At 63.7% G+C, this 54920-nt stretch carries 60 protein-coding genes, 2 tRNA genes and 1 pseudogene (2 of these 63 cut by a window edge); 19 read left to right on the top strand and 44 right to left on the bottom strand.

The genetic code is table 11. From position 1 onward, the window contains the following. From ACNJYA_RS04790 to ACNJYA_RS04770, 5 genes are all read left to right on the top strand, one after another. A protein-coding gene (locus ACNJYA_RS04790; RefSeq protein ID WP_439402133.1) for a recombinase family protein crosses the window boundary here: on the top strand, positions 1-510 show its 3' portion. It extends 207 nt beyond the left edge of the window; 510 of the gene's 717 nt are visible here — the last part of the coding sequence; its start codon lies beyond the left edge, outside the window; the stop codon is at positions 508-510. Positions 511-970: 460 nt separating this feature from the next. Next, a complete protein-coding gene (locus tag ACNJYA_RS04785; protein WP_439402132.1) occupies positions 971-1705 on the top strand; it encodes a hypothetical protein in 735 nt (244 codons plus the stop codon). 133 nt (positions 1706-1838) lie between these two features. Beyond that, positions 1839-2489 (top strand): hypothetical protein, encoded by a 651-nt coding sequence (locus ACNJYA_RS04780; protein WP_439402131.1) that lies wholly within the window; start codon positions 1839-1841, stop codon positions 2487-2489. A gap of 302 nt (positions 2490-2791) precedes the next feature. After that, the gene (locus ACNJYA_RS04775; protein WP_439402130.1) at positions 2792-4084 is read left to right on the top strand and encodes a hypothetical protein; all 1293 of its coding nucleotides are present in this window, start codon (positions 2792-2794) and stop codon (positions 4082-4084) included. Positions 4085-4621: 537 nt separating this feature from the next. Next, positions 4622-6583: a hypothetical protein gene (locus tag ACNJYA_RS04770; RefSeq protein WP_439402129.1), complete on the top strand. Its 1962-nt coding sequence runs from the start codon at positions 4622-4624 to the stop codon at positions 6581-6583. Between the two features lie 359 nt (positions 6584-6942). Here ACNJYA_RS04770 and ACNJYA_RS04765 read toward each other — a convergent pair whose 3' ends face one another. The 13 genes from ACNJYA_RS04765 to ACNJYA_RS04705 all read right to left on the bottom strand — a co-directional run bounded on the left by ACNJYA_RS04765 (position 6943) and on the right by ACNJYA_RS04705 (position 17412). After that, entirely contained in the window at positions 6943-8715 is a 1773-nt protein-coding gene (locus ACNJYA_RS04765) for a site-specific integrase (RefSeq protein ID WP_439402128.1), read from the bottom strand. Positions 8716-8800: 85 nt separating this feature from the next. Beyond that, positions 8801-8876 (bottom strand) — tRNA-Phe (locus ACNJYA_RS04760). Between the two features lie 186 nt (positions 8877-9062). Continuing rightward, a complete protein-coding gene (yacG, locus tag ACNJYA_RS04755) occupies positions 9063-9245 on the bottom strand; it encodes a DNA gyrase inhibitor YacG (protein ID WP_172785233.1) in 183 nt (60 codons plus the stop codon). A 155-nt stretch (positions 9246-9400) separates the two neighbouring features. Continuing rightward, entirely contained in the window at positions 9401-10030 is a 630-nt protein-coding gene (locus ACNJYA_RS04750; protein WP_260374052.1) for a Maf-like protein, read from the bottom strand. Positions 10031-10184: 154 nt separating this feature from the next. Further along, entirely contained in the window at positions 10185-10652 is a 468-nt protein-coding gene (locus ACNJYA_RS04745; protein WP_439365583.1) for a low molecular weight phosphatase family protein, read from the bottom strand. A 72-nt stretch (positions 10653-10724) separates the two neighbouring features. Beyond that, complete coding sequence (locus ACNJYA_RS04740; RefSeq protein WP_172785141.1) at positions 10725-11222, bottom strand: UPF0262 family protein; 498 nt, start codon at positions 11220-11222, stop codon at positions 10725-10727. Further along, complete coding sequence (gene hisD / locus ACNJYA_RS04735; protein ID WP_439365582.1) at positions 11219-12514, bottom strand: histidinol dehydrogenase; 1296 nt, start codon at positions 12512-12514, stop codon at positions 11219-11221. Before hisD ends, ACNJYA_RS04740 begins: the two co-directional genes overlap by 4 nt. A 145-nt stretch (positions 12515-12659) precedes the next feature. After that, entirely contained in the window at positions 12660-13103 is a 444-nt protein-coding gene (locus tag ACNJYA_RS04730) for a DUF2948 family protein (protein ID WP_172785143.1), read from the bottom strand. A 141-nt stretch (positions 13104-13244) separates the two neighbouring features. Continuing rightward, the gene (locus ACNJYA_RS04725) at positions 13245-14069 is read right to left on the bottom strand and encodes an alpha/beta fold hydrolase (RefSeq protein ID WP_260381923.1); all 825 of its coding nucleotides are present in this window, start codon (positions 14067-14069) and stop codon (positions 13245-13247) included. A gap of 158 nt (positions 14070-14227) precedes the next feature. Further along, entirely contained in the window at positions 14228-14737 is a 510-nt protein-coding gene (locus tag ACNJYA_RS04720; RefSeq protein ID WP_172785145.1) for a hypothetical protein, read from the bottom strand. A 295-nt stretch (positions 14738-15032) separates the two neighbouring features. Beyond that, positions 15033-15341, bottom strand: a complete 309-nt coding sequence (locus tag ACNJYA_RS04715; protein ID WP_172785146.1) for an EthD family reductase — start codon at positions 15339-15341, stop codon at positions 15033-15035. A gap of 137 nt (positions 15342-15478) precedes the next feature. Then, positions 15479-17185, bottom strand: coding sequence for an FAD-dependent oxidoreductase (locus ACNJYA_RS04710; RefSeq protein ID WP_172785234.1), 1707 nt, complete (start codon positions 17183-17185; stop codon positions 15479-15481). 38 nt (positions 17186-17223) lie between these two features. Next, on the bottom strand, positions 17224-17412 hold the full coding sequence (locus ACNJYA_RS04705; protein WP_172785147.1) for a hypothetical protein: 189 nt from the start codon (positions 17410-17412) through the stop codon (positions 17224-17226). 314 nt (positions 17413-17726) lie between these two features. On the opposite strand from ACNJYA_RS04705, the gene ACNJYA_RS04700 reads away from it, so the two are divergent. The 4 genes from ACNJYA_RS04700 (at position 17727) to ACNJYA_RS04685 (ending at position 20808) form a co-directional block, all read left to right on the top strand. Further along, positions 17727-17801, top strand: a tRNA-Thr gene (locus ACNJYA_RS04700). A gap of 63 nt (positions 17802-17864) precedes the next feature. Further along, on the top strand, positions 17865-18215 hold the full coding sequence (locus tag ACNJYA_RS04695; protein WP_439402127.1) for a RidA family protein: 351 nt from the start codon (positions 17865-17867) through the stop codon (positions 18213-18215). An 850-nt stretch (positions 18216-19065) separates the two neighbouring features. Then, positions 19066-19533, top strand: a complete 468-nt coding sequence (locus ACNJYA_RS04690) for a nuclear transport factor 2 family protein (RefSeq protein ID WP_439402126.1) — start codon at positions 19066-19068, stop codon at positions 19531-19533. A 297-nt stretch (positions 19534-19830) separates the two neighbouring features. Continuing rightward, positions 19831-20808: an ABC transporter substrate-binding protein gene (locus tag ACNJYA_RS04685; RefSeq protein WP_439402125.1), complete on the top strand. Its 978-nt coding sequence runs from the start codon at positions 19831-19833 to the stop codon at positions 20806-20808. Between the two features lie 513 nt (positions 20809-21321). Here ACNJYA_RS04685 and ACNJYA_RS04680 read toward each other — a convergent pair. The 8 genes from ACNJYA_RS04680 to ACNJYA_RS04645 form a co-directional block, all read right to left on the bottom strand. Further along, a complete protein-coding gene (locus ACNJYA_RS04680; RefSeq protein WP_172785150.1) occupies positions 21322-21798 on the bottom strand; it encodes a Crp/Fnr family transcriptional regulator in 477 nt (158 codons plus the stop codon). A gap of 304 nt (positions 21799-22102) precedes the next feature. After that, a complete protein-coding gene (locus tag ACNJYA_RS04675) occupies positions 22103-22891 on the bottom strand; it encodes a class I SAM-dependent methyltransferase (RefSeq protein ID WP_212259506.1) in 789 nt (262 codons plus the stop codon). A 99-nt stretch (positions 22892-22990) separates the two neighbouring features. Further along, entirely contained in the window at positions 22991-23629 is a 639-nt protein-coding gene (locus tag ACNJYA_RS04670; protein WP_439402124.1) for a ferric reductase-like transmembrane domain-containing protein, read from the bottom strand. A 13-nt stretch (positions 23630-23642) separates the two neighbouring features. After that, complete coding sequence (locus ACNJYA_RS04665) at positions 23643-24146, bottom strand: Twin-arginine translocation pathway signal (RefSeq protein ID WP_212259507.1); 504 nt, start codon at positions 24144-24146, stop codon at positions 23643-23645. Between the two features lie 127 nt (positions 24147-24273). Then, positions 24274-25035, bottom strand: a complete 762-nt coding sequence (locus ACNJYA_RS04660) for a metalloprotease (RefSeq protein ID WP_172785154.1) — start codon at positions 25033-25035, stop codon at positions 24274-24276. Positions 25036-25047: 12 nt separating this feature from the next. After that, the gene (locus tag ACNJYA_RS04655) at positions 25048-25593 is read right to left on the bottom strand and encodes a hypothetical protein (protein WP_212259508.1); all 546 of its coding nucleotides are present in this window, start codon (positions 25591-25593) and stop codon (positions 25048-25050) included. A 70-nt stretch (positions 25594-25663) separates the two neighbouring features. Beyond that, positions 25664-25948, bottom strand: coding sequence for a hypothetical protein (locus ACNJYA_RS04650; RefSeq protein WP_260381913.1), 285 nt, complete (start codon positions 25946-25948; stop codon positions 25664-25666). 3 nt (positions 25949-25951) lie between these two features. Then, on the bottom strand, positions 25952-27151 hold the full coding sequence (locus tag ACNJYA_RS04645) for a hypothetical protein (protein ID WP_439402123.1): 1200 nt from the start codon (positions 27149-27151) through the stop codon (positions 25952-25954). Positions 27152-27635: 484 nt separating this feature from the next. Here ACNJYA_RS04645 and ACNJYA_RS04640 point away from each other — a divergent pair, with 484 nt between their 5' ends. Beyond that, a complete protein-coding gene (locus ACNJYA_RS04640; protein WP_439402122.1) occupies positions 27636-28643 on the top strand; it encodes an LLM class flavin-dependent oxidoreductase in 1008 nt (335 codons plus the stop codon). 141 nt (positions 28644-28784) lie between these two features. Next, positions 28785-29513, top strand: a complete 729-nt coding sequence (locus ACNJYA_RS04635; RefSeq protein WP_212259512.1) for a helix-turn-helix transcriptional regulator — start codon at positions 28785-28787, stop codon at positions 29511-29513. A gap of 30 nt (positions 29514-29543) precedes the next feature. On the opposite strand, the gene ACNJYA_RS04630 is transcribed toward ACNJYA_RS04635, so the two are convergent. From ACNJYA_RS04630 to ACNJYA_RS04605, 6 genes are read right to left on the bottom strand one after another with little or no spacing between them, the layout of a single operon-like run. Beyond that, complete coding sequence (locus ACNJYA_RS04630; protein WP_439402121.1) at positions 29544-30419, bottom strand: amidohydrolase family protein; 876 nt, start codon at positions 30417-30419, stop codon at positions 29544-29546. 13 nt (positions 30420-30432) lie between these two features. After that, the gene (locus ACNJYA_RS04625) at positions 30433-30828 is read right to left on the bottom strand and encodes a RidA family protein (RefSeq protein ID WP_439402120.1); all 396 of its coding nucleotides are present in this window, start codon (positions 30826-30828) and stop codon (positions 30433-30435) included. A gap of 25 nt (positions 30829-30853) precedes the next feature. Continuing rightward, the gene (gene hpaH / locus ACNJYA_RS04620) at positions 30854-31657 is read right to left on the bottom strand and encodes a 2-oxo-hept-4-ene-1,7-dioate hydratase (RefSeq protein ID WP_439367412.1); all 804 of its coding nucleotides are present in this window, start codon (positions 31655-31657) and stop codon (positions 30854-30856) included. Between the two features lie 3 nt (positions 31658-31660). Next, positions 31661-32521, bottom strand: coding sequence for a fumarylacetoacetate hydrolase family protein (locus tag ACNJYA_RS04615; protein WP_439365570.1), 861 nt, complete (start codon positions 32519-32521; stop codon positions 31661-31663). Positions 32522-32573: 52 nt separating this feature from the next. Further along, positions 32574-33191: a flavin reductase family protein gene (locus ACNJYA_RS04610; protein WP_439365569.1), complete on the bottom strand. Its 618-nt coding sequence runs from the start codon at positions 33189-33191 to the stop codon at positions 32574-32576. Positions 33192-33194: 3 nt separating this feature from the next. Further along, positions 33195-34157: a Bug family tripartite tricarboxylate transporter substrate binding protein gene (locus ACNJYA_RS04605; protein ID WP_439365568.1), complete on the bottom strand. Its 963-nt coding sequence runs from the start codon at positions 34155-34157 to the stop codon at positions 33195-33197. Positions 34158-34289: 132 nt separating this feature from the next. Between ACNJYA_RS04605 and ACNJYA_RS04600 the strand changes: the two genes are divergently transcribed. The 4 genes from ACNJYA_RS04600 (at position 34290) to ACNJYA_RS04585 (ending at position 38006) form a co-directional block, all read left to right on the top strand. Continuing rightward, positions 34290-35090 carry an IclR family transcriptional regulator gene (locus tag ACNJYA_RS04600; protein ID WP_212259518.1) on the top strand — a complete coding sequence of 267 codons (801 nt, stop codon included), beginning with the start codon at positions 34290-34292 and terminating at the stop codon, positions 35088-35090. 261 nt (positions 35091-35351) lie between these two features. Further along, positions 35352-36647: an O-acetylhomoserine aminocarboxypropyltransferase gene (locus tag ACNJYA_RS04595; protein WP_439402119.1), complete on the top strand. Its 1296-nt coding sequence runs from the start codon at positions 35352-35354 to the stop codon at positions 36645-36647. A 4-nt stretch (positions 36648-36651) separates the two neighbouring features. Further along, entirely contained in the window at positions 36652-37434 is a 783-nt protein-coding gene (locus ACNJYA_RS04590; protein ID WP_439402118.1) for an alpha/beta fold hydrolase, read from the top strand. Between the two features lie 68 nt (positions 37435-37502). Next, a complete protein-coding gene (locus ACNJYA_RS04585) occupies positions 37503-38006 on the top strand; it encodes a DUF6496 domain-containing protein (RefSeq protein ID WP_260381904.1) in 504 nt (167 codons plus the stop codon). Between the two features lie 14 nt (positions 38007-38020). On the opposite strand, the gene ACNJYA_RS04580 is transcribed toward ACNJYA_RS04585, so the two are convergent. The 3 genes from ACNJYA_RS04580 to ACNJYA_RS04570 are packed head-to-tail and all read right to left on the bottom strand — an operon-like array spanning position 38021 to position 39450. After that, complete coding sequence (locus ACNJYA_RS04580) at positions 38021-38974, bottom strand: aliphatic sulfonate ABC transporter substrate-binding protein (RefSeq protein WP_439365565.1); 954 nt, start codon at positions 38972-38974, stop codon at positions 38021-38023. Positions 38975-38995: 21 nt separating this feature from the next. Continuing rightward, positions 38996-39217, bottom strand: a complete 222-nt coding sequence (locus ACNJYA_RS04575; protein WP_172785169.1) for a hypothetical protein — start codon at positions 39215-39217, stop codon at positions 38996-38998. Positions 39218-39276: 59 nt separating this feature from the next. After that, positions 39277-39450, bottom strand: coding sequence for a hypothetical protein (locus ACNJYA_RS04570; RefSeq protein WP_439402117.1), 174 nt, complete (start codon positions 39448-39450; stop codon positions 39277-39279). Positions 39451-39600: 150 nt separating this feature from the next. Between ACNJYA_RS04570 and ACNJYA_RS04565 the strand changes: the two genes are divergently transcribed. Beyond that, a complete protein-coding gene (locus ACNJYA_RS04565) occupies positions 39601-40332 on the top strand; it encodes an SDR family NAD(P)-dependent oxidoreductase (protein ID WP_439402116.1) in 732 nt (243 codons plus the stop codon). Between the two features lie 175 nt (positions 40333-40507). Here ACNJYA_RS04565 and ACNJYA_RS04560 read toward each other — a convergent pair whose 3' ends face one another. From ACNJYA_RS04560 to phnG, 9 genes and pseudogenes are all read right to left on the bottom strand, one after another. Further along, positions 40508-41119 (bottom strand): pyridoxamine 5'-phosphate oxidase family protein, encoded by a 612-nt coding sequence (locus tag ACNJYA_RS04560; protein WP_439402115.1) that lies wholly within the window; start codon positions 41117-41119, stop codon positions 40508-40510. A 12-nt stretch (positions 41120-41131) separates the two neighbouring features. Then, the gene (gene phnN / locus ACNJYA_RS04555; protein WP_439402114.1) at positions 41132-41743 is read right to left on the bottom strand and encodes a phosphonate metabolism protein/1,5-bisphosphokinase (PRPP-forming) PhnN; all 612 of its coding nucleotides are present in this window, start codon (positions 41741-41743) and stop codon (positions 41132-41134) included. Continuing rightward, positions 41740-42888: an alpha-D-ribose 1-methylphosphonate 5-triphosphate diphosphatase gene (locus tag ACNJYA_RS04550; RefSeq protein ID WP_439402113.1), complete on the bottom strand. Its 1149-nt coding sequence runs from the start codon at positions 42886-42888 to the stop codon at positions 41740-41742. The genes phnN and ACNJYA_RS04550 overlap by 4 nt, the downstream gene beginning before the upstream one ends. 12 nt (positions 42889-42900) lie before the next feature. Beyond that, on the bottom strand, positions 42901-43599 hold the full coding sequence (gene phnL / locus ACNJYA_RS04545) for a phosphonate C-P lyase system protein PhnL (protein WP_439402112.1): 699 nt from the start codon (positions 43597-43599) through the stop codon (positions 42901-42903). Positions 43600-43621: 22 nt separating this feature from the next. After that, the gene (gene phnK / locus ACNJYA_RS04540; protein WP_439402110.1) at positions 43622-44419 is read right to left on the bottom strand and encodes a phosphonate C-P lyase system protein PhnK; all 798 of its coding nucleotides are present in this window, start codon (positions 44417-44419) and stop codon (positions 43622-43624) included. Continuing rightward, on the bottom strand, positions 44412-45308 hold the full coding sequence (locus ACNJYA_RS04535) for an alpha-D-ribose 1-methylphosphonate 5-phosphate C-P-lyase PhnJ (protein WP_212259529.1): 897 nt from the start codon (positions 45306-45308) through the stop codon (positions 44412-44414). The genes phnK and ACNJYA_RS04535 overlap by 8 nt, the downstream gene beginning before the upstream one ends. Next, a pseudogene (locus tag ACNJYA_RS04530) lies at positions 45305-46419 on the bottom strand (carbon-phosphorus lyase complex subunit PhnI). The gene ACNJYA_RS04535 and the pseudogene ACNJYA_RS04530 overlap by 4 nt, the downstream one beginning before the upstream one ends. Positions 46420-46423: 4 nt before the next feature. Continuing rightward, entirely contained in the window at positions 46424-47032 is a 609-nt protein-coding gene (gene phnH / locus ACNJYA_RS04525) for a phosphonate C-P lyase system protein PhnH (protein ID WP_439402109.1), read from the bottom strand. 4 nt (positions 47033-47036) lie between these two features. Next, entirely contained in the window at positions 47037-47513 is a 477-nt protein-coding gene (gene phnG / locus ACNJYA_RS04520) for a phosphonate C-P lyase system protein PhnG (protein WP_439402108.1), read from the bottom strand. A gap of 119 nt (positions 47514-47632) precedes the next feature. Between phnG and phnF the strand changes: the two genes are divergently transcribed. Continuing rightward, a complete protein-coding gene (gene phnF / locus ACNJYA_RS04515; RefSeq protein ID WP_172785180.1) occupies positions 47633-48361 on the top strand; it encodes a phosphonate metabolism transcriptional regulator PhnF in 729 nt (242 codons plus the stop codon). Between the two features lie 121 nt (positions 48362-48482). Here phnF and ACNJYA_RS04510 read toward each other — a convergent pair whose 3' ends face one another. The 5 genes from ACNJYA_RS04510 to phnC form a co-directional block, all read right to left on the bottom strand. Continuing rightward, the gene (locus tag ACNJYA_RS04510) at positions 48483-49811 is read right to left on the bottom strand and encodes an IS1182 family transposase (RefSeq protein ID WP_212257604.1); all 1329 of its coding nucleotides are present in this window, start codon (positions 49809-49811) and stop codon (positions 48483-48485) included. A gap of 171 nt (positions 49812-49982) precedes the next feature. After that, positions 49983-50831: a phosphonate ABC transporter, permease protein PhnE gene (gene phnE / locus ACNJYA_RS04505; RefSeq protein WP_212259533.1), complete on the bottom strand. Its 849-nt coding sequence runs from the start codon at positions 50829-50831 to the stop codon at positions 49983-49985. Further along, positions 50828-51712 (bottom strand): phosphonate ABC transporter, permease protein PhnE, encoded by an 885-nt coding sequence (gene phnE, locus ACNJYA_RS04500; protein WP_172785182.1) that lies wholly within the window; start codon positions 51710-51712, stop codon positions 50828-50830. The genes phnE (ACNJYA_RS04505) and phnE (ACNJYA_RS04500) overlap by 4 nt, the downstream gene beginning before the upstream one ends. A gap of 73 nt (positions 51713-51785) precedes the next feature. Next, the gene (gene phnD / locus ACNJYA_RS04495; RefSeq protein ID WP_172785183.1) at positions 51786-52721 is read right to left on the bottom strand and encodes a phosphonate ABC transporter substrate-binding protein; all 936 of its coding nucleotides are present in this window, start codon (positions 52719-52721) and stop codon (positions 51786-51788) included. Between the two features lie 66 nt (positions 52722-52787). After that, positions 52788-53597 (bottom strand): phosphonate ABC transporter ATP-binding protein, encoded by an 810-nt coding sequence (phnC, locus tag ACNJYA_RS04490; RefSeq protein ID WP_439402107.1) that lies wholly within the window; start codon positions 53595-53597, stop codon positions 52788-52790. Positions 53598-53772: 175 nt separating this feature from the next. Here phnC and ACNJYA_RS04485 point away from each other — a divergent pair, with 175 nt between their 5' ends. After that, positions 53773-54444: a chloramphenicol acetyltransferase gene (locus tag ACNJYA_RS04485; protein ID WP_439402106.1), complete on the top strand. Its 672-nt coding sequence runs from the start codon at positions 53773-53775 to the stop codon at positions 54442-54444. Further along, on the top strand, positions 54441-54920 hold the 5' portion of the coding sequence (locus ACNJYA_RS04480; RefSeq protein WP_439402105.1) for an alpha-D-ribose 1-methylphosphonate 5-triphosphate diphosphatase. 714 nt of this gene lie beyond the right edge of the window; only the first 480 of its 1194 coding nucleotides appear in the window; its start codon is at positions 54441-54443; the stop codon falls past the right edge of the window. The genes ACNJYA_RS04485 and ACNJYA_RS04480 overlap by 4 nt, the downstream gene beginning before the upstream one ends.

Genomic DNA, 54920 nt, shown 5'->3' with positions numbered 1-54920 from the left:
CTAGCTGCGGCCCGCCTTCATCGGGTTCCTATTGTCGTTGCCAAGGTTGACCGCCTCACGAGGTCAGTCGCGTTTCTTTCGCGCTTACTCGAATCGGGCGTTGACGTTCGCTTTGCGGACCTGCCCATGATCGAGGGGCCCACGGGTCGATTCATCCTCCAACAGATGGCGGCCGTGGCGGAATTGGAAGCTGGGCTCATCTCCGCGCGAACCAAGGCGGCACTCGCGGCAGCCAAGAAGCGAGGTACCAAACTCGGAGGTTTCCGGGGAGTGTCGATTTCCAAGGCGGCCCATGAAGCAAGCAAGATTTCACGAGGAGGGATTGCCGCTCGACGGGTCCACGACCTCATGCCAACCCTCAGGGAGCTACAGAATGAGGGGGTGACATCCTACGAGGGTTTGGCTCGCGCCCTGACCCACAGGCGCATCCCTACCTCGCGGGGACACACCGAATGGACGGGGGTGCAGGTCGCTCGGGTACTGCGCCGCGGGGTATCATCAGATGCATAAAGAAACGCGCGGCCATGGGACCACCTCAGGCTCTGCTGGTCGGCCCTGAAACTGGGCAAGCCACATCCGAGGACGCAAGCCAACAGATAAAGTACATGACGTTTAGCCATGGCGGGCAGCGGTCGAGTCTTCTTCAAGCCCTCATAGCCCCTTCCCGCTTCAACCATACGGGCAGCGAGAGCACCAAGCACCGTGCCCCTCTCCCCCGGGGGGCCGTTAGGGCACAGGTGGAGGCTTAAGCCAAGCACACATCTACCAAGCTGATGCTAGGGACCTCCTACCAACAGCATCAGACATAAGCCAGGAGAAGGTACTCGCGAGAGAGGGCGTAGAGTCCCCCCCCCCCCGCGTGTACCTAGGCCGCAAGGTGAGGAGCATGTGGGGGTGTTCCTACTAAACACGAAGTTTGATTTTTGCCTGTCCGAAGCGCAGTTATACCGCAGACATTCGGGGGTGAGACTTGACTTGGCATTTCGAAGTAACACGCTGCGACGATCCTCTGATCAAGATGCACTTCGCAGCAATGAATCAAGAGGACATCGACTGTTGCTTGCAGTGGCTTCATCAGATGGAGCTCTCGGTCACAGCAGGAAAGCCGCATCCGCCCGATCGATTGTTGCTGGCCGGCTTGCCCCGGGGGTCAATTCGGGAGGCCGCAACGGTCGAGATAAATGGCCATGTTTATATTGCGTTCGCCGTGAAGGGGCGCACACGGCGCCTTGTAGACTTGGCAACATTTTGTTGCATGCGCCTCATGGCTCTTCCCGGCCGCGATTGCGAATGGTGGTTCGATCGGTCGACCCTAAAGAATCTTCCCGAGGATAGGCAGCGATTGTATCTGCGTTTCACGCGCCGGCACGGAATCTGGGCGCTGCGAATTTTCGCTGATGCCCGCCTTGGTACAGTCATCCGACAAAAGTCGATCACAGCCTCAAGTGATCATTGGGGTCACAAGGACCTGCGCCTAATCAACATGTATCGAACGACACGGGAGCAGGAAGTCGCGCGGGGCAAGGCGCTGCGCGAGCCGTTCAAGGGAAGAGAGCTGGCTATAGAGGCATGCCTACAAAACTTTGGAGAGGGGCCAAGTGGAATTTCACTCAGCGCCAAGGAATATGAAGGCGCTCTGAGGCGTGCCTTCGCACTGCTTGATCGTCTGCACGCCCACCAAATAGAAGATCGAACCCAGTCCTAGCACCATGGAATCCATTTCTCGCCGCCTGATCTCTCGTCAGGGTTTCTCCGATCGTTGCGCTATCCCTGGCTGCCGTAATCCCAGTATGCGGGCTTCGGGGCTTGGTCTCGCACTTTTCCACTGCCGAAAGCACGTGGAACATAAAGCTCGTCACGGATCGCACTGGCATAGGACGTACAGTGCAGCGGAACTAAAGCCATACCTCGCTACTGCAACCTCGCACGTTCGGCTTCAGGCGGAATCCGATCGGTTCATCAAGTCGGCACTCAACGCCATCGCGCTGCTCTTAGAAGAAGCCGGTCCTACCGAGATTGCCACGCGGCTCAGGGGCATGTCGGCAAACAGACGGGCCCGCATCGCATTAGCGCGGCTTCGTGTCGCAGGAATCAAGCCCGAGCGCTTCGTCGCCATCGTTCTGGCCGTCACGGCATTGATCGAGGAGGACCCCGGCTCTCACCGGACGAAGGAGTTTCGCACGGTTCAAATCGCAAAGGCTTTGCATCGCCTTGCAAGCGGCTACCATCGCGTTTGGGAACTTCCGGACGAGAGGGGGCGCCTCAGAAAGGTCGCGGAACTCCACGCCTTTCCCAGGTCGTCTGGGCCGGTGTTGCGACTGATCGGGCGGGCCGTCGAGCAGCCGTGCGAATGGGTGGTGGAAAAGCACCTTTCGGCCGTCCTCGCCCTGAAGGTGAAACGGTATGGACGCCATCCCGTACTCCGCAGAGCAGGCCTCGAATATTTTGCAGTGACAGGTTCTCGCACGGCACATCTGGTGGGCAATTAGCGGTACGCACATGTTGGGGCATCAAGCCGGTCACTTTGAGCACCGAAGCCCATCAACGGATAGGAGACGACATGGGTAAACGATCTAAGCTAGACTTCGAGCGGACCCCAAAGGATTTATTCTTGAAGTTAGACGGCATTGTAATTGCAAAGCGGGGTCAGCCGGGCTCTGCTCACGCAAAAAGTTGGATACCGTTGGAGCCAGGATACGAAGTTATCGACGCCCAAGACGGAGATATCTTGGTGCGTTGTTCTGCTGTTCGGGTTCACTAAGAGGATAGGCAGCACGTCCGGCCAAATGCCATGGTTACACGGATTAATGGCGCACTTCATGCACGGTTCGACCCGCAACTGCGGGCAAAAGCGCCAGAGCTAGAAAACGCCATCAAGGCCTTCATTCGGCATCTGGTCGCGTATGAAGCCGAGCTCGGCATTCGCTCTCGCGCCCGCAAAGATAGCGACCAGCGCAAGTTCGCAATCGCCGTTGAGGCCGTCGCCTGCAATCTCCTTATATCAACGTTCCTCGAGGTCGATGCGGCAATTGCCGTTCCACTCGACAACAACATGATGTGGGGTGCAAACCGCTACCGGAACCTAGTCTACGGCCGGCACTTCCTCGTCCTGTTTGATCTGTTGGAGCGGCTGAAAGTCCTCAAACGCGTCACAAAAGGGTATCGGTTCTCAAAAACGGCTAAAGCTCCGTCTCTCTTCAAGATAACCCTCGATCTCGGGAAACACTTTCCGAAGGTGACTCCGGCCTCCTTCCGCCGTGAGCAAGAGCCGGAAGTTCTCATCCTCAAGTCGGGAAGAGACGATGACGGCAATGCGACCTTGATAAACTACTCAGAGAGCCAGAAAACGAGGACGCTTCGTAGGCAACTCCAACGTATCAATGATTGGCTCCTGAATGCCGATATCGAATTGATTGGCAGTGACGCCGCTGCCCGGTTCGGCAAGGAGGGCGAGGTCATCGCCTCCTATCGCCGGACGCTCCGCAGGACCTTCAATAACAAAAGTTGGCAGCAGGGCGGCAGGCTTTCCGGCGGCTTCTGGATGACTATGCCTCGCGAGGATCGCTTCCGGCAGATACGCGTGAACGGCATGCCGGTGGCCGATGTCGACTACCAACAACTCTTCCCCCGTCTCGCCTACGTCCGCGCCAGAGCACCGCAGCCTACCGGAGATCTTTACGATGTGTTGGGAGACGGCACCGGACGCGACGGCTTTAAGCTACTGCTCAACGCTTTGCTGTTCACGCGAGGCCCCCTGAGGCGTTGGCCACGCGATTGCAGTCCATTGCTTCCCCAGTTGAACCTCAAGCAGGCTTTGGCACTGCTAGAGCAAAAGCACGAACCGATTTCTCGGCTGTTTGAGACCGGCATCGGATTTGAACTGATGTTCGCTGAAAGCCAGTTGCTGATTGCAGTAGTGACGCACCTCTTTGAGAGCGGCATCCCAACTTTACCCCTTCATGATGCCGTGCTCGTTCCTGGACCGGACGCCGCCGCTGCCAAGGCCGCGATGGAATACGCTTTTTGCTCCAGCACAGCGCAGCCCCGCGCGTTCGTGAAAATCGATTTTGGCCCAGTAAAATAGGCATCTTGAGCTTACGCCTCTGCTAAAGGACTTGGGGGGGAGCTTATCGGGACGCCTTGGAGGAGCTGCTTCAAGCTGTCCCTTAGGAGGATGGTGCCAACCGGACCATCACCCCCCCAAGCCCGCCCTGAAGGGTCTCGACTGCGATGGAGCACTCTAAGTAGACGCCGCCATCGCCACCCTCGAAGCTCTCTTCCTGGCCTTCACTCATGCCCCTTTTAAGGTGGCTTTCGGGTGACGCCCCGCCTGAACTAATTAAGAGGGCTACATCCTAACGCTGTATCTCCACGGAAGGGGTGACCCCAAGGCTTCCGTCACGGAGCTTTGGAGCAAGCCACAAGGGCCGAGGGCTAAGAAGGTCATCACCCCTATCCGCATAAATACGGGCCAGCACCATGGCTCGCGGAAAGCGAGATGCTGTAAAGCAGCACCAGCTCACATTGCGACGATTTGCCGCGCACGCATCCTCCTGGTTGAGCGCTCAAAATTGAGAGTACGCTACCTAAAGTTTTAACATTCCAAATTTTGAGAACTCTCATGGGCAGATTTCTGATTGCTCTTCTTATCAACATCGTACTGGTTAGCACTTCGTCAGCACAGAAGCCGGTCTCTCCAAACAACACTCTCCAAGAAGCTTTAAAGAAGAAAGTTGTCCGAGTAGGAGGAGGCATTACCAAGCCTCAAGATGCCCTCGATGCAGCTTACAGAGAAGTCTCCCGAATAAAGCAGATAAGTCTAGCCGTTGCCTTAGATCAAGACGCCTTGGGGCGGGCGCTGAATGCTCAGATCGGCGCAGCTGACAAGCGATTTTCCGATCTACAACTTGTGCTCGATCGCCAACTGATTACGGCGACCCTTCGATACGCTGGGGAAGCGGAGATTCAGGGCTTGGGAAAGGTTGGAGCTAAGACAAAAATCCGTGCTCACTTTGCACCGGCCGTCGATTACGTCGAACAGGCTGACGAGCCGGCTCAGTTTCGATTGAGACTCGCCGTTCGTGAACTCGAACTGCAAGATGTCACTATAACAAGAAATCAGAATCGAATTCCCATTGTCGGGGGCCTCGTTGATGCTACGGCAGAAGCGCTTGCTGACCAAGTTCTCAAGGCAGCGGCATTATTGCTTGGTGCTCTCGAGTTTCGCGCTCCCGCCGGGGTCGTATCTGCGCTACATCTAAAGAAAAAGGATTCTAAGAAGCAAATCGTTAGCTGGGAGCCAGAGAAGCTGCCTCTGCAATTGAAGATCACTGCGCTAGCTTTCATTGCTGATCAGGGGCGTTTTTTCGTTCTCGCCCAAGAGGGCGGCGAGGCGCAGGCCGCTAAGTCAGAGGCGATAACACCTGAGAAATTGAGAACTGCAGTCGCTACTCTGCTAGCCAAAAGCAACATCTCTTGGCTGCGGGATGGCGATTTTTCGATTTTTGTGAATGCTGAATTGCCAACGAAAATCGTGGCGCAAGCAATGAGCCGTGGGCCAATTTGCATGAATGCGAGTGCTCCGGAATTTCCTGCAAAGTTCGGGAATAAACTCCAGCTGCCGCCCACGGAATCGATCGACTGCAGCCCTCAGAAGGATTGCACGCCGAAGGGCGGCTGCGATCCGAAGACTCCTTGCGATCAAACCAATAGTTGCCATGCATGCTTGCTTCGTGTGTTTGGCAGATGCCAGAGGAGAGGCAATGACCCGATCTGCGAAGCACGTAAGGTGGCAGCCAGGAATCTTTGCGAGGCGCAAAAATCGGCGAAAATCGCTGCGTGTGAAACTCAACAAGCTGGAGAAAAGTTAAAGTGTGAGGCGCAGAAAACCGGGGAGAGGCTAGCTTGTGAATCATTCAAAGGTTTGTACGACGGCGTGCGCAGAACTGGCAAAGAATACGCCAATGTTTCAAGCAAGGATCTTGCGATCGCAGGAAGGGCGACAATTTGCTTGACGGAGGCTGCACTCGACCCGGTCTCGCTGCGCTTGACGGCAAAACTGACAATCGCTGGGTCAGCCAATGCTAGAGGCACAGTCTCCTTTATGCCGCTGAATATAGGCCACGTCGTCTGTATCAAAGAGTACAGCAAAGGTCTCAACCTGACCGCAACAGTGCCCCCTCAAAGTATTCAAATCGACACCACAGTCCGCTTGGTAAGCGACTCTACCAGCGCAGGCGTTGACGTTAACGTTGCGAATCCGGTCCGCGTTCTGGTTCCATTTGACGCTTTCGTCACGGAATTGGCGAGGGACGATAACTTCACTATAAGCTGCCCAATTCCAAGCACGGCGGCCAAGGTGAGGGTGGCGACACCTGACAGGTGGTGGCCGAGAGAGGCACGCGGCATCATTGACAGAGAAATTCCGTCAACTGCTCTCGACTTGGACGTTGTACAAAAGCCAGTAACGGCGACTGGCCTCCAACTGACAGGGAAGCTGAAGAGAACCGATAAGGGCTTCGGCGGCACCTTCAAGGCTACCAGCGTTCAGAAGATTGCGGCTTCTGGGAGCAATCAGTTATGAGGTACCTGCTTGCACTGTACATCTTGGCGCTGTGGCTAAGTCCAGCAGAAGCGGCGAAAAAATACTGGTACTGCGTTGTCAAGCCGGAAAGACCGCCACGATGCGAGACCTGTTGGTCCTATGTTGGAGGGGAGGGCGGACGCGTCTCGTGTGGCGTCACCGTCGGTCCAGGATCGGTGCGCTATGGCAAATGTGAAGAACGACGAAATGAAAGTCGCTGCTGGCAATAGTGAAGCCATCGTGGACGCGCTAGTCTGAAGCTACGCGGTTTTGACGTTCGAGCCGGGTGCCCGCTGTGGGTCACTAGCGGGAACGCTCTAACCAATCACACTGCTCTCCATATCACCGATAATTGAACGTCATATCTTGTAGCGAGGATATTTGGCGAGGGCAGCCGCTTGATCCTCAAGCTCGACACCATGATATCCATCCGCCACGGTGCGACCTTCAAGAGCGTGCCCGGAGATCACATCAAGCGTTCTGCGGTCAATGCCAACTCTTACGCCAACAGGCTTGAAGCGGTGCCTCCAGCCGTGGTTCGGCGCAACACCCTTATCCGGCACTACTGCACGGGCAAACTCCGCAAGCCTATTTTTGACGCCCTGCAGTGGTCCAAGCACGCGCCCCTGTTCGTCGCCATCCTGGGCAGGCCGCAGGAAAAGATGACCAGGACGTGCGGCCCTTACAAATTCCACAAAGCCCATTTCAATCAGGTGAGAATGCAGAACCACGTCTCTTGCTTCGTTCGTCTTCACGGTGCCTGCTTCGGGCGTCACCGTGAGGTACCAGATTTCCCGCCCGTGCGTGTGCAAGTCCTCCTTTCGCAACTGAGCCATCTCACCGACACGAGCTCCTGTGTATGCCATGAGCCATGGCACCCAGCGCTTGGCTGCAAATGTCTCCGGCATCTCTCCACCGCGCTTGGCCCGGAGACTTGCGGCGAGAATTACCCTCGCCTCGGCGTCCGTGAAGGCCTTGCTCCGTAGCTTCCGAGGCTTTGCAGCTTTAAGCGCGACACCTTCGGCGGGATTGGTGTGCATCTTCCCATTTGACACCGCCCATCCAAACACCGCTTTGAGCCCCGAGAGGTCATTGTCCTTCACTGTCTTGGCAGAGATCGGCTTCCCAGTGCGGGGATTGATGGTTGCTAGACGGTGATCCTTGAAACAAATCACATCGCCTCTAGACACGCGGCTGCAATCATCGTGACCGAGGAACGCAACGAAGGCAGCCATCGAGTTACTGTAACTCTCGTGAGTGCTGGGCTTTAGGTTGCGGGCCTTTGCCTCCACCCACCAGCCCTCAACCAACGCGGTCAACGAGCCTCCCTTTAGGACCGGGTGCTTTGTGGGGGCATTGTCCTCGCTCGGCGCAACCCAAGCAGGGAAGCGCTCTGACTTCGGGTCGGGACTGTAGTCGCCCCGAGCATTCCGCAGGCGGACCTCAAAAGCATCACGTAACGCCAGCCAAAAAGCTCTCAACAGCAGACCCCGCGACGCGGTGTCAACCCGTCGAATACCTTCAGATAAAAGCAAGCGATCGACAAGGCGCCCCAGATGAATCTCAAGTGTAGAACTCTCCGGGCACGGATCGGCGGGTGGAATATTGTCGAGATCAAGTGGGACCCGCAGCGGTTTCGCCGCGTCTGTCTCATGCTTGCCCATGGTCTCCAGCCGCACAAGACGCATCAGCGCCGCCTCGAAGATTACAGCATCGTCCTCGGGGTCGTGCGGCACCGGATGCATCTTGCCATCACGGCCCTGCTCGACTGCATACGTGCGTTCGCGTCCCTCGCCCGCGGCCCATCCCCTGTAGAGCCGTCCGGCCAAGGCCGTCGCCTGAGCGTTGGTGAGGGAGGTAGGACTATCATCCCGGAAGGCGCGGAGGATGCGCTCAAGGTACTGATCGGCCGCCGCGATCCTCGCTTTGACCTCCGCCGGCTCATCGGCTCTTAGGGAAAACCGGATGGCCTGAGCACGGGGCGAGATCGTCACCGCATGCGTGTCCTCACCGAGCGGAAAATACAGTGTGCGACCAACAAGCCGCTCCCGCACGTCCACCGGAATCCGTCGCACATAGAGCTGAAACCGTGAACCATCGCGCTTCATTGGACGCACCACCCGATACAGCATGTTGCTCACCGTTGTTACACAGTCGGGCGAGCGCAAGTCGCTGTAAGGGCTTAACTTATTGAAGGATAAGGAACCTTCAAGAGGATGGTGCCCAGGGGCGGAATCGAACCACCGACACTGCGATTTTCAGTCGCATGCTCTACCAACTGAGCTACCTGGGCGTGCTCCAAGAGAGGGGCCAAAGCCCATCGAGCGGGCGGTTTATAGTGGGCCGAGAGCGGCCTGTCCACCCGGCTTCGCCAAGTGGCTGCGCCGGGCGCGGCCCTTCTGTGCACAACATCGGGTGGGGTTGCTGCGGCGGGTGCGGGGCACCTCAGGAAGGCCATTAAGGCATTGATATAGATTGATTATTCGACGTCATCCGCCTCGTCGTCGCGGCCGGGGATGACGTAGGAGCCCTTCAGCCAGCGGTTCAGATCGACGTCGCGACAGCGCGAGGAGCAGAACGGGCGGGTGGCCTGCGTCTGCGGCTTGCCGCAGATCGGGCAGGTTCTGAGCGAGCCCGTGGGCTTGGTGACCTGGTTGTCCATGGGTGTCGGCAGCTTACGCGGGGTGACGGAGTTCAAGAGTCTGTCGGGAAACGGGTTCCTGGCGCAGCCGCACATACGCCGCTGCGCGGACCGGCCGGGCCATTCTACTGTGCATGGGGTTGTTTTCGAGGTTTTTGTCGGCGCCTCACCGGGGCTCACACCGCGGTGGAGTTGAGCCAGCCGAAACGGATCGGGAAACCCTCGCCGCCGAGCAACGTGGTGGTTTCGTAGAGCGGCAGGCCGACCACGTTGGTGTAAGACCCGACCATCTTGACCACGAAGGACCCGGCGATGCCCTGCACGGCGTAGCCGCCGGCTTTGCCGCGCCACTCGCCCGAGCCGATATAGGCCTGGATGTCGTCCTCGGAGAGGCGCTTGAAGCGCACGCGGGTCTCGACCAGGCGCTGGCGGAACGCTTCGCGCGGCGTGACCAGGCAGATCGCGGTGTAGACGCGATGGTTGCGGCCCGAGAGGAGACGGAGGCACTGCGCGGCTTCGTCGACCAGATTGGCTTTGGGCAGGATGCGGCGGCCGACCGCCACCACCGTGTCGGCGGAGAGGATGAAGGCGCCGCGCAGCTCGTCGTCGAGCTGCACCGACTTCAGCGCGGCGTCGGCCTTGGCCCTGGCCAGCCGGTTGGCGCAGGCGCGCGGCAGCTCACCCCGCTTCGGCGTCTCGTCGACGTCGGCCGGGCGGAGCGCATCCGGCTCGATGCCGGCCTGGTTGAGCAGCGACAGCCGACGCGGCGAACCGGAGGCAAGTACGAATTTGGGGCGGCCGAGCATCAGGTGATTTGGGGGATGAGGCAGGGGTGAAATTGCGCGCGGAACCTATCGGAAGGGGGCTGATTTCACAACCCGGGAACCCGGACTTTGCTGATTCGAGGGTTCCGACATGCGTGCACTCACTCTGTGACGCGGGTGTTACGGCCGCCGCATGCTACCCGCTCGCCGCGCCCACTTTCGCAAACCGCCGGCGGATGCGCATCAGGAGCTGATCGCAGACCTCGCGATAGGCAGCTAACTTCTGGTCGCGGCTGCCTTCGATGGTGGTGGGATCGTGCGTCGGCCAGTATTCGACCTCAGCGGCGAGCGTTCGCGTCAGCTCCAGCGCCTTATGGTGCGCCTCGGGCGAGAGCGTGATGATGAGGTCGAAATTCAGCCCCTCCCAATCCTCCAGCTCCTCGAAGGTCTGCGGCTTGTGGGCCGAGATGTCCTGGCCGAGCTCGCCCATCACGGCGACCGCGAAGGGATCGAGATCGCCCTTCCTGGCGCCGGCCGACTTCACGTAGAGGCCTTGCGGAAACATGTGCTGCAACAGGCTCTCGGCCATCGGCGAGCGCACGCTGTTCATCGCACAGGCGAACAGCACCGATTGCGGATCGCGTGCGCGTGGGGGCGCAGCCATCGCTTACGCTCTTTTGTTTTTGCGCATGATCCGATCCGAAAACCGGTTCCCACTTTTCGGGATCATGCGCGCTCACCCCTTCCAATGAAGGACGGTAATGAGCGTGAACAGGCGGCGCGAGGTCTCGAAGTCGACCCGCACCTTGCCTTTCAGCCGCTCCTGCAGCGTGCGCGATCCCTCGTCATGGATGCCGCGGCGGCCCATGTCGATGGCCTCGATCTTGTCCGGCGTCGCGGTGCGGATCGCCTGGTAGTAGCTGTCGCAGATCATGAAATAGTCTTTCACGATCCGCCGGAACGGCGTCAGCGACAATAGATGCGCGACGACAGGCGTGCCGTCCTCGCGGCGGATGTCGAACATCAGCCGGTTGCCGGTGATGCCGATATGCAGCGTGAACGGGCCCTTGCCCTCCGCACCCTCGGGCGCGAACAGGTTCTGCTCGATCAGATCGTAGATCGCGATCGCCCGCTCGTGCTCGATGTCGGGCCCGGAACGGCCGATCGAGTCCTCGTCGAGCGTGACGCCGACGATGCGATTGGTCGAGTCGTCCTGTTCGGGCGGCTTTGTCATGACAGATTGAGGCGCAATCCAATCGAGCGCGAATGGGCGTCCAGCCCCTCCGCCTTGCCGAGCGTCATCGCGGCCGGCCCCAGCGCACGCAATTGATCGGGTCCGCATTTCAGGATCGAGGTGCGCTTCATGAAGTCGTGCACCGAGAGGCCGGAGGAAAACCGCGCCGAGCGCGCCGTCGGCAGCACGTGATTGGAGCCGCCGACATAATCGCCGATCGCCTCGGGCGTGTGCGGTCCGAGGAACACCGCGCCGGCATTGCGGATCTTCGCGGCGAGCGCGTCGGGATCGACGGTCATGATCTCGAGATGCTCGGCCGCGATGGCGTCAGCGAGCGGGATGGCGTCGGTGAGGTTCTTCACCATGATGACAGCGCCGAAATCGGCCCAGGACGCGCTGGCAATTGCGGCACGCGGCAGCGTCTTCAGCTGCGCTTCCACCGCCTTTTCGACGTCGGCGGCGAGGCGCGCCGAGTCCGTGATCAGGATCGACTGCGCGCTGGCGTCGTGCTCGGCCTGCGCCAGCAGGTCGGCGGCGATCCAGTCGGCATTGCCGGTGTCGTCGGCGATGACGAGCACCTCCGAGGGGCCGGCGATCATGTCGATGCCGACCTTGCCGAACACCAGCCGTTTGGCGGCAGCGACATAGGCATTGCCCGGGCCGACGATCTTGGCGACCGGCGCGATGGTCGCGGTGCCATGCGCGAGCGCAGCGACGGCCTGCGCACCGCCGACACGGTAGATCTCGGTGACGCCGCCGAGATGGGCGGCCGCCAGGACCAGCGGATTGAGCTTGCCGTCCGGCGAGGGCACCACCATCACGAGGCGCGACACGCCGGCGACTTTCGCCGGCACTGCGTTCATCAGCACCGATGACGGATAGGCGGCCGTGCCGCCCGGCACATAAAGGCCGGCGGATTCGATCGCGGTGTAGCGCCAGCCGAGCTCGACGCCGAGCGGATCGGTGAAGCGCTCGTCTTTCGGCAACTGGCGGCGGTGATAGGTCTCGATGCGGTCGCGCGCGAGCTTGAGCGCATCCAGCGTCGCAGGCTCGCAGGCCTTCACGGCGGCCTCGATCTCGGCGGCGGAGACGCGCAACGAGGACGCATCCAGCCTCAAGCGGTCGAACTTGGCTGTCGCTTCGAGCAGGGCGGCATCGCCGCGCCTGGCCACATCGTCGACGATCGCGCGCGCGGCGGCCTCCACATCGGCCGAAGCCTCGCGCTTGGCGGCGAGGAAGGCGGCGAATCGCTGGTCAAAATCGGCGCTGCTGCGGTCGAGGCGAACGGGCATGTTTCGCTTGGCTTCCGGCTGGTCTTGAGGGGCGGGTCGGCGCACCAGGTCCCTGCTCAATGGCGCGGCGGGGAAGCTGCGTCAACCCTCGGGAGGTGCCGTTCGGGCCAGGGCCGGAGCCCATTCGGCTGGTATACCGGCCGCTTCACCCCTCCCCCTCGACTCCCGTGCCCAGCGTGTCGGCGCCGAGGTCGGTCAGCTCGCATTCCAGGCACTCGACGTCCAGGCGAATGGCGCCGCCCTGGGCGAACAAAAGCAGGGCGCTGCCGCCGGGCTCCTCGGCGCGGCCATCCTGGGGGTGAAATTCAATGCCGACGAGATCCAGCACCTTGTCCGGCGCGGCGAGGTCGATGTTGCGCGACTTGCAGGCGAGCACACGGTCGAAACGCAGTGCGGCGACCAGCCGGCGCGGCTCGGTCTCGCCCTCCAATGTCTGCTCCCAGTCCAGCCGGCTCATTCCGACCACAAGCCGCTTTTCGCCCTGACGCCAGATGATGTCGGACGCCTGGACACGGGCGTCCTGGACATGGGTCGAGATCACGGCGAGATCGTCGGCGTCGAGCGCAATCAGTTTGAGCTGGGGCGACATCGCCGGCGCTTCTCCTGAAGTGGACGGGGCTCAACGCGCGCGAGCCCCGAAATTTCCACTCAAGTTAAGCCCTCGCCCGTCTCGCCGCTACGCAGCGAGCCACCCTTTCCCCACAACAAGGGGGAGAGGGTCCGTGAAGCCTCACTCCTTGAAAAACGCCAGGAGATCCGCGTTGATCGTCTCGGCATGCGTGGTCGGCATACCATGCGGAAAACCCTTGTACGTCTTCAGGATGCCTTTCTTCAGCAGCTTGGCCGAGAGCGGCGCCGAGTCCGCATAAGGCACGATCTGGTCGTCGTCGCCGTGCATCACCAGCACCGGGACGTTGATCTTTTTCAGATCCTCGGTGAAATCGGTCTGCGAGAACGCGACGATGCCGTCGTAATGCGCTTTCGCACCGCCCATCATGCCCTGACGCCACCAGTTTTCGATCACCGCTTCCAGCGGTTTCGCGCCGGGGCGGTTGTAGCCGTAGAACGGGCCGGCGGCGATGTCGCGGTAGAACGCCGAGCGTCCGGCGGCGAGCTGGGCCTGGAAATCGTCGAACACGCTCTTCGGCAGGCCGCCGGGATTGGCCGCGGTCTGCACCATCAGCGGCGGCACCGCCGAGAGGATCGCGGCCTTCGCGACGCGGCTCTCGCCGTGGCGGGCGATGTAGTGCACGACCTCGCCGCCGCCGGTGGAATGGCCGACATGGAGGGCGTTCTTGAGGTCGAGATGCGCGGTGAGCGCGGCGAGATCGTCGGCATAATGATCCATGTCGTGGCCGTCGGCGACCTGCGCCGAGCGGCCGTGGCCGCGGCGGTCGTGCGCGATGACGCGATAGCCGCGTGTGACGAAATACATCATCTGCGCGTCCCAATCGTCCGACGACAGCGGCCAGCCATGGCTGAACACAATCGGCTGGCCCGAACCCCAATCCTTGTAGAAAATCTCGACGCCGTCTTTGGTGGTGATGATGGGCATGGTGGGGGCTCCTTTTAAGCTCGAGTCATTCCGGGACGCGCGTTTAGCGCGGACCCGGATTCTGGAGATTGTCAAATCGAGATTCTCATGTGCGCGATTGCGCACCTGAGTTCATCGCTGCGCGATGCCCCGGAATGACGAATGGCGCGCACAAACGGTCAGGCAAGCGCCATGGGCTTGTAGCGGCGCCAGGCGCCGATGGTCAGCACGACGAAAAACACCAGCACGATGCCCTGGACGACGGCGAACACCGGACCCGATGGCGGCGCCGGCGGCACGGCGGGCGCCAGCGCGGCAAGCGCGGGCACCTTCAGGAACGACTGGATCACCAGCACGAAGACGTTGAAATAGAGCGAGATCATCGCGGTCACGATGTAGACCGGGCGCCAGACGCCGGCGAGCTTCATGCCGTAGAGCGCAAAGCAGGCGACGGCGAGCAGCAGCAGCGAGATGATGCCGATGATGTGCGAGGGCAGCAGCTCCTTGAACGGAAACAGGAAGCCGGTGGCGCTGGTGAGGATGGTGAACAGCAGGAAGATCGCGGTCAGGCCCGGCATCGGCTTCGAGCCGAGCAGGCCGAACATCACGACGAGCCCGGCGATGATGGCAATCAGGCTGATGATGACATGGATCAGCGTGAGGGCGGGCAGACTCAACCCAAAGATCATGACATCTCTCCTACTCTCCGTTGAGGTGACGAGAGTAGTATTACGATCCTCATGGGATTGCCACCTGCGTTGTCGTCACATGCATGAGCGCAGCCATGCGTGATCGTGCGAAATCGAAGAACGCATGGCTGAACTTTTTGCAGCGCTGTCACAAACGACGGCAGCTTGGTTTTGGGGCCCGTATGGAGCGAAGCGAATTCCGACAATCGTGCCACAAGCAATCGCGGCCCCGGATTGCGCTTCGCGCCATCCGGGCTACGAGCTTGCAGGATTCAACGAAAGTTGAATCGATCCCTCACACGTCCTTGGTGTCGAAGATCAGGATGTCGGCGCCGCCGCTGGCGAATTTCGGCACATCAGCGCCGGTCGCCTTGCCTTCCGGGCTGGCGAAGGCGGCCTGAACGTCGGCCACGCTGTCGAAGGTGAGGATGGCGACGAGATGGATTCCGGAAGGACCCGCGGGAGAGGCGACCGGCCCCTTGCTGACGGCGTAATTCTTCAGGCCGGGAAGTTTCTTGGCGAGCGGAATGTGGGTCTCGGCATAGTACTTGTCGAAGGCGGCAGCATCCTTGGGTGTCTTGTAGAGCACAACGACTTCAGCCATTTAGTCCTCCCGTTGAATCCTTGTTTTTTCCGCGCGCGATTGGCCTCGCGACGAGGGGATAGTCTGTAGTTGTCGGCAAGATGGCAAGCCGGATTCGGCTTGCCATTCCCTTGTATTGTCCTTGCTCTTGTCCTTGCCTAAAGCGCCGGTTTTGCGGCATCGCCGAGATAGCCGTGCAGGGAGGCGACGACCTGCGCACCCTCGCCGATGGCGCCGCCGACGCGCTTGACCGAGCCGGAGCGGACGTCGCCGACGGCGTAGACGCCGGGCACGGAGGTCTCCAGCGGCGCCACCAGCTTGCCCTGGTTCTGCTCGGACTGCGCGCCGGTCACGACGAAACCACCGCGATCGAGCGTCACGCCGCAACCGTCGAGCCAGGACGTGGCGGGATCGGCGCCGACGAACAGGAAGAGATTGCGGATGTCGGCGGAATCCTCGTCATCCGACAGCCGGCTCTTCCAGCGGATGCGCCGCAGCAGCGACGCCTCGTCGCCCTCGAGTGCGGTGATCTCGGTGTTGAACATCAATTCGATGTTCGGCGTCGCTTCGATGCGCTCGATGAGATAGCGCGACATGCTGGCACCCAAGCCTCCGCCGCGGATGATCATCAGCACGCGTTTGGCGTGGCCCGACAGGAACACGGCCGCTTGGCCTGCCGAATTGCCCGCACCGACCAGGGCGACTTCCTCGCCCGCGCACAGCCGCGCCTCCACGGGCGATGCCCAGTACCAGACGCCGCGGCCCTCGAACGTGTCGAGGTTGGCGATGTCGGGGCGGCGATAGCGTGCGCCGCTCGCGACCACCACCGAACGTGAGCGCAAGGGATCGCTGCCCTCCAACGCCACCGAAAATGCGCCGTCCTTGCGCGTGCAGTCGAGCGACTTCACCGTGACGGGAATCATGATGTCGGCGCCGAACTTCTGCGCCTGGGTAAAGGCACGCGCGGTCAAGGCCTGGCCGGAAATGCCGGTCGGAAAGCCCAGATAGTTCTCGATGCGCGCGCTGGCGCCGGCCTGGCCGCCGAAGGCGCGGGTATCGAGCACGGCGACCGACAGCCCTTCGGACGCTGCATAGACCGCGGTGGCGAGCCCGGCCGGTCCGCAGCCGACGACGGCAACGTCGTAGATGCGGTCGCCCTTGGCGCCGCCGATCATGCCGATGGCGCGCGCAAGCTCGGTCTCATTGGGGTTGCGCAGCACCGCGCCATCGGCGGTGACGACCAGCGGCCAGTCTTCGGGCTTGGGCGAATAACGCGCGATCAATTCGGCGCCGCCGCGTTCGCGATCGGGATCGAGCAGATGATGCGGCTGGCCGTTGCGGGTGAGAAAGCCCTGCAGCCGCACCAGGCCGACGGAGTTCGACGGTCCGATCAGCACGGGACCGCCGACGCCGCCCTGGATCAGATTGACCCGGCGCAGGATCAGCGCCCGCATGATGCGCTCGCCGAGGTCGGCCTCGGCGACCAAGAGCGCGCGCAGCCGGTCCGGCGGCAGCAGCAGCGTCTCGACCTCGCCCTCGGCGCGGCCGTCGACCAGCGCCGGCTGTCCCGAGAGCTGACTGAGCTCGGCCAGGAATTGCCCCGGCCCCTGGTCGATCACCGGGATGACGTGACCAAGGCCGTCGCGCTGGCTGATGGCGACATGGCCCTTGAGCACGACGAACATGCCGGGCCCGGGCTTGCCGGTCTCGAACAGCAACTCGCCGTCCACATAGGTGCGGATTTCGCCGAAGTGTCTGATCCGTTCGATCTCGGCAGGCGTCAGCGCCGGAAAGGTCTGCTCGGGGCGGGTGAACCGCACCAGCTGCGCTTCACGGTCGGTTCGTTGTGTCTCGTCCTGCCCCATGGTCACTGCATGCACTCCAAATTTCCAGCCGCCGGCTTTCAACGACGGATCTTGCCGGCGGCCCCCTCATTTAGGGAACCATCCTCATTCTGCGAGGGGTCGGTGCTTGCGGCGCGTTCGCGCGCCTGCACCTTCCGCCGCTTCAGATTTTCGCGGAGCGCCGATTTCAGCCGGTCGTCCCGGGACGCCCTCGCCTGCCTCGCGCTCTTGTCAGTCTCGTCAGCCATCGCGGCTCCATCACAGCAACCGGCAGCAGGATGCCATCGAAGTGTGGCAGCTCAAGAGGCAACGCGATACGCCCATGTGAGACGCGAGATGGATCGAATCCGCCCCCAGGCCAACTGACCTCTTGGGCAGGGATACCAGACCCCGAATCGGCGTGAAGTCGGTCAGTTCAGGCGAAACCGGGCATTTTGGCGCCGATATCGGCCCGATTTTCTCGTATTGGCGCGGCTAGCAAGCTTGCGCAGGAGGGGGGCTTGTGGCAGATATCGGCCCGCTTGGTAGGCCCCTCGGGCGGCCGATTCTTGTCCCAGCACATGCTGCCGTAGCTCAGTGGTAGAGCACTCCATTGGTAATGGAGAGGTCGACAGTTCAATCCTGTCTGGCAGCACCAGCTTTCCTCATCGACGCGAGCCCTCCGCCCGGCAGCGAGCCCGCAACAGCCACGGATGCCATCGTGATCACACGTTCCCTGCCCTATGAAGGACTGCTCCACGAGATCGTCGAGCATAATGGCGTGCTCTATCTCGGCGGCATCGTCCCTGAAGATGCCGGGCTCGACATGGCGGGCCAGGCCGACGATGCGCTGCGCCAGATGAAGACCCTGCTCGAGGGGGCCGGCTCCGATCTGTCCTGCGTTCTGCAGGTGACGATCTTCATGGCTGACCTCACTGAGAAGGCCGCGTTCAACCAGGTGTGGAAGCGCTATTTCACCGCGGAGCATCTGCCGGCGCGTGCCGCGATCGGCGTTGCGGATCTCGGCCCGGGCGTCAAGCTGGAGCTGACGGCGGTCGCCGCCCGCCGCTGATCCTTCGACCGACGGGTGAGGTGAGCAAGCCCGATCATTCCTGCGTTTGCACATGAAGCCGCGCTCTCGCAACGCCAAGCGTCCGAGTTTTGCTGTGTTCCTTGACCCTCTTCTGTGAAGAGGGCGCAGGGAAGGCCGGGTGCCGGCTGGCACCCATGATCCGCCGCGCGAAAAAATTTGCACACGCAAATGCGCAGGCGGGACGACAGGTGGGCCGGAAAACACCCGGCCTTCCCTGCGCGATGGTTTGACGGCTTATGCCTGCTCTCCCCGGAGCCGAGTTCCTTCTGGCCTCCGTCACCTCGCGAATTGATGCTTCCAGGCCCGGTTGAGCCCAAAACCATCTCCGCAAGGCTTGACCGTAGCAACGACGGTCAGGACCACACGGTTTTGCCGTACGCAGCTTCCGGCTCCGCCAAGAGGCTTCGCCGGATGTTGGCGCCGTCCGTTCCGCACACCGACCAGGACTGCACGAGGTTCATCTCGCCCTGGTCCCGCCACGCGTGCCCGACGCAGCCGCGTCCACCGCACCCTGGCCCTCGTTCGTGACGACGTACGATCGCCCCTCTCCTTGGACCGGGATGCGCGATGGATACCGCAATTCCGAATTTCGGTAAAGTAGAATGTTTTTGCAGAAGGGGATTGACGGGGTTTGCGTAGAGGGGTGGTGTTTTGCCCGACGGGTTAGAAGCGCTGCGGTCGATCTCGGGTTTTGACCGGATGGGGAAATCCTACCACCGGCCATGCCGCCTGAAATCACGTGGTCTTTGGACCCTCGTTGGGGTAATTTTCTGTTGCAACTGATCATCGCGAGCGGATCATTTCGCCGCGGCATCAAGGGAGGACGATCATGACCTTCCGTGCACGAAGTCATCTTGCTTTCTTCGCTTCATTCTTGCTCCTGACTACGGCTGACGCGGTTCGCGCGGGCAGCGAGGACGAAGTGAAGGCTCTTTTCACAAGATTTGTTGCCGCACAAAACGCTCATGACCTCAAGGCGGTTGGTGAGCTTCTGCAAGACTCGGCTCAGTTCCTGTGGATCACGCGTGGCGCCCCTGTCTGGGGTCACGCTGCAGCAATCAAGCGCTTCGAGACCCTGTATCAAGGCACTTGGTCCCTCGACCCGAAATTGGACGAACTGAAGGTCATCGAATTGCAGACGGGGGTGGCGCAACTCTATGTGCCAGTAACCTTCATGATTTCACCGCCTGGACAGACTACGCAGCCGACACGGTTCCTGATGAATCAAGTGCTGGTGAAAACAGGCGACGGTTGGAAGATAACAAGCATCCTTCCAATTCCTGCGCCTCAGCCATAGACCAGATTTATTCGTCGCATGCAGCTCGTAGGATGGGTAGAGCGAAGCGAAACCCATCAATGCGCTGCTCGGAGACGAAAGATAATGGGTTTCGCAAGTGCTCTACCCATCCTACGCACTGATGGTTCTATGTTCGATGGAGCGCGCCCGTCCTTGGTGAACGACCGGGCGGCTCATGTCTCTTTGGTCCTTGGTGGGCATCGCTTGAAGTCGGCTTGAGCCCCGAATCGGACGTTGAGCAACCCTGTGGCACGACGTAAGCTCTCACCCAGTTCGCTGGCTGAGGAGAAGGCGCTTATGAAGAGGCGCGACTTCATGGCAGGGTTGGGACTTGCGACTGCGCTCCCTGCTGCTTCACGAGCCCAACAGACATTCCCGACCATCGGTTTTCTCAGCACGCGTTCGCCCGATGAAGCCGCAACGCACACCAATGCTTTCAGGCGCGGCCTCGAAGAGATGGGTTACGTCGAGAACCGTAACATAAAGATCGAGTATCGCTGGGCGAAGGGTGACTACGGCAGCTTGCCGTCCTTCGCCACTGAATTGGTCAGCCATCCTCTTTCGTTGATTGTAGGAGCGGGTGATCCCGCTGCCCGCGCGGCCAAATCGGCGACCTCGGCGATCCCCCTTGTCTTTCTCGTTGGCGACGATCCCGTTCGCGCGGGCTTGGTGACGAGCATGAACCGCCCGGGCGTAGCAACTGGCGTGAACTTCTTCACAGGCGATTTGGGCGGCAAACGCCTGGAACTCATCTGCGCGATGGTCCCCACTGCCGGCGTCATCGGCTTGCTTGTCAATCCACGCTTTGGGAGTGAGGTTGTCGAGCAGCACCGGCAGGCGGTCGCCAACGCGGCCAAGTCCCTTGGGCGCGAACTTGTCGTGCAGGCCGGGACGACGGATGCCGAACTTGACGCGGCTTTCGGCGTGCTTGGCAAGGCTGGCGTCAAGGCTTTGGTCGTGCAGAACGATCCATTCTTCGACTCCCGGCGAAGCCAGATATTGGCACTCTCATCGGAGCATCAATTGCCAGGCATCTTCCACATTCGAGAGTTTCCGGCCGATGGCGGCCTGATGAGCTACGGCGCCAGTCTTTCCGATACGTATCGCCTGCTCGGCGTCTATGCCGGCAAGATCTTGCACGGCGCGAAGCCCGACAATCTTCCGGTCTTGCGGCCAACGAAATTCGAGCTCGTGATCAACATGAAGTCGGCCAAGGCGTTTGGGCTTGCAGTGCCACAGTCCGTCCTTGTCGCATCCGATGAATTGATCGAATGACTTTGACTGGGCCATGCCAAGCTTCGCCTCTAGGCGGGCCAAGGGATGCTGGCCAGTCCAAAGATCGCACCTTCGCGGACGTCCGAGGAGCCGGATGTTTGACTGTGCCGCTCAAGCCTGCGGCCGTTGCAAACTGTGCTGGCGCGCCTTTTTGAAAAGCTGCGGTCACACGGCACGTTGACCCCTCATTTCATGGTGATAGTCTTTCAGCTCGCGGCCTGTCCGGGAGGACACAATGGGATGGTTCGACCGCCTGTTTGGAAGATTGTCGGAGCCGACGACCCCTCTCTTTGCGAGATTTCGGCGGAAATCGAAGGCACCGACCGACCCTGATCTTCTGAAAATTGCCAAAGACCGGAAGGGGCATGTTTCCCGAAGGGCCGTCAGGGACGAATATAATCGGCTGGTCCTGGAGAAGTACGCGCACGACAAGTCGTGATGCGAGGACCCGTCGAGGCCAATCTCGGTGGCGAAACGTGATGGGTTCCCGACGGCTCTCTCTCTTGCGCACCATCAATCGTCGCCATTCACCTGCAGTGCCGCGAAGCGATCATCGGCCCGGCGCAGCCGCCGGCACAGCTCGCGATTGACGTTCTGCAGGACGATCACGTAGGCGTGGATGTCGGCCTTGTAGCAGGCATAGAGCTTTTGGGCCGTCAGCTCGTACAGCACCGTCGGTGCCTCCGCGACCACCGTAGCGGAGCGGTTCTGCATTTCGATCAGCGTCATCTCGCCGAAGAAATCCCCAGGCTCCAAACGCGATATCGGGATGACGCCGCCCGCATGGGTCCGCTTGCTCACCGCGAGCCGGCCGGACTTGACGATGAACATCGAGCGCCCCGGCTCGCCCTCGGCCACGACGGTCGCGCCCACCTCGAAGTCGCGCTCGACCAGCATCGAGATCAAGAGGTCAAGGCTTTCGTCCGAAAGGCCACCGAAGAACGGCGTCGCCAGCAGGAACGCTTTCAGATCGGGGGACGTGACGAGCATTGCGCGAGGTTACGCCCGGTCGATGGCTGCGGCAAGCTAAGCGGCGCAGCCAGGTTCCGTCATTGTGAGCCAACGGGTCCGCGCGAAGCGCGGCCCGATGACAGGCTCCGCGAAACAATCCAGGAATGTGCCCGCGGAAACAGCCTGGATTGCTTCGTCGCAAGAGCTCCTCGCAATGACGCGGCGAGAGATTTTCGCCTCTCAACTCTGGTCCACTGCCGCGCGAAGCGAAACCCATCAGGCTCGTTCGGTGGCGGAGATGATGAGTTTCGAGAAGTGCTCTACCCGTCCTGCACAATGCGGGCTATTTGGGCCGGCGCCCCCTGATCGCGTGTGCGCGCGCACTGCAGGTGATGCGACCGTCCGCATGCGCCGGCAGGGCCGCACGCACCCGCGCGATGAGCGTCTCGACGTCTGCGGGCCTCATCGCGGCAACGGCAGGCCGGAGCGCGGGGGACTTCAGACTGATTGCCCAGAAGTCGTCGAAACCCGAAAACGTCCGTTGCACCGTGATCTCTCGCGTTTGCACGTCCTCGAGACCTGCTCCTCGCCACAGGTCCCGCAACGCTTCCATGCGAGAGGCGTCCATCCGTGGCGGGCGGGTTGCCGGAATGCCCATCGCCTTCATCTCGTCGTAGATCGGGTCGAGCGGAAAGCCGCCACCCAACATGTCCCACATATACGTCATGACCGTACCGCCGGGGACGACGACCCGCACCATTTCGCTGACGCCCCTGGCGGGATCCGGAACGAACACGAGAACCAACGCCATCACAGCCGCATCGAAGCTGCCATCGGCGAAAGGAAGTGCCATCGCATCGCCCTGGTGAAACTTTGCCACGCGCGCCGCAGGTCGCGTTCGCGCAAAGGCAAGCTGCTCTGCCGAGGGATCAATGCCCTGGACCTCGACGGGGCTGCAGCGCTCGACCAGGAGTTCGGTGAAGGCGCCGTTGCCGCAACCGATGTCGATCCACCGCAAGCCGGGAGGAGGTGCCAGCCAATCAAGGAATATCTCGCCGGCGAACCGGCTCCAGATTCCCATCATCTGCTCGTAGGCAGCACCGTCGTCGAAGTGAATGGTCTGCTCTGCCATGTCGAGATCCTCCCGGCCCGATGACGATGCTTGGCGCGCGCCATTCTGCTCACAAGAGATGGGACGGGGGAAGTCCCGAAGCTGACCTGATCCGCCGGATTACTGTCGCGCAATGCCCTCGCTGCGCAGCAGCCGCCGCTTTCGCCACACCTTCAGGTCAATCATGACTTTCACCGTTGCCGCGAGGACGAGCGCACAAAGCGCCGCCTTGGAGATCGTCTCCATCGTTCCCTCGATCAGGAGACAATGGATCACGCTGCCCGTGACGATGACGATGGCGAGGGGAATATGGATGATGCGCCAGGCTCGCGGCCGCAAGCCCAATGGCCTTCGCAACAGAGCCAGGAGCGCAACGATGAAGATGGCCCACATCGCGGTCACGCCAAAGGGAGAGAACGGCGTCGGCGACGAGAATGTCAGCGCGTCGATCATATCGGGCGGGCTGGTGACCCAGAGGCCGGCGACGTGGATCACAATCGCCAGGGCAAGCGCGCCGCCGATCCAGTGATGGGCGCGCCTGTTGCGATAGGCCGACAATCCCGGCAGGTAGCCGCCGATCAGCAAAGGCTGCACGAGCACGAGACCGAGGGCGATGATCCCGGCGAAACCGGCGAGGATGTAGACAGGACCGCGCCAGGCGAGCTGCTCGCTGGCTGCGGCAGCGGCGACCGGCACGCCGATCGCCAAGGCGAGGGCGGCCCAGATCAGGGGCGCCCGGGCCGATCTCCATCCCTTCATCTGCAAATCGGGTTCAAGCCGGCTGCAGCACGAAGTGCGCCTCGAGGCTGGTCTCCTTGGCGCTCCGCATCACCGGCCGCAGGAAGACCGTCTTGAACTCGCCGCTGTCATAGGCGAGATGACCGTGCGGCTGGCCGAAGATCGGAATGATCTGCGGCATCTCCAGCCGGAACTTGCCGTCCTTGTCGGTGAGCGTGGCGCCGTGGCTCTGCGGCTCATGCTCCTGCCCTTCGACCGTGTGCGCCCAGATCTGGATGCGCTGCCCGGCCAGCGGAGCTCCGTCCCCGGCGCGGCGCACGGTGCCGCTCATCCAGAAACCGCCCTTGCCGATGCGATCCACGATCGCCGCGCCCTTGCGGTAATTGTTCGCGCCGCCCGACATCGACTCGGTCGGCGCGAGGCCGCTGGCACGGGCCGGCAGCAGGAGGCCGGAACCGCCGGTTGCCAAGACACCGGTCGTCAGGACGGAGGCGCCAGCGACGAGGAGATTGCGGCGGGTGAGTGCGACCGTGGTCATGTCGGTTCCTCCGGGCGAGCAGTGCAGTGGCACCAAAGAGACTACAGCAACAGACGCCAGACGCCCAGTTGCGATGAAGGGCGCCCCGGGTCGCAATAACGCTGTTGTGAAAGCAAATGGAGCCGCGTCAGAAGTTGTTCTTGACGAACTTCTCGCCGATATTGAGGGCGTCCAACAGCGACTTCCTGTCGTCGTGTCCGGTCTGATAACCCTTGACGATCGCCTTGCCGCGTTCCTCTGGGGTGCCGTGGTGTTTCGGGTGCTTGAGCATGTTGTCGCCCGCGTTGAATTGCGTCAGCGCAATCGCGGCGGCATTGAAGCTCGATTGCTGCAACTTGCGAACACCTGCGAAGTAGCCGGCCAGGAAATCCGCATGCAGTTCCACCCGTTTGACGGTGGGCTGCCCCTCGAGGAGAATTTCGTCCACCCCCACCTTCCACTGCAGCACGTGTCCAAACTCGTGGGCGCAGATGCCGGCGACCGCGGCATCTCCCGCCTCGGGGTCGGCCATCAATTGCTTCAGGAGTCGTTGGCCGAACAGCACCGTGCCATCGGTCTCGGCCACGCGTTTCTCGCGCAATGCAAACGCATTCGGTGAGTCGAAGTCGTCGAAATAGGCGAAGCTCGGCGTGACGTTCAGACAGTCGGAAATCCGGACCAGCGTCTCTGCCAGCGCACGGTCGAATTCCTTGTCGCCCGATTTGGGAATTGACGGCCTCTCGCGCACGCTGCCGCCCTGCCCCTCAGGCTTGTTGCCGAGAATGTTGCCGGCTTCGCTCGCGGTCAGACTGCAGCCATAGGCCGGATTGTGGCGAGCGTCGGCGGCCACTGCGCCGATGCCGCCGAAGAGAAGAAGGCCGCAGCCGATGCAACATCTTCTTGTCAGCATCTGCATGTCTCCCTAGCAGAGATTTGGAAATCTTCGGCAGGCCTCCGAGGTGCCGCTTGTCTGGGGCGGGGCATTCGCCGGCGGATTTGGCACGCTTCCGGGAGTTGGAGCCGCGGTTTGCGGGAGCGGCACGGGTGGAGCCGGCAGGGACTGGGGCGTGGAGCCGATGTTGAAGTTCGCGTATTCGATCCGGTTGGTATAGAGGCTGATGCCCAACAGCCAGGTCGACACGCCCTGCTGATGCTGCGCGACCAAGGAATAGACCGGTCCCGCAGGGAGCTGGGTCTGCCCGTTCAGGACGACATTGGTCACCTGCCCGAGTTGGACCAGTTGCGGGTAGACGCCGCTGTTGCCCGTCTGCATCGCGATCGTCTGCCAGAGCTGCGGGCCGTACCAGGTCCAGTTCGGCGTGCCTGTCTGCAATTGCTGGATCACGGCCGTCAGGATTTGCCGCGGGTCCGCCTGCGCCGCCGCGATCCGCGTCCCCTGCGTCTGAAGCAGGCAGGCCAACACGGCCGCGATCAAAAACCGGATCGATCCCTTCGACATCATCTGCATTCCCCTGCACCCCAAACTACGAAGCCAAAGCCGCCAGATGCACCGGCATCTCGATCGGTCAGTCAGCCGATCACCTGTTGATCTGCCCGGTCGAACTCCTGATATCCGGCACCGTCGAGGGCACGACGATCGGCCGCTCCGGGACTGGACGATCGACATCAGGAGCAATCCTGAACGTACTCGACCCGCCGCCCGTGCCGGATCCCGACCCAATGTCGGAGCATTGGATCCTGCACGCCATCTTGCTTCGGTCGCAGGTGCAGCCTTCGGCGATCCGGCTGAACAACTCAGCGCGAGGCAGCTGAAACGCGATCAACGCCAGACTGGCCAGCATCAGTGTCTTGCGTGTGCTCATCCTTCACTCCACAGGCCTCAATCGAACGCTCTTGAAACCGACCACGACCGGGCGCGGCAGCAGCGTATCCGGCAACAGCACGTTCGACGTCGCGCGGCGCTCGAACGCGATCGCCCCGCCCAGCGCACCGTTCGGGCCAGCCTGCGGCGTCGGAGCGGGGGATTGCGGCTTGCCGTCGCCGCTCGCGCCTGCAGCCACGGGGGCCGCCTGCGCGGCCGCCGCCGGCAATACAGCCTGCTGGTTCACCCCCACGTTCCCCCGCGTACCGCCATCCTCGCCCATGCTGGTTTGAATCGAGCGTGCCAGGAACACGCGGCTGACAAGCGCGAGCTCGACCGAGAAGCGCGGCCGCTCAACGCCAGTCTTGCGATCCTTCACCTTGTCGTCGATCCTCTTGCCGATCAGGATCGAAAGCTGTTTGCGCAACCCTTGCTGCGTGCAGAACCCTTTCGTCGCGTCATCTTCGCAGAAGTCGAGCAGCCGAAGCTCCGCCGGCACCGCCGGAACACCATAGGTTTCGGTGGCTGAAAACCTGACCTCGACAGTTTCGGTCGAGCTTGCATCGGCACCAAATCCGCCGCTCAACAACTGGGACATCGCGCTGGCGCTGCCACTTGCCCGCTTCACATTGGTGATGGTGAAGCGCGGAAACAGCACGAGCGGAAGGGTGGTCCGGGTCGCGGGCGGCTTAAACAGCGAGTCGGTGGCGACCGTCTGCGGCCAGACCTGTCCGTCATGGTCGGGGCGGGCATTCGTGGCGGGGAATTGATAGACGGCCCGATAAGCGTCCTCGATTTCCGAGGTCATATCGAGATGCAGCAATTTGATGGAGCGCCCCGCGAACGGCTCGTCTGTCGCCGAATCGCTGACCGCGTCGTCGGAGATCATCGCAAAGACATCGCCGACCTGGATGTCCTCGATGGGTGGATAGACCGGCTCGAAACCGAGTTTCTGGATCGCCTCGTTCCATTGCTTTGCGACCGAGAGCTTGGGCTGCTCGCCAGTCTCGGCCCAACGCACCAAAGCGAATGTCGCGGCTGCCACAACCATGAAGCCCGCCACCACAATCCAGGTCTTGAAACCGTTCCTTGCCGGGGCAGGCGTGCCGCTCGCCGGAGGAGCCACTTCGCCCGGAGGACCACCCATGATCCAACTCTCTATTGTGCGGCGCAGCCCTGCGGCCAGGACGCCTTGCCAAAACATTTTCCGCGAACCCAGCTTTACTGGTGCTCACTCACGATGGCCGCTCCATCGACAATCAATCGCGTCTCAGGATGCGGCTTCGTTCACAAAACAGGCCTTCAAACAATACGTGTCACTAAACATGAAACTCGCGATGGTTGCCACTGGCAATTCGCACAATTCCGGAGTTGGCGGTCCTGCCGCGCGGCTGGGGGCCGGGTCGTAATGACGCACGCAGGCCCAACCGCCGTCGTGCCGTAGCTGGCCTGCAGGTTCCTGCTCCGCGAGAGGGAGCTGAGGCTCCACACCGATGCCCTGCCAGCGCGCATCAGCGGCAACGCCAGGGACGCTTGCCAGACGCCTGAAAACGCCAGCTATTTCAATACGATCCATATCCATCCATGCTTGACCGACATGGTCGACCGTTGCGCGGCGGCGCTAACATTCCCATCGACGGGCACTACATGTGAGGCCCAATGCGCATCCACTCACCGGTCCTCTCCCCATGATCCCCTTCTCCGTGCTCGACCTCGCCCCCATTCGCCAAGGCGGCGACGCGGCGCAGGCCTTCCGCAATTCGCTCGATCTGGCCCAGCACGCGGAGAGGTGGGGGTTCAAGCGGTTCTGGCTGGCCGAGCATCACAACATGACGGGCATCGCCAGCGCGGCGACGTCGGTGGTGATCGGACACGTCGCGGGGGGCACGAAGACGATCCGCGTCGGCTCCGGCGGGATCATGCTGCCGAACCACTCGCCGCTGGTCATCGCCGAGCAGTTCGGCACGCTGGAATCGCTTTATCCCGGACGGATCGATCTCGGGCTCGGGCGGGCGCCGGGCACCGACCAGTTCACCGCGCGGGCGCTGCGGCGCGACCTCGCCACCACGTCCGAGAACTTTCCGCACGACGTGCTGGAGCTGCAGGCGCTGCTCGGCGACGTGCAGCCGAACCAGGCGATCCGCGCCGTGCCCGGCATGGGGACCAAGGTGCCGCTGTGGATTTTGGGATCGAGCACGTTTGGCGCGCAGCTTGCGGCGATGCTCGGCCTGCCATTCGCCTTTGCCTCGCATTTCGCGCCGCAGATGATGATGCCGGCGCTGCGCGAATATCGCGCGCGCTTCGAGCCCTCGGCGCAGCTCGACAAGCCCTATGCGATGGTCGGCGTCAACGTGTTCGCGGCCGAGAGCGACGCGGAGGCGCAGCGGATATTCTCTTCGCTGCAGCAGCAGTTCATCAATTTGCGCCGCGGCACGCCTGGCCCGTTGCCGCCGCCGGTGGACGACATGGAGGCGCTGTGGTCGCCGGCTGAGAAGGCCATGGTCGGCCAGTCGCTGTCGTGCTCCGCGGTCGGCTCGCCCGATATGGTCGAAGCGAAGCTGAAGGCGCTGATCGCCGAGACCGGCGCGGACGAATTGATGACGACGGGGCAGATCTACGACCACGCCGCGCGGCTGCGCTCGTTCGAGATCGCAGCAGAGATTCGCGACCGCCTGGCGGCGCAGCCGGCCCGGTGATCACACCGGGGCCGGACGTCGGCGATGCCCTCCGAGCGTGGCAAATTCGCGCAGATTGCAGTTGCGGCCTTGGCGTCCTACACTCGGTGCCTGGAAGGGTAGCGTAGCGCCGATCCCTCAAAGCCTGATCGTAGGCCGCCGATGGACGTGGTCCGCAGTCGCGCATTCGATTTCGTCGAGACGGTGCGGCAGCTCCCGGACGCCGCGAGCATTCTGGATGCGATGAGCCGCACGCTCGGCCAGCACGGCTTCGACTATTTCTGCACTTCATATGTCGCCCCGCTGTCGACCGAACAGCCGCGCGAGGCGGTTCTCGCCGAACGGTTGCCGGCCGGCTTTCTCGATATGTATTCCGAAGCGCAGTATGTGTGGCACGATCCTGCGCTGCGTCATTGCAGGACAACGCTTCAGCCGTTCCGCTGGTTCAGGGAAGCGCCGTACGATCCGGAACGGGAGCCGCGCGCCGTCGAGCTCGTGCGACGCGCCCGCGATTTCGGCATGGTGGATGGCGTGGTGATCCCGGTCATCTCGCCAGCGGGCCGCACCGGCCAGGTGTGGTTCGGCGGCGCCGAGATCGACCTGCCGGAGCGCGATCTCCCCGCGCTCCACCTCATGGCGCTTTACGCCTTCGACCGGGTGCTGGCGCTGCGCGGCCGGCCCGAGGCTCCGCAGCTCGTACTGTCCTCGCGTGAGCGCGAGGTGCTGACGCTCGCGGCCGTCGGGCGATCCAGCGACGAGATCGCCGACGCCTTGACCATTACGGTACGCACCGTGAAGGCGCACATCAACAGCTGCTGCAAGAAGCTCGGCGCAGCCACCCGCACGCAGGCCGTGATGATCGCCATGCGCGACCGGATCATCTCGCCCTGAGCGTGAATGGCCGATCGCGACCGGAGCCGATCAGTCGGCAAAGCCGAACAGCTTGGCCGGATTGCGGACCAAAATCCTCTCCAGCTCCGCCTGGTCCGGCGCGTAGCGGTACATTAGCTCGAGCAGATCGGCATCGTTCGGCGGCTGCTTCACCGAGACCGGATGCGGCCAGTCGCTGGCCCAGACGCAGCGATCGGGGGCGGCCTCGATATAGGCGCGCGCGATCGGGATCACGTCGTCGTAAGGCGCACCGGCCTTCGAGGTCTTCTCGCCGAGCGAGAGCATCACCCAGAAATTGCCCTTGGCCAGCAGCTCCAGCATCTTGCGCAGGTTCGGATCGTTCCTGCCGGCCTCAGGGTCAGGCCGCGCCATGTGGTCGATCAGCACGGGCACGTCGAGGTTCTCGTATTTGGCGACGCTGGAGACGATGCCGTCCTTCTCCGGCTGGATCTTGACGTACCAGCCGAGCTCGCGGATGCGGGCGATGGCGCAGGCGAAATCGGCGTCCGACAGCACCGCGCCGAGTTCCTGGCGGAAGCTGAAGCGGGCGCCGCGCACGCCGGCGTCGTGCAGCTTGGCGAGATAGGAGTCGCTGGCTTCCGCGAACACCAGCGCATTGGCGCAGCCGCGATAGTTCGGGCCCATCGCTTTGAGCCCGTCGAGCACGACGGCATGGTCGGCGCCATAGGTCGTGGTCTGCACGATGATGCCGCGCTCGATGCCGAGCGCCTTGTGCATGCGCAGCGCCGCTTCCCAGGTCGCGGTCGGCATCCGATAGGCGGCGCCGGGACGTTCCGGGTATTTCTCGATCGGACCCAGCACGTGGAACTGGCTGTCGATGGTCTTTGGCGGCGGCGCCTTGATCGGACGGCGCGGGTTGGGGTCGAACGGCAGATAGGTCGGCATGCGCTAGAGCTCCTCAATCGATCACGGCGGTGAAGTCGCACTGCACCAGCGCGCCGCCATCCATGTTGTCCATCGGCAGCGCGTGGCGTGCGGGGCGCGAATGCTCGTCCGGAAACATTTTTAGCCATTCGACATTGAGGGGTCCGCGCTGCGAGCGGTCCTTCAGCCACACCGTCATCTTGATGATGTCGTCGGCGGTGCCGCCGGCGGCCTCCACCGTCGCCTTCATATGCGCGAACATGTTGGCGCATTGGGCATCCAGGCTTTCCGGCATCGCATTGGTCGCGGGATCGCGGCCGAGGATGACGCCCGACATCACGAGATTGCCGATGCGGCAGGCGTTCGGAATCGGGTTGACGTGCTTGAAGCCTCCGATGTGGATGCTCTTGCGCCGCGTTTGGCCACTCATGGTGCGCTCCCTGCTTGTTATTGTTTCAGACGAACTGGCATGACACGGAGCCGAATGCGCCGTAGTCGGCATGGAAGGTGTCGCCGCGGCGGATGTCGACCGGACGCGTGAACGATCCCGCCAGCACCACCTCGCCGGCTTTGAGATGTTCGTCATGGGGCGCGAGGCGGTTGGCGAGCCAGGCGATACCGTTGGCGGGGTGATTGAGCACGCCGGCGGCAAGCCCGGTTTCCTCGACCTCGCCATTGCGGAACAGCAATGCGCCGATCCAGCGCAAATCCGCATCCATCGGGCGGATCGGCCGGCCGCCGAGCACCAGCGCAGCATTCGCAGCGTTGTCCGAGATCGTGTCCATGACCTTGCGCGTCTTGCCCGTTTCGGGGTCGACGCGGTGCATGCGCGTCTCCAGAATCTCCAGCGCGGGCGTGACGTAGTCGGTGGCGTTGAGCACGTCGAAGATGGTGCAGTCGGGTCCGCGCAGCGGCGCCTTCAGCACGAAGGCGAGCTCGACCTCGATTCTTGGCGCGTGAAAGCGGTCGAACGGAACAGGTGTGGCATCGGCGTAAAACATGTCGGCGAACAGCACACCGTAGTCGGGCTCGTTGATGCCGACCGCGTTCTGCATCGCCTTCGAGGTCAGGCCGATCTTGTGGCCCTTGATGATGCGGCCGCGGCCGAGCTGGAGCTTGGTCCAGGCGCGCTGGACGGCGTAGGCGTCCTCGATGCTGAAATCGGGATATTCCTTGGTGAACATCGGGATCAGCGATTTGGTGCGCTCGACTTCATCGAGGCGCGCGGCGAGGCGTTCGATCGTGGCGGTATCCAGCATCATCTATTGCTCCGCGGCAACCGTGTTGCGCAGCACACCGATGCGGCTCGACTCGACCTCGACGACGTCGCCCGCCTTGAGCCAGCGCGGCGGATCAAAGCGCGCGCCCGCGCCCGTCGGCGTGCCCGTCACGATCATGTCGCCGGGCTTGAGGGTGGCGAAGGTCGAGAGATAGGAGATCAGGAAGTCGAACGGGAACATCAGCCGCTCGGTGGTGTCCTGCTGCCTCACCTCGCCGTTGACGCGCGTGATGATGTCGTGGGGACCACGCGGGTCGAGCTCGTCCGCGGTGACGATCCACGGGCCGATGCTGCCGGAGCGGTCGAAGTTCTTGCCCTGCGTGACGTTGAACTTGCCGTGGCGCAGCCAGTCGCGGATCGTGCCCTCGTTGCACAGCGTCATGCCGAAGATATGCGACCACGCTTTTTCGCGCGGAATGTGGCGACCGCCCTGCCCGATCACGATGACGAGCTCGCCTTCATAGTCGAGCTGGTCCGAAACCTTGGGCTTCTCGATCGGCTGGCCGGAGCCTGATATCGAGGACATGCTGCGCACGAACAGGCTGGGGTATTTGGGCAGGTCCGAATTGTCTTTGTATTCCGCATTGCGCTCGGCGTAGTTGACGCCGATGCACCAGAGCTTCTCCGGCGCCAGCACCGGCGGCAGCAGGACGAGCTGGTCGAGCGCATGGTCCGGCTTCTGTCCCGCGACGGCATCCTGCGCGTCGGCGCGTGCGTTGGCCGCGATCAGCGCCTTCACGTCCGAATAGTCGCGGCCGACGCGCCTGGTCAGATCGACCACGCCGCCGTCCACGGCCGCGCCATAGCGCGCCTCGCCGTCCAGGAGATAGCTCAGCAGTCGCATTGGATGTCCTCCGATGATCTTGGGGCGGCGGCCGGCGATGAGCCCCGCGCGCTCAGTCTTTCGATTTGGGAGTCTGGAACACGCTGTTGAGCGTCACGATCTCGCCGAGCCGGGCGTAACGCGGGCCGCCGATGCGCGCGATCGGGTCGAGCGCCCTGGTCTCGACCTTGCCGTCGTTGACGAGGCCATCGCGCAAATGGAACAGCACGACCTCGCCGACGATGAGCCGGCTCTTGGCGTCACCGAATTCGAGACACTGCCGGAACCGGCACTCCATCGCGACCGGCGCGGCGGCGAGCCGCGGCACCTTGATGCGCTCGCTAGGGAGCGTTTCGAGCCCGAGATGCTCGACCTCGCTGACCTCAGGCGGATGCTCGACGGAGCTGTCGTGCAAGGCCTGCATCAGCGGGGTGTCGGCGATGTGGATCACATATTCCTCGGTATCGAGGATGTTGTGCGCGGTGTCCTTGTAGTCGGCGCCCTTGCGGCCGACGCTGATGGCGAGCATCGGCGGCTTCTGCGAGACGAAGGTGAAGGCGCTGAACGGGGCGAGATTGAGCACGCCCGTGGCTGACAGGCTCGTCACCCAAGCGATCGGGCGCGGCACCACGATGCCGGTCATCAGACGGTAGATGCGGTCGGCGCCGAGCTCGGTGGGGTCGACCCGCATCGATCAATCCGCCCTGATATTGGCCTTGCGCACCACCGGAATCCACTTGGCGTCCTCGCGCTCGAGATAGGCCTTGAATTCGTCCGGCGTCATCGGCGTGGCTTCGCCGCCGAGTTTTTCGAACTTGTCGATCACGGCGGGGTCTTTGAGAATCGCGACCAGCGTCTCGTGCAGCTTCTCGACGATGGGCGCCGGCGTGCCTGCCGGCGCGAACAGGCCGGTGAAGGTCTGGCCGTCGAAGTCCTTGTAACCGAGCTCTGCGAAGGTCGGCACATCTGGCAGCGACTTCAATCGGTGCGGGCTGGTGACGGCGAGCGGACGGAACAGGCCGGCCTTGATGTGCTGGAGACTGACCGTGAGCTGGTCGAACGCGAACTGCACCTGGCCGCCCAGGAGATCGTTGATCGCCGGCGCGTTGCCGCGGTAATGCGCCGTGACCCATTGCAGCCCGAGGCTGGACTGCATCAGCTCGCTGAGCAGATGGTTGGTGGTGCCGGGGCCGGGCGAAGCCATGGTCAGCTTGCCGGGCTCGCGCTTGGCGAGATCGAGAAACTCCTTGAACGTGGTCGCCTGCACCGACGGATGGACCTCGAGCACCAGCGGCGTCATCGAGATCGTCGAGATCGGGAGAAAGTCCTTCTTCCAATTATAGGCGTCGCGCTTGTTGATCTCGGTTGCGAACAGCACCGGGCCGTTGGCGCCGACGAACAGCGTGTAGCCGTCGGGCGCCGACTTGGCGAAGGCTTCGCCCGCGATCATGCCGCCGGCGCCGGCCTTGTTCTCGATGACGAAGGGTTGGCCGAGCTTTTCCTGGAGCTTGTCGGCGACGATGCGCGCGGCGCTGTCGACGTTGCCGCCGGCGGGATAGGGCACGATCAGCTTGACGTTGCGCGCCGGCCATTGCTGGCCCAACGCGGGCCCGGCCAGCATCGCAGTAACGGCTATGGCAATCCAGATTAATCGCATGTTAACCTCCCGGCGGCGCTTCCAATTCCATATCGGGCGCCGATGACTTTCGTGCATGGCATCCCGATCGGAGGGCAATCTCCAGATGCGCGCTTGCCCTGTCGAGGGAATTGTGGCGTTCTTGTCCATATTATGGACAAGAGACGTGCAACGAAACTCGCCCGCAGCGCCGTGGAACCGCGACAAGGCGCGCAGGCGATCCGGCGCGCGCTCGCGGTGCTGCGCATTCTTGCCGCGGGGCGCGAGGACGGTGTGCCATTGGCCGAGGTGGTCCGCACCACGGGCCTCACCCGCCCAACCGTGCATCGCATCGTCCACGTGCTGATCGAGGAAGGCATCGTCGAGCGGCATGGCAGGAGCGGCCGCTACGCGATCGGCAACCAGGTGCCGGAGCTGGCGCTGGCGCGCCCGCGGCCCTCGCGGCTCTTGGTCGCCGCAACGCCATCGCTCCAGCGCGCGTCTGCCGAGATCGGCGACACGCTGTTCCTGACCGTGCGCACCGGCAACGACACGCTGTGCGTCGATCGCCGGATCGGGGTCTATCCGATCCAGGTGCTGTCGATCGAGGTCGGCGCGCGGCGACCGCTCGGCGTCTCCAGCGCGGGCGTTGTCATCCTCGCCGCGATGCCGGCGCAGGAGGCACGAAGGATCGTCGCGGCGAACGAGAAGCGGTTCGAGGCCTACCGGACCGACGTCGCGACCGTGCTCGGTGAGGTCACCGCCGCACGGCGCCTCGGATACGGCCTGAGAGAGACCGGCCTGGTGCAGGGGACGAAATCGATCTCCACCTGGATCAAGACGCCGGACGGCCAACCGGCTGCGGCGATGACAGTCTCCGCCGTTCGCACGCGGCTCGGCCCCCGCCGCGAGCAGGAGGTCGCGGAGATCTTGCTGCGGGAAGCCCGGATCATCGAGCAGGCGATCGGGGGCTAGCGCTGCGAGCCGCTTCTTCGCCTCTCCCCGCTTGCGGGGAGAGGCCGGAATTCGAGCGAAGCTTGAATTCCGGGTGAGGGGGACTCTCCGCGAGTCTAACTGCCACCGTTTTCGCGGAGGCAGCCCCTCACCCCAACCCTCTCTCCCCGTAAGAACGGGGCGAGGGGGCGCACTGCCGCTGTCGCGCTGTCAATGGGCTGACTTGGCACACCGTTTTATGGCACAACGGCCGCCATCACCGACCGCCCAACGAGGCCACGCATGCCCGCGCCGAAACCGCCTGCCTTCGAGACCCTGAGCCTGCATGCGGGCCAGCATCCGGATCCCACGACCGGCGCCCGGGCGGTGCCGATCTACCAGACCACGTCCTACGTGTTCCAGGATTCCGACCACGCCGCGGCGCTGTTCAATCTCGAACGCGCCGGCCACATCTATACCCGCATCTCCAATCCGACCACCGGCGTGCTGGAGGAACGGCTCGCCGCGCTCGAAGGCGGCGTCGGCGCGATCTGCACGGCCAGCGGCCAGGCGGCGCTGCATCTGGCGATCGCCACGCTGCTCAATGCCGGCGACCACATCGTGGCGTCGAGCTCGCTCTATGGCGGCACCATCAACCTGCTGGCGCACACGATGCCGCGCTTCGGCATCACCACGACGTTCGTGAAACCGCGCGATCTCGACGCGTTCCGGTCGGCGATCAAGCCGAGCACGAGGCTCGTGATAGGCGAGACCATCGGCAATCCCGGGCTCGAGGTGCTCGACATTCCCAAGGTTGCGGCGATCGCGCATGAGACAAAGATTCCGCTGCTGATCGACAACACCTTCGCCACGCCCTATCTCAGCCGCCCGATCGAGCTGGGTGCCGACATCGTCATGCATTCGGCGACCAAATGGATCGGCGGCCACGGCATCGCGATCGGCGGCGCCATCGTCGACGGCGGCCGCTTCGACTGGCGCGCATCGGGCAAGTTCGGCGTGCTGACGGAACCCTATGGCGGTTATCACGGCATCGTCTTCGACGAGCAGTTCGGCACGGCCGCCTTCATCATGCGCGCCCGCACGGAAGGCCTGCGCGATTTCGGCGCCTGCCTGTCGCCGACCAACGCATTCCAGCTGCTCCAGGGCGTCGAGACCCTCGGCGTGCGCATGGACCGGCATATACACAACACGCATCTGGTGCTGGAAGCGCTGAAGGCCAACAAGGCGGTGGACTGGGTGCTGCATCCCTCGCTCGAGGATCACACGGACTACCAGCTGGCAAAGACGCTGCTGCCGCGCGGCGCCGGCTCGATCGTGTCCTTCGGCATCAAGGGCGGGCGCCCCGCCGGGCGCAAATTCATCGAGAGCTTGCGCATGATCAGCCATCTCGCCAATGTCGGCGATGCCAAGACGCTGGTGATCCATCCGGCCTCGACTACGCATCAGCAGATGGATGCCGAGCAGCTCAAGACGGCCGGCATCGGCGAGGAGCTGGTGCGGCTCTCGGTCGGCATCGAGACCGCAAGCGACATCATCGACGACCTCAATCAAGCGCTGCGCATCTCGCAAAAGGCCTGACATCATGAAGCTCTCCGTCAACGGCACCGATGTGTTTGTCGCAACCGGCGGCCGCGACTTCGACAAATCCCTGCCCGCGGTCGCCTTCATCCACGGCGCCGGCTTCGACCATTCAACCTGGGCGCTGCACACGCGCTGGTTCGCCCATCACGGTTTTTCCGTTCTGGCGCCCGACCTACCCGGCCACGGCCGCTCTACTGGGCCTTCACTCGGCAGCATCGCGGAGATGGCCGACTGGACAGCAGCGCTGCTCGAAGCGGCGGGAGCTGCGAAGGCGCATCTGATCGGCCACTCCATGGGATCGCTGATCTCGCTGGAAACGGCGGCGCGGCATCCGGACAAGGTCTCAGCGCTGAGCCTGATCGGTACTGCCGCGACCATGACGGTGGGTCCGGATCTCCTGAAGGCCGCCGAAGCCAACTCGCAGGATGCCAACGACATGGTCTCGATCTGGGGCCTCGGCTTCAACGCGGAGCTCGGCGGCAGCCTGGCGCCGGGCCTGTGGATGCATGGCGGCGCGCAGGCGGTGCTCAGGGCATGCGAGCCGGGCGTGCTGTTCAGGGATTTGTCGGCCTGCAACTCCTATACGAATGCGCTTGCCGCTGCAGCGAGCGTGAAGGTGCCGACGACGCTGATCCTGGGCGAAAAGGACATGATGACGCCGGCCAAGGCGGGCAAGGCGCTCGCCGCCGCGATCCCGCATGCAAAGACCGTCGTGGTGCCCGGCGCCGGCCACATGATCATGGCCGAGCGGCCGGACGAGTTGCTGGCGGCGCTGCGGAACTAAACGGATCGATCTTCCGTCTTGCGCGTTGCGGTCAGACATCCCTCTCACTCTAGAAGGGGAACTAGACCATGCCGAGACAGGAAGTCATTCGCAAAGCGAGGCAAGACAAGCGCGCCGGCAAGTCGGCCAGCACGCAGGCCGGCGAATTCGTCAAGGACGAGATCGACAGGATCCGCAAGGGCAAGCACGGCGCGCGCTCGACCAAGCAGGCGATCGCGATCGGCCTGTCCGAGGCGCGCCGGGCCGGCGTCGATCTGCCGCCACCGCGCAAGGGACGCACCAAGAAGGCGACGCGGCGCAGCGCCAAATATGCCTATGAGGTCGGCCAGGGCAAACGGACGCCGAAGCGGAGGCCGAAAGTATCGCGCGCCGTCACGAACGTCCTGAAGAAGGAGCCGCGATCGACCGCATCGCGCAGTGCGCTGTCGAAACAGGCCAAGCGAGCCGCAAGCCGCCGAACCGCAGCGTCCCGCTCGGCCACGGCGCGGAAGGCGAGCCGCACCAAAGGCGCCAAGGTCCGCTCCGCTGCCGCCAAGAAGGCGGCGCGCACCAGGGCGCGCCGCCGGAGCTGATCAGTCGCGCCGGTTCAAGAACCCGGCGTCCATTTCCAGACGATGTCGGAGACGTTGACCGGCTTCGGGATCAGGCCCAGCTTTGCGAAGCGATCGGCGACCGCTTGCTGGCTCCTGACCACCTCGGCGTCGAGCGGCACTACGCGGAAGTTGGAGCGATCCACGAAACGCCTGACGGCCTCGATGTCAACGCCGGTCGCGTCTGCCTGGGCTTTGGCGACGTCCTCGTGGTGTTCGTTGGCCCAGACGCCTTCGGACGCGAAGGTGGTGTTGAGCTTGGCGACCAGCGAAGGAAATTTATCGACGAAATCCGTGTTGGCGATGTAGAACGCATTCGGCTTGTGCACGTCCTTGTCGAAGGCGATCACGCGCGCGCTCTCCTTCAATTCGGCGAGCGCCAGATAGGGATCCCAGATCGACCAGGCATCGACCGAGCCCTTGACGAAGGCTGCCGTCGCATCGGCCGGGGCGAGCGGCGCAGGCGTGATGTCGGACCAGGACAGGCCGGCCTTTTCGAGCGCGGCGACCAGCAGATTATGCGCGCTCGATCCCTTGCCGAAGGCGACGCGCTTGCCCTTGAGATCGGCGAGCGAGCGAATCGGCGAATCCTTCGGCACGATGATCGCCTGGGTGTTGCCGTCGGATTTCACCGCAGCGACGTAGCGGATCTTGGCGCCGCCGGCCTGCGCGAAGATCGGCGGGGAGTCGCCGACATAGCCGAAATCGACGCTGCCGACATTGATGGCCTCCAGCAGCGGCGGACCGAACTGGAAGTCGATCCACTTGATCTCGATGCCGAGCGGCTTGAAGGCGTTTTCCAGAGTCTGGCGCTGGCGCACCGCCGGGAAAAAACCGCCCTTCTGCGTGCCGATGCGGATTTCCGCCGGCTTGTCCTCGGCGTGGGCGGGTACAGCCAGGGCCGTCGCAAGCAACAGCGTCGTAGCCAGAATGTGTCGTCGATTGATCATAACGCGGTCCTTTCGGTGGGATCAGTTGGCGAAAAGTTGCGAGCTCGCGCGACGGCCACGCTCGGAGAACACCGCACGGGCGGCGCGCTCGGCCTCGCGGGCCGAACGGAACTGGCGGCCTTCGAGGCTGTCGAACAGGCGCTCGGAGGAGAAGAAGCGGAAGCCGCGCTCATCACGCGTGATGATGCCGGCGGCGCGGTCGTGGATCTCGATGATGTAGGCGTTCGACTGGATCTGGGACATGACTGCTCGTTCGCCGAAGTTCGGCGTTCCTGTCTTGGGATTTTCGGTGTGAGGTGCTGCTAGGAAACGGTCAGCAGCAACAACAGGCGCCCGTGGCCGCCGAGAAACAGCGCCGCGTCATGCACGCATGCATGTCGTTCTGATTGCGCTGGCGATCGGTTCTCATGGTGCGGCTTGGGCTCGAGGAGCAGTTTCGACGCTCCGAATATCGAGCGGTTGGCACGATTGGTCAATGAAATGGCTATCCATATTTGCGGCGCGCGCGCTGGGGCGCTTCTCTCGCCGCAAGCACGGACAGACGGATTCATCTCGCGATGAGTTCAACACACGCAAGCGGCCGGCATGATACGCTCCCAACGCCAATGATATGGGAGGTTCCAGGCATGGCGGATGCTCTGAAGGGGCGCACGGCGCTCGTGACCGGCGGCTCGCGCGGAATTGGCGCCGCCGTCTGTCATGCATTGGCCGAAGCAGGTGCAGCGGTTGCGATCAACTGCCGCGAGAGAATCGGGCAAGCCGAGCAGCTGGCGGGCGAGATCGGCAAGCAGGGCGGCCGCGCCATCGTGGTCGCCGCCGACGTCTCGCAGCGCGAAGCCGTGGCTGATATGGTCGAGCGTGTCACGGCCGGGCTCGGGCCGATCGACATCCTCGTCAACAATGCCGGCATTGCGATCACGCGCGGCGTCGACGATCTCACCGAGGACGATTTCGACCGCACCATCCTGGTCAACCTGAAATCCGCTTTCCTGTGCACGCAAGCGGTGCTGCCATCGATGCGCGCGCGGGCATGGGGCCGCATCGTCAACATCTCCTCGGGTGCCGCGCGCGGTGCGGGCTCGATCGGCCCGCACTACAATGCGTCAAAGGCAGGCATGGAGGGCCTGACGCGCGGCTATGCGGCGCGGCTGGTGAAGGAGGGCATCACCGTCAACGCCGTGGCGCCATCGCTGATCGAGACCGACATGATGAGCGGCCAGCTCCAGCTCGTCGGCCGCATCCCGCTCGGCCGCTTCGGCACGGCGGATGAGGTGGCGAAGGCCGTGATGCTGCTGGTCGACAATGCCTACATGACCGGACAGACCATCGCGCTGAGCGGCGGGATGGCGTTTAATTGAAGCGGAGCGGCGGGCTCTTCTTCCTTCTCCCCTTGTGGGAGAAGGTGGCGCGAAGCGCCGGATGAGGGGTATCTATCCGCGCGCAACACTCTTCGTGAGGATGGAGACCCCTCACCCGTCTCGCCGCTTCGCGGCGAGCCACCCTCTCCCACAAGGGGAGAGGGGAAGAAGGAACTCACCACATCGTTGCCGCCGCCCGTTCCGGCCAGGCGCGGTCGTACTCCGCACCGCCGACCTTGTTGTCACTCATCTCCGCAAGAATTTGCCCCGGCGTCGGCAACGTCTTCGGATCGACGCGCTTGTCGGGATTCCAGAGGTCGGCGCGGACGATGGCGCGGGCGCATTGGAAGTAGATCTCGTCCACGTTCATCACCATGACGCTGCGCGGCGCCTTGCCCTCGACCTTGAACGAGGCCAGCAGCTCCGGATCGATCGACAGATGCGCGCGGCCGTTGGCCCGCACCGCATTGCCGGAGCCGGGAATCAGGAACATCAACGACACGCGCGGGTCGCGCACGATATTGCGCAAGGAATCGACCCGGTTGTTGCCGCGGCGGTCGGGCAGCATCAGCGTCTTGGGGTCGTGGATGCGGACGAAGCCGGGCAGATCGCCGCGCGGAGAGCAGTCGATTCCCTCGGGCCCGATGGTGGCGAGCGCGGCGAACGGCGCCTTCTCGATGAAGATGCGGTAGAGCGGGGTGACGTGGTCGGCGACTTTCACGGTCGAGGCGTCATTGGTGGCGCCATAGATGGCTTCCAGCTGTTCGATCGTTTCGATCACCGTCATCCCACACTCTCTCTATCGCGCCGACAACTCGTCTTGCCAGCCTTGATTCCTGATCACGCGCACCAGCTGGCGGCTGTGATAATCCGCGCTGCCGGCATTGAGAATGGTGACATCCGCCTGCGCCGACGCGTCGTCGACGCTGCGCGACAGCCGCTCGGCGATGTCGCCGTCGCTTTTCCGGGCGCGCGCGGCAAGCCGCTGCGCCAATACGTCCGGCGGCGCCGTGATCGCGACCACCACGACCTCGGCATAGGCCCGGCGCAAGGCTTCGATCACGGTGCGCGAGACGTTGACGACGATGGTGCGGCCCGCGCGGATGTCGTCGTTGATCTCGAGCGGCAGTGCATAGGAATGCCCATGCGCTTCCCAGTGCACGGCGAAGTCGCCGTGCTCGCGCGCGCGGCGGAATTCGTCGGGGCTGACCGCGATATTGTCTTCATCGGCCGAGGACGCACGCGTCACGATGCGGCGCGGGAAGACGATGTCGGGATCGTCGCTGCAGGCTGCTTGCGCCAGCCGCAGCAAGGTATCCTTGCCGGCGCCGCTGGGGCCGACCACGAGCACAAGCCGGCCGGGGCCGATCGCACCCGCCTCGCCCTGCGCCGTCGTCACCATTTCGCTCATGCGACGCGGTGTCCTTCGCGCCAGACGCTGCGGACCACGGGAACGTGGCCTGCGACATGGACGCGGATCAAATCGGCGCGCTTGCCTGTCGCGACCTCGCCGCGGTCGGTGAGGCCGACCGCCTCGGCGGGCGCCTTCGTCACCGTGCGAACCGCTGCCGGAAGGCTGATCGCGGGCACATGCTCGGGTAATTGCAGCGCGGCCATCAGAAGGCTCGACGGGATATAATCCGACGACAGGATGTCGAGCAGGCCTTCGCGCGCGAGATCGACCGCGGCGATGTTGCCGGAGTGCGAGCCGCCGCGCACCACGTTCGGCGCGCCCATCAGGATGTCGATGCCGGCCTGGTGCAGGCCGCGTGCGGCCTCCAGCGTAGTCGGGAATTCCGCGACCGAGACGCGGTCGCGCACGGCGTCCGCGACGTTCTCCTCGGTGGTATCGTCGTGGCTCGCCAGCGGAATGTTGTACTCATGCGCCAGCGCCACGATCTCGCGCATGTTCACCGCGGCATAGAGCCTCTGATATTCGAAACGCTTTGCGAACAATTCGTCGAGCTCGGCATCGGTCTTGCCGCCGCCCTTGCCGCGATAATAGTCGCGCAGCTTGACCTCGTCGCGGAACTGGCGCTGGCCGGGTGTGTGGTCCATCAGCGACATCAGCTTGACGTCCGGACGGTCGATCAGCTCCTTGGCTTCCTCGACCACGCTCGGCATCGGGATCTCGCAGCGCAGATGCAGGAAGTGATCGGCGCGCAGCAGGTTGGCCTCGCGCGCATTGGTGATCGCGGCGGCGAGCACGCCGGCGCGGCCATCGACCTCCTCGGCGCCGTCCTCGCGCCAGACCCGGAGCGAATCGAATACGGTGGTGATGCCCGAGGTCGCAAGCTGGCCGTCATAGGAGATGACGGCGGCGACCGGATTCCAGAACACCTTTGGCCGCGGCACGTAATGCGCTTCGAGATGATCGGTGTGGAGCTCGATCAGGCCGGGCATGATCAGATCGCCGCCGGCATCCTCGGCGCCCGCGGGCGCCCTCCCCTCGCCGACCTCCGCGATGCGGCCGTCGGCAAGCGCGAGCCAACCCTGCTCGATCACCCGGTCAGCCAGCACGATCCTGGCATTGGCGATCATGGATTCCTTCTTCATTTCCCAGTTCCTTCAGGCCGCGGCGGCAAAGCTGGTGACGTCAACGATGCGGTCGGCAATCAGATGACGGATTTCGTCGTCATGGACAATGGCGACCATGGCGACGCCCTGATGTTTCTTTTCAGCGACCAGCTCGATCACCACGGCGCGATTGGCGGCATCCAGCGAGGCGGTCGGCTCGTCCAGCAGCAGGATCGGCAGGTCCGAGATGAAGCCGCGCGCGATGTTGACGCGCTGCTGCTCGCCGCCGGAGAAGGTCGCGGGCGGCAGCTGCCAAAGTCGCTCGGGGATGTTGAGACGATGCAGCAATTCGCCGGCGCGCGCCTGTGCGTCGGCCCGGCTCATGCCGTTCACGATCAGCGGCTCCGCGACGACGTCGATGGTCGCAACCCGCGGCACGGCCCGCAGGAACTGGCTGACATAGCCGATGGTGGAACGGCGGATATTGAGCACCTGACGCGGCTCGGCGGTGGCGAGATCGACCACCCCACCGCGATGGCGGATACCGATCCGGCCGCTGTCGCAGCGATAATTGCCGAAGATCATCTTCAGGATCGACGATTTGCCGGCGCCGGATGGGCCGGACAGCACGACGCACTCGCCGGGATTGGCCTGGAAGGTCACCCCGCGCACCACCGGCAGCTCGATGCCGCCCTGCAGGTGCATCGTAAAGGTCTTGCCGGCGTCGGTGATGTCGATCATGGCGGTCATTGGAGGGCTCATATTGCAAGGTTCATGGCGGCAGGATCGAGGAGACGAGGAGCTGGGTATAGGGTTCGCGCGGATCGTCGAGCACCTGATCGGTCAGGCCGGTCTCGATGACGCGGCCGCCCTTCATCACCATCACGCGGTGCGACAGGAGGCGCGCCACCGCGAGATCGTGGGTGACGATGATTACGGCGAGGTTCAGCTCGGCGACGAGGCTGCGCAGGAGGTCGAGCAGGCGCGCCTGCACCGAGACGTCAAGTCCGCCGGTCGGCTCGTCCATGAATACGAGCCGCGGCTCGGTGACGAGATTGCGGGCGATCTGGAGGCGCTGGCGCATGCCGCCGGAATAGGTGCGCGGCGCATCGTCGATGCGCGCTGTGTCGATCTCGACGCGGGTAAGCCAGTCGGAGGCGGTGTCGCGGATGCGGCCGTAATGATTCCAGCCCACCGCCATCAGCCGCTCGCCGACATTGGCGCCGGCGGAGACCGCCATGCGCAGGCCCTGCGCGGGATCCTGGTGCACGAAACCCCAATCGGTGCGGAACAGGAAGCGCCGTTCGGCCTCGCCCAGCGTGGCGAGATCGCGGGTGACGCCGTCGCGCATCCGGTACGAGACGCGGCCCGCGGTCGGCGTGAGCTGGCCCGACAGCATCTGCAGCAGCGTCGACTTGCCCGAGCCGGATTCGCCGACGATCGCCAGCACCTCGCCGGGATAGAGCGAAAACGACACGTCGCGGCAGGCATTGATGCGGCCGAACGACTTGCTGAGGGATGTTGCGACCAGCAGCGGCTCGTCGTTGTCGAGCAAATTGTGATCAGCCATTCGCGGCCTCCTGCGCCTTCTCCTTGTACGGCGCGGCACTGAGGCTGCCGTGGTGGCCGGCGGCCTGGCGGCCCTCGCAATAATCGGTGTCCGAGCAGACGAACATGCGCCCGCCCTTGTCGTCGGTCACGATCTCGTCGAGATACGAATTCTCCGCCCCGCACAGCGCGCAGGGCGCATTGAAGCGGTAGGGCTCGAACGGGTGATCCTCGAAATCGAGCGACACCACCTGCGTATAGGGCGGGATCGCGTAGATGCGTTTCTCGCGGCCGGCGCCGAACAATTGCAGTGCCGGGCTATTGTCCATCTTGGGATTGTCGAATTTCGGCGTCGGCGACGGGTCCATCACGTAGCGCGCGTTCACCTTCACCGGATAGGCATAGGCGGTGGCGATATGGCCGAAGCGGGCGATGTCCTCGTAGAGCTTCACATGCATCAGGCCGTATTCGGCGAGCGCGTGCATGCGCCGCGTCTCGGTCTCGCGCGGCTCGAGGAAGCGCAACGGCTCGGGGATCGGCACCTGATAGACCAGCACCTGGTTCGCACATAGCGCCGTCTCCGGGATGCGGTGGCGGGTCTGGATCACGGTTGCCTCGTCCGTCGCCGTGGTCGTCGCAACGCCCGCGGTCTTGGCGAAGAATTTGCGGATCGAGATCGCGTTGGTGGTGTCGTCCGAACCCTGGTCGATCACCTTGAGCACGTCCTTGGGCCCGAGGATCGCGGCGGTGACCTGCACGCCGCCGGTGCCCCAGCCGTAGGGCATCGGCATTTCGCGGCTGGCGAACGGCACCTGATAGCCGGGGATCGCGATTGCCTTCAGGATCGCGCGGCGGATCATGCGCTTGGTCTGCTCGTCGAGATAGGCGAAGTTGTAGGCGGGCGCGTTCATTCCGCGGCCTCCTTCATGGCATCGGGCGTGTTGGCATCGGCGAACGCTTTAGAGAACTCTTGGCGCAGCTTGCGCAAGAGGCCGAGCTCGGACTGGAAATCGACATAATGCGGCAGCTTCAGGTGCTCGACGAAGCCGGTTGCCTGGACATTGTCCGAATGCGACATCACGAACTCTTCGTCCTGCGCGGGGGCAAGCGCCTCCTCGCCGAGCTCACGGGCGCGCAACGCGCGATCGACCAGCGCCATCGACATGGTCTTGCGCTCGCTCTGGCCGAAGGCGAGGCCATAGCCGCGGGTGAAGCACGGCGCCTCGGTCGCCGAGCCCTTGAACTGGTTGACCATCTGGCACTCGGTGAGCTCGATCGCGCCGAGCGGCACGGCGAAGCCGACGTCTTCCGCGACGAAGTCGACCTCGACCTCACCGAAGCGGATCTCGCCGACAAAGGGATGGTTGCGGCCGTAGCCGCGCTGGGTGGAATAGCCCATCGCGAGCAGAAAGCCTTCGTCACCGCGCGCAAGGTTCTGCAGGCGCAAATCGCGATCCGCGGGGAAATCAGCGGCTCACGGGTGAGATCGCCGACGCTGGCGCCGTCCGCGGCCTCCGGCGAAGATTCGATCAGCCCGTCGCGGCCGAGAATGTCGGTCACGCGCGGGGTCGGCGCGGTCGAAGCTTCGGCCGCGGCCGGCGTCTCCGGCACGAAGCCCTCAGCGAGCGAAGGGTCGAGCAGGCGGTGCGTGTAGTCGAAGGTCGGACCCAGAATCTGCCCGCCGGGAATGTCCTTGAAGGTCGCCGACACCCGCCGCTGCACCCGCATCGCGCCGGTGTCGACGGGCTCGCTGGCACCGAAACGCGGCAGCGTGGCGCGAAAGGCGCGAACCAGGAAGATCGCCTCGATCAAATCGCCGCGCGCCTGCTTGATCGCAAGCGCCGCGAGCTCGCGGTCATAGAGCGAGCCTTCGCTCATGACGCGATCGACGGCAAGACCGAGCTGCTCCGAGATCTGGTCGAGGGCGATTTCCGCAACGCTTTCGTCGCCACGCCGCTTATGCGCGAGCAGGCGATGGGCGTTCTCGATGGCGCGTTCGCCGCCTTTGACTGCGACATACATGCTTCTAGCTTCCCTTGCTCACGACGCGCGTGGTGCGCGGGATCGCGACCACGGCGTCATCGGCGACCAGCACCACATCGATACCGCGCGGAAACAGCGCTTCGTTCATATGCAGGCGCTCGAACAGGTCGAAAGGCTTGATCGACGCCTGCAGCGTGGCGGTCCCATCGATGCCGGGCCCGCGCAGCTCGAAGCTGCGCCCGGTGGCGAGGCTGTCGACCTGGATGATCACGGTCGTCGAACGGTCCGGATACTCGCTCGTGCCGAGCGCGAAGCGCTCGAGCGAAGGCAGCGCACCGCCGTCGCCGATGAGCGCGAACGAGGCGATGGATGAATCCTGCACGACCGGCGCGCCGGTGTGGAACTTGAGCCACTTCGTCACGTCCGCGCTCTCCGCCATCCGCGCATCGAGCCAGAGCGGCGTGTCGTGATCGAACAGCGTCAGCGCGATCGCGGCGGTGCCGCGCATCATCGTATCAGGCGCCCCCGCCATCGGCACGATGCGCTGAACCGAGCCCGGCCGCGCCATGGCATCCATGACCGAGCGAAAGGTCGATTGCGCCGACAGCACCTTGTCGGCGAACCCCGGCGGCAGTTCCGCAATCGTGGTCATGATCTCACCCCTCACCGCGCACCATGGTGTAGAAATCAACCTTCGTCGCGGCGGTCTCTTCCGCCGCCTGTTTGCGCCTGACCATAAGCTGCTCGCGCAACGGCGCGATAACGTCGCGCTCCACCGCTCCGCCGAAATCGCGGGACTGCACCAGCGCATCGCACAGCGCGATCAGCCGCGCCTTCTCACCGTCGCGGCCGAGCGTGTAGCCGAACCCGACCTCGCCGCTCGCAAGCCGCACCGCGGCGCGCGACACCGTGGCTTCGCCGAGATTGAACGGCGCGCCGTCGCCGCCGACCCGGCCGCGCAGCATGACGAGGCCGTTCTCCGGCGTGCGCAGATCCTGATGGTCCGGCAAAGGCAGGTCCGAGGCCAAGTTGCGGAGGCGAGCGGCGATCTCGCCCGCCTCCGCGTGCGCCAGCACCGCCATTGCGGCCTTGCGCTGCGCTTGCTGGTCATTGTGCTGGGTCACCTGGTCCACCGAACATTTTGACAGAACTTGCCGCATCGAAGTTGTCTATGATAATAGACAACTTCATAAGGACGCGCCATGACTGTTTCGTGACAATGCTGTGATTTCTGGAGTAGGTTTCCCGCGACATGAGCATGCAGGACACAGCCTCGTCGGGCGTCGCGCTATGGCGCCTCGTTGCCGACGGCATCGAGCGCGGCATCGCCGACGGCCGCTTTGCGGCCGGCGACAAATTGCCGGGCGAGATGGAGATCGCCGAAACCTATCGCGTCAACCGCCACACCGTACGGCGCGCGCTCGCGGCACTTGCCGAGCGCGGCCTGGTGCGCGCGGAGCGCGGCAGCGGAACCTATGTCGAGGCACAGAAGCTCGCTTATCCCTTGCGCTCGCGCACGCGCTTCTCAGAGATCGTCGGCGCGGATGGCCGCGAGCCGCATGGCCGGCTGATCGAGGCGACCGATGACGTCGCGACGCGCGAGCTCGCGCGGGAGCTGGGACTAAAGACCGGCGCGCCCCTAGTGCGAATCGAAGCGATCCGCCTTGCCGACCGTACGCCGATTTGCGTTTCCACGACCTGGCTGTCGGCGGACCTGTTCCCGGGTGCCGGCGCCGTGTTCGCGGCGACGCGCTCGATGACGAAGCTGCTGGAGCATTTCGGCGTCCGCGACTATCGCCGCGGCGCAACCCGAATCACCGCGGGCATCGTGGACGCGACCGATGCGGCACGTCTCGATCTAGCGCTGGGGCGGCCGATCCTGGTGGTGGACGCCACCGACCACGATCTCACGGGCAGGCCGCTGGTGACCAAGCATTCGCGGTTTGCGGCGGAGCGGGTGGAGTTTTTGGTGGAGTCGTAGCTCTCTCCACGACACCGGACCCGTAGAGCCTGTGAGCCAATTCGTTTTGTTTCGGCTTCGGCATCAAGGGGTGGTATCGCCCCTTGATGGGGGAAGCCGGCGGCGTCAGGCTGTTGGTTATCTATGCTTTTGCGAGACGATGCCCTTGCAGGATGTTGTTGGTGAGGGCGTACCAGAGCACGACGGCACGGACCTTCTCGATGCCGCGCACGGTCAGTTGCCTGAGGTCCCAGTTGCGCCAGCGGGCATGGATGCATTCGCAGATGGTACGGGCCTGGTACTGTGCCTTGCCGGCTTCGCTGGCCATGCGAGCACGCCAGGCCGCTATGCCAGGACCGTCGCTGCTCCGGGGTAAGAAGGGATCGACACCGCTCCTGGATTGGGGCGGTGGACAGTAAACCTCGATGCCCTCGCCATGCGCCCATTCGATGTCGTCGCCAGTGCAGAACCCGCCATCGGCGAGGTAGCGGCGTGGCAAGCGCTTCAGCCGAGCGCGCGTTCGCTCCAGCATCGGGCGCATCAAGCCACGATCTGAGCCGCTGTTGTCGACATCGATCGCGACCACGATCAGTTCGCCAGCCGCGCTAGCCACCTGCACATTATAGGCCGGACGGAAGCCGGCATCGGCCATCTTCATCACCCTGGCCTGCGGGTCGGTGGTGGAGGCCCGAGGCTCCTTCGGCTTCTTGCCATTGCCGCCCTTGTCGTCGAGCTGTTTTCGCTTGCGCTTGATCTCGGCCAGCGCGGCCTGCGCGGCTTGCACCCGCTCGCTGCGTTCGCGCGCCGCCCGCTCTTTGGCGGCCCGGATCCGCCGATTGCTGGCTTCCGGGTCCGCATCGACCTCGCGCTTGAGCTCTTCCACAATGGCCTCGGCCTGCGCCATCTGCCGATCCAGCGTCGCCTCCCGCCGGAAAGATCCGGTCCCGGCATTCGCTCGTATCCGCACCCCGTCCTGGGTCAGCTTCTCCAGATCGACCAGCCCTGCCTCGTTCAGGGCCACCAGATGTTCAACCAGCAAACGGTCGAGCAAGTCGGCACAGCCGACCCGGAAGTCCGACAGCCCGTGATGGTTCAACGACACGCCACCGCAGAGCCAGCGGTAGACGTCGTGGCTGTCGCAGAGCCGGTCCAGCGCCCGCGCGCTGCCAACGGCATCGCTCGCGGCGTACAGCCAAAGCGCCAGCAACAACCGTGGCGATGGCGCCGGATGGCCCGGCCTGTTTTCCCGTGCCTTGACGCGATCTTCCAGCTCGCTCAGGTCCAGCCCTTCGACATAAGCCCAGATCACCCGCGCTGGATGATCCTGCCCGATCAGGCTGTCGATATCGACCGCTCGCAATTCGACCTGATTGCGCACAGGCTCGCGCAGCCGAGGTGCGCCTTGCGGCACCGCTTCGGTTCGTGCCGACTGCTCCGGCAATTCACCAAAAAGTCCGTCGTCAGCCATCATCCTCTCCAGCAGATCAGTCTGCCCAGAGAATCACATTCGTCTGACGCGCGGTACAAAAGATTCACAGTCTCGTAGGGTGGGCAAAGGCGCCCTTGCGCCGTGCCCACGATCTTTCTCGATCGTCAGAGGTGGTGGGCACGCTTCGCTTTGCCCACCCTACGGCACCTTTGCTCAGGCCACAGCCCTTCGCCCAATGATCGCAAAGCGCAGCTTGCCCGAGATGAAATCGATCGCGGCGACCGCGACCAGGATCATCAGGATCAGGAACGACACTTTCTGCCATTCCAGCACGCGGATCTGCTCGGCGAGCTGGAGGCCGATGCCGCCGGCGCCGACGATGCCGATGATGGTCGCCGAGCGCGTGTTGGATTCGATGAAATAGAGCACCTGTCCGGCAATCACGGGCAGCACCTGCGGCAGCAGGCCGAAGCGGATCTCGTGCAGCGCGCTGCCGCCGGAGGCGCGGATGCCTTCGACCTGCTTCTGGTCGGCGCCCTCGATCGCCTCCGAGAACAGCTTGCCGAAGGCGCCGAAATCCGACACCGCGATGGCGAGCACGCCGGCGAACGGGCCGAGGCCGACGACGTTGATCCACACCAGCGCCCAGATCAGGGTGTCGACGCCGCGGATCGAATCCAGGAAACGACGGACCGGGAAGCGCAGGATGTTCGACGGCACGATGTTGCGCGCGGCCAGCAAGCTCACCGGCAGCGCGAACACCGCTGCCAGCGTGGTGCCGAGCAGCGCGATCGAGAGCGTCTCCCCGAGCGCCTTCAGATAGACCGGCAGCGAGGAGCCGGGATCCGGCGGGATCATCATCAGGCTAATCCAGCCGAGCTGGCTAAGGCCGGCGAAGAAGCGCGACGGCGAGAAATCGAGATCGACGAGGCCGTAGATGAGAATCGCGAACGCCGCGACGATCATCGCGGGCGTCGCGAGCCGCGCCGAGGCCGGCCGATCGAACACATCGGGGTAGCGTGCACGCATCTCGCGCGTATCGACCTCCTGCGGCCTCGTCACGTCCGCGCCTCCTTGCCGAACAGGCGGCCGCGCAGCCAGCCGGTGGTGATGTCGATGATGAAGACCGTGACGATGATGGTGAGCAGGATGGCGCTGACGTCCGAATAGTAGAACTTGCGGATCGCGACGACGAGCTCCTGGCCGATGCCGCCGGCGCCGACGAAGCCCATGACGGAGGCTTCGCGGACATTGATCTCGAAGCGCAGTAGCGCGTAGCTGGCGTAGCCGGCGGTGACCTGCGGCACGATGGCGAAGCGCATGCAGGAGAGCCAGCTCGCCCCGGTCGAGCGGATGCCCTCGACCGGCTTCATGTCGGCATTCTCGACGATCTCCGAGAACAGTTTTCCGAGCGCGCCGGTGGAGTGGATCGCAATCGCCAGCACGCCCGCCATCGGCCCGAGCCCGAAGGCGATGACGAAGACCAGCGCGAAGACGATGCCGGGAACGGTGCGGGCGAATTCGAGCAGGCGCCGCACGGTAAAGCGCAGCCAGGGCGCGGGCGAGGTGTTCTCGGCCGCGAAGAAATTGAGGGCGAAGGCGAAGGTCGCGCCGATCAGCGTGCCGACATAGGAGATCAGCAGCGTCTCACCCAGCATCTTCAGCCATTTGCGCCAGCCCCAGAACCACTCGCCGACATCGGTCCAGACCCGCTGGCCGCTGTCGAGCGTGAGGATGCGGTCGAAATAGCTGACGAAGTTGCCGAAATAGGTGAACAGCGTGCGCAAATTCACTTCGGCGCCGATCGCGGCGAGAGCCAGCGCGGCGGCAAACACGCCCGCTCCCAACAGGAGACGTAGCCGCCTGCGTGAAACCGCCTGGCGATAGGCAGCGTTGAGCGCGGCGAGCTGCTGCTCGGGGAGGATCGAAACCGCTGTCGTCATGGGGTCGAAACAGGTCCCGTCAAAGAAAGAGCCGGGTCTTTGGGACCCGGCTCAGGTGCATCGTCCCGAAGACTCAGGACGCCTTCTTCTTACGCAGTGCGTCGACGAACTTGATCAGCTCGATCGTGCCATCCCAGTCCTTGGTGGTGGCGGGATGAAAGCCCTTCTTCTGGCCGTCGGAGAGACGGTCGAACGCGGCCTTGTCCTTGGCCGGCGCGTCGAAGAACGCCTTGGCAATGGCGGTCTTGGCGTCTTCCGGCAGGTCGGAATTGTAGGCATAGGGGCCGTTGATGATCGGCGCCGATTTGTGGATGATGCGGAAATCGTCCTTCTTCATCGCCGAGCCGTCGGCGTTCTTCAGCATCCCCTTGGTCAGCATCTGCGCCAGCGTGGAATCGTCGTCGCTGGTCCACTGGTTGGCAGCGACTTCGACCGTGCCCTGCGCCAGCGCCAGCATCGCGTTCTCGTGGCTGCCGGTGAAGACGACCTTGCCGAAATAGGCGTCGGCATCGTGGATGCCCATCTTGTCGAGCTCGAAGCGCGGCACGTTGTTGCCGGAGGTCGAGTTCGGGTCGACGAGGCCGAGGTTCTTGCCCTTCAGGTCGTCGATCTTCTTGTAGGCGCTGCTTGCCTTGACGAAGAACACGGAATAGTAGCCGGTCGAGCCGTCGGCGTTGATGTCGTTGGCGAAGGCCTCGGACTTGACGCCGGTCAGGCGGGCACGCGCGAACGCGGCCGAGCCGTAGCTGGCGATGTGGATATTGCCGGCGCGCTGGCCTTCGATCACCGCGGCATAGTCGTTGGCGATGCGCAGCGTGACCTTTACGCCGAGTTCTTTCGATAGATAAGTCATGAACGGTGCCCAGCGCTCGGTGACGCCCGACGCGTTCTCGGCCGGAACGACCGCAAAGGTCAGCTCGGGGTATTTGGCCTTCCAGTCGTCGGCCGAGGCGGAGGCGGTGAAAGCGAGCGCAGCGGCGCCGGCCAGGATTAATCTGCGAGTGATCATGATACCCTCTTCATCGGTTGGGGGTCGGTTGACGCAAACTGGCAATTGAACAGGTGCGATGCGGCTTTAGGCGGCCGCGGCGGTTCCGAGCGCCGGCACGCCCTCGGGCGCCGGGACAGGCAGGCCACCCACGACGTCGGCAGCTTCGAGATCGTACAGCTCGCGCGCGACGTGATCGGTCAGCGCGGACGGCGCGCCGTCGAATACCACGCGACCGGCGGCCATGCCGATCAGGCGGTCGCAGTAGGTGCGGGCGAGATCGAGCGAATGCAGGTTGCAGAGCACCGTGATGCCGAAATGCTTGTTGATGCGCAAAAGCGCATCCATCACGATCTTGGTGTTGCGCGGATCGAGCGATGCGATCGGCTCGTCGGCGAGGATGATGTCGGGCTGCTGCACCAGCGCGCGGGCGATCGCGACGCGCTGCTGCTGGCCGCCGGAGAGCTGGTCGGCGCGCTGGGCGGCGAGCGAAGCGATGTCGAACTGCTCGAGCGCCGACATCGCCAGCGCCTTGTCCTGCTCGGGCCAGGCCTGCGACAGCGAGCGCCAGGCGGGCATCGTGGCGAGACGACCCATCAGGACATTGGTGAGCACGTCGAGCCGACCGATCAGGTTGAACTGCTGGAAGATCATCGCCGAGCGGGCGCGCCACTGCCGCAGCTCCTTGCCGCGCAGCACGGTGACGTCGACGCCGTCGAACAGGATGCGTCCCCCGGTCGGCGTCACGAGGCGATTGATGGTCCGCAGCAATGTCGACTTGCCGGCGCCGGATCGCCCGATCACACCGACGAAGCCGCCGGGGGAAACTTGAAACGAAGCGTCGTCCACCGCGGCTTTCGCGCCGAAGCGACACGTCAGGCCTTCAACCACCAGCATACAGGGGCTCCAGAGTAGCTGGAGCCAACCGCTAACGCCCGTGCTTAACACTTGTGTGACACACGCGCTGCGATGCGGCGATCCTACGCACGTCATCCCCTGTCATCTCGTTGTCATGACATCGTCATCCAGCCGCTCGAAGAAAAACGCCCCGCCCTCGCACTTCGGATGCAACATGGCCGCCAAAGCTCTTTCGGTTCAGCCGACCGTCGATCCCTCGGCCAAGCTGCACGAGACCAGGCTCGGCGCCTATACCGAGGTCGGCGCCCGCACCATCCTGCATGAAGTGGCGATGGGCGATTACTCCTATGTCGTGAACGACGCGCAGATCACTTGCACCACCATCGGAAAATTCTGCTCGATCGCGGCGATGACCCGGATCAATCCCGGCAACCATCCGATGCATCGCGCCACGCAGGCGCACTTCACCTACCGCTCCAGCGCCTATTTCGAGGGTGAGAGCGACGATTCCGAGTTCTTCGACTGGCGGCGCCAGCATCACGTTCATATCGGCCATGACGTCTGGATCGGCCATGGCGCGATCGTGCTGCCGGGCCGCAACATCGGCACCGGCGCGGTGATCGCCGCCGGCGCGATCGTCACCAAGGACGTGCCGGCCTACACCATCGTCGCCGGCAACCCAGCCCGTATCGTACGGCGGCGGTTCTCGGAGGAGATCGCCGGACGCCTTGCAAAGCTTGCCTGGTGGGACTGGGATCACGACAAATTGCGCGCGGCGCTGCCCGATTTCCGCAAGCTCGGGATTGAAGATTTCCTCTCGACATACGAAGCACGGGCAAGCTCACTCGCCAATTCCCCTGCCAGCAAACGAAGCGCGGTCGCGTGACAGACATAATCATCGAAGGCGGCCGGGCCTTGATCGGCGCCGAGCTCGCCGAAACCTCTCTTCTCGTCTCCGGAACGGACATTGCAGCGATCGATGCCTCTCGCGGCCGGGCGCGGCTGGCGCTCGACGCGCGTGACCTGCTGGTGCTGCCCGGCATCGTCGATCTGCATGGCGATGCCTTCGAGCGGCAGATGATGCCGCGCGCCGGCGTCGACTTTCCGATCGACGTTGCGCTCGCCGACAGCGACCGCCAGGCGATCAGCAATGGCATCACCACCGTGTTTCACGCCACGACCTGCTCCTGGGAGCCGGGCCTGCGCAGCGCCGACAATGCGCGCGGCCTGATGGAGGCGATCGAGCGGCAGCGCCCGCAATTCGCCGCCGACACCCGCTTCCACCTGCGGCACGAGACCTACAATCTCGATGCCGAGGCCGAGATCGCACAATGGCTCAGCGAGGGCCGCGTCGACCTGTTC

The organism is Bradyrhizobium sp. BLXBL-01 (genome assembly GCF_051853025.1).
In the GTDB taxonomy this organism is placed as follows: Bacteria; Pseudomonadota; Alphaproteobacteria; order Rhizobiales; family Xanthobacteraceae; genus Bradyrhizobium.
This window is presented reverse-complemented; position numbering and strand designations above follow the sequence as displayed.

Excerpts from the sequence above, each read along its gene's own strand:
- ACNJYA_RS04580 (WP_439365565.1), bottom strand. The coding sequence starts at position 38,974 with ATGATCAATCGACGACACATTCTGGCTACGACGCTGTTGCTTGCGACG.
- ACNJYA_RS04600 (WP_212259518.1), top strand. The coding sequence starts at position 34,290 with ATGGACAAGAGACGTGCAACGAAACTCGCCCGCAGCGCCGTGGAACCG.
- ACNJYA_RS04705 (WP_172785147.1), bottom strand. The coding sequence starts at position 17,412 with ATGGCTGACGAGACTGACAAGAGCGCGAGGCAGGCGAGGGCGTCCCGG.
- ACNJYA_RS04655 (WP_212259508.1), bottom strand. The coding sequence starts at position 25,593 with ATGCAGATGATGTCGAAGGGATCGATCCGGTTTTTGATCGCGGCCGTG.
- ACNJYA_RS04605 (WP_439365568.1), bottom strand. The coding sequence starts at position 34,157 with ATGCGATTAATCTGGATTGCCATAGCCGTTACTGCGATGCTGGCCGGG.
- ACNJYA_RS04560 (WP_439402115.1), bottom strand. The coding sequence starts at position 41,119 with ATGACGGTGATCGAAACGATCGAACAGCTGGAAGCCATCTATGGCGCC.
- ACNJYA_RS04660 (WP_172785154.1), bottom strand. The coding sequence starts at position 25,035 with ATGCTGACAAGAAGATGTTGCATCGGCTGCGGCCTTCTTCTCTTCGGC.
- ACNJYA_RS04650 (WP_260381913.1), bottom strand. The coding sequence starts at position 25,948 with ATGAGCACACGCAAGACACTGATGCTGGCCAGTCTGGCGTTGATCGCG.
- ACNJYA_RS04665 (WP_212259507.1), bottom strand. The coding sequence starts at position 24,146 with ATGACCACGGTCGCACTCACCCGCCGCAATCTCCTCGTCGCTGGCGCC.
- ACNJYA_RS04630 (WP_439402121.1), bottom strand. The coding sequence starts at position 30,419 with ATGCCGACCTATCTGCCGTTCGACCCCAACCCGCGCCGTCCGATCAAG.
- ACNJYA_RS04565 (WP_439402116.1), top strand. The coding sequence starts at position 39,601 with ATGGCGGATGCTCTGAAGGGGCGCACGGCGCTCGTGACCGGCGGCTCG.
- ACNJYA_RS04610 (WP_439365569.1), bottom strand. The coding sequence starts at position 33,191 with ATGCGGGTCGACCCCACCGAGCTCGGCGCCGACCGCATCTACCGTCTG.
- ACNJYA_RS04715 (WP_172785146.1), bottom strand. The coding sequence starts at position 15,341 with ATGGCTGAAGTCGTTGTGCTCTACAAGACACCCAAGGATGCTGCCGCC.
- ACNJYA_RS04720 (WP_172785145.1), bottom strand. The coding sequence starts at position 14,737 with ATGATCTTTGGGTTGAGTCTGCCCGCCCTCACGCTGATCCATGTCATC.
- ACNJYA_RS04590 (WP_439402118.1), top strand. The coding sequence starts at position 36,652 with ATGAAGCTCTCCGTCAACGGCACCGATGTGTTTGTCGCAACCGGCGGC.
- ACNJYA_RS04750 (WP_260374052.1), bottom strand. The coding sequence starts at position 10,030 with ATGCTCGGCCGCCCCAAATTCGTACTTGCCTCCGGTTCGCCGCGTCGG.
- ACNJYA_RS04535 (WP_212259529.1), bottom strand. The coding sequence starts at position 45,308 with ATGAACGCGCCCGCCTACAACTTCGCCTATCTCGACGAGCAGACCAAG.
- phnC (WP_439402107.1), bottom strand. The coding sequence starts at position 53,597 with ATGCTGGTGGTTGAAGGCCTGACGTGTCGCTTCGGCGCGAAAGCCGCG.
- ACNJYA_RS04675 (WP_212259506.1), bottom strand. The coding sequence starts at position 22,891 with ATGGCAGAGCAGACCATTCACTTCGACGACGGTGCTGCCTACGAGCAG.
- ACNJYA_RS04680 (WP_172785150.1), bottom strand. The coding sequence starts at position 21,798 with ATGCTCGTCACGTCCCCCGATCTGAAAGCGTTCCTGCTGGCGACGCCG.
- ACNJYA_RS04585 (WP_260381904.1), top strand. The coding sequence starts at position 37,503 with ATGCCGAGACAGGAAGTCATTCGCAAAGCGAGGCAAGACAAGCGCGCC.
- phnE (WP_172785182.1), bottom strand. The coding sequence starts at position 51,712 with ATGACGACAGCGGTTTCGATCCTCCCCGAGCAGCAGCTCGCCGCGCTC.
- ACNJYA_RS04725 (WP_260381923.1), bottom strand. The coding sequence starts at position 14,069 with ATGCCCATCATCACCACCAAAGACGGCGTCGAGATTTTCTACAAGGAT.
- yacG (WP_172785233.1), bottom strand. The coding sequence starts at position 9,245 with ATGGACAACCAGGTCACCAAGCCCACGGGCTCGCTCAGAACCTGCCCG.
- ACNJYA_RS04510 (WP_212257604.1), bottom strand. The coding sequence starts at position 49,811 with ATGATGGCTGACGACGGACTTTTTGGTGAATTGCCGGAGCAGTCGGCA.
- ACNJYA_RS04670 (WP_439402124.1), bottom strand. The coding sequence starts at position 23,629 with ATGAAGGGATGGAGATCGGCCCGGGCGCCCCTGATCTGGGCCGCCCTC.
- ACNJYA_RS04775 (WP_439402130.1), top strand. The coding sequence starts at position 2,792 with ATGGTTACACGGATTAATGGCGCACTTCATGCACGGTTCGACCCGCAA.
- hisD (WP_439365582.1), bottom strand. The coding sequence starts at position 12,514 with ATGCCCGTTCGCCTCGACCGCAGCAGCGCCGATTTTGACCAGCGATTC.
- ACNJYA_RS04625 (WP_439402120.1), bottom strand. The coding sequence starts at position 30,828 with ATGAGTGGCCAAACGCGGCGCAAGAGCATCCACATCGGAGGCTTCAAG.
- ACNJYA_RS04550 (WP_439402113.1), bottom strand. The coding sequence starts at position 42,888 with ATGAAGAAGGAATCCATGATCGCCAATGCCAGGATCGTGCTGGCTGAC.
- ACNJYA_RS04645 (WP_439402123.1), bottom strand. The coding sequence starts at position 27,151 with ATGTTTTGGCAAGGCGTCCTGGCCGCAGGGCTGCGCCGCACAATAGAG.
- ACNJYA_RS04685 (WP_439402125.1), top strand. The coding sequence starts at position 19,831 with ATGAAGAGGCGCGACTTCATGGCAGGGTTGGGACTTGCGACTGCGCTC.
- ACNJYA_RS04730 (WP_172785143.1), bottom strand. The coding sequence starts at position 13,103 with ATGTCGCCCCAGCTCAAACTGATTGCGCTCGACGCCGACGATCTCGCC.
- phnK (WP_439402110.1), bottom strand. The coding sequence starts at position 44,419 with ATGGCTGATCACAATTTGCTCGACAACGACGAGCCGCTGCTGGTCGCA.
- ACNJYA_RS04690 (WP_439402126.1), top strand. The coding sequence starts at position 19,066 with ATGACCTTCCGTGCACGAAGTCATCTTGCTTTCTTCGCTTCATTCTTG.
- ACNJYA_RS04615 (WP_439365570.1), bottom strand. The coding sequence starts at position 32,521 with ATGCGACTGCTGAGCTATCTCCTGGACGGCGAGGCGCGCTATGGCGCG.
- ACNJYA_RS04740 (WP_172785141.1), bottom strand. The coding sequence starts at position 11,222 with ATGACAAAGCCGCCCGAACAGGACGACTCGACCAATCGCATCGTCGGC.
- ACNJYA_RS04710 (WP_172785234.1), bottom strand. The coding sequence starts at position 17,185 with ATGGGGCAGGACGAGACACAACGAACCGACCGTGAAGCGCAGCTGGTG.
- ACNJYA_RS04575 (WP_172785169.1), bottom strand. The coding sequence starts at position 39,217 with ATGTCCCAGATCCAGTCGAACGCCTACATCATCGAGATCCACGACCGC.
- ACNJYA_RS04765 (WP_439402128.1), bottom strand. The coding sequence starts at position 8,715 with ATGCTGTATCGGGTGGTGCGTCCAATGAAGCGCGATGGTTCACGGTTT.
- ACNJYA_RS04635 (WP_212259512.1), top strand. The coding sequence starts at position 28,785 with ATGGACGTGGTCCGCAGTCGCGCATTCGATTTCGTCGAGACGGTGCGG.
- ACNJYA_RS04745 (WP_439365583.1), bottom strand. The coding sequence starts at position 10,652 with ATGGCTGCGCCCCCACGCGCACGCGATCCGCAATCGGTGCTGTTCGCC.
- phnF (WP_172785180.1), top strand. The coding sequence starts at position 47,633 with ATGAGCATGCAGGACACAGCCTCGTCGGGCGTCGCGCTATGGCGCCTC.
- ACNJYA_RS04640 (WP_439402122.1), top strand. The coding sequence starts at position 27,636 with ATGATCCCCTTCTCCGTGCTCGACCTCGCCCCCATTCGCCAAGGCGGC.
- ACNJYA_RS04770 (WP_439402129.1), top strand. The coding sequence starts at position 4,622 with ATGGGCAGATTTCTGATTGCTCTTCTTATCAACATCGTACTGGTTAGC.
- phnN (WP_439402114.1), bottom strand. The coding sequence starts at position 41,743 with ATGAGCGAAATGGTGACGACGGCGCAGGGCGAGGCGGGTGCGATCGGC.
- phnD (WP_172785183.1), bottom strand. The coding sequence starts at position 52,721 with ATGATCACTCGCAGATTAATCCTGGCCGGCGCCGCTGCGCTCGCTTTC.
- ACNJYA_RS04485 (WP_439402106.1), top strand. The coding sequence starts at position 53,773 with ATGGCCGCCAAAGCTCTTTCGGTTCAGCCGACCGTCGATCCCTCGGCC.
- hpaH (WP_439367412.1), bottom strand. The coding sequence starts at position 31,657 with ATGCTGGATACCGCCACGATCGAACGCCTCGCCGCGCGCCTCGATGAA.
- ACNJYA_RS04595 (WP_439402119.1), top strand. The coding sequence starts at position 35,352 with ATGCCCGCGCCGAAACCGCCTGCCTTCGAGACCCTGAGCCTGCATGCG.
- phnL (WP_439402112.1), bottom strand. The coding sequence starts at position 43,599 with ATGACCGCCATGATCGACATCACCGACGCCGGCAAGACCTTTACGATG.
- phnH (WP_439402109.1), bottom strand. The coding sequence starts at position 47,032 with ATGACCACGATTGCGGAACTGCCGCCGGGGTTCGCCGACAAGGTGCTG.